At 35.4% G+C, this 57,671-nt stretch carries 56 protein-coding genes and 2 tRNA genes (2 of these 58 only partly in view); 29 read left to right on the top strand and 29 right to left on the bottom strand.

The features are described 5' to 3' along the window. The 3 genes in view from IL45_RS11800 to IL45_RS11790 are tightly spaced (at most 35 nt apart) and all read left to right on the top strand, a layout consistent with a single transcriptional unit that may run on beyond the window. On the top strand, positions 1–233 hold the final stretch of the coding sequence (locus IL45_RS11800) for a DUF547 domain-containing protein (protein WP_036584183.1). Its footprint begins 487 nt before the window's first position; only the last 233 of its 720 coding nucleotides appear in the window; its start codon lies beyond the left edge, outside the window; its stop codon occupies positions 231–233. Positions 234–268: 35 nt separating this feature from the next. Then, positions 269–1,282 (top strand): glycoside hydrolase family 113, encoded by a 1,014-nt coding sequence (locus IL45_RS11795; protein ID WP_036584181.1) that lies wholly within the window; start codon positions 269–271, stop codon positions 1,280–1,282. 4 nt (positions 1,283–1,286) lie between these two features. Further along, positions 1,287–2,936 carry a M1 family metallopeptidase gene (locus IL45_RS11790; protein WP_170062950.1) on the top strand — a complete coding sequence of 550 codons (1,650 nt, stop codon included), beginning with the start codon at positions 1,287–1,289 and terminating at the stop codon, positions 2,934–2,936. Here IL45_RS11790 and IL45_RS11785 read toward each other — a convergent pair. The 4 genes from IL45_RS11785 to IL45_RS11770 all read right to left on the bottom strand — a co-directional run bounded on the left by IL45_RS11785 (position 2,929) and on the right by IL45_RS11770 (position 5,593). After that, complete coding sequence (locus IL45_RS11785) at positions 2,929–3,816, bottom strand: TIGR01777 family oxidoreductase (RefSeq protein ID WP_051788723.1); 888 nt, start codon at positions 3,814–3,816, stop codon at positions 2,929–2,931. The genes IL45_RS11790 and IL45_RS11785 overlap by 8 nt on opposite strands. Then, a complete protein-coding gene (locus IL45_RS11780) occupies positions 3,813–4,643 on the bottom strand; it encodes a hypothetical protein (RefSeq protein WP_036584179.1) in 831 nt (276 codons plus the stop codon). Before IL45_RS11780 ends, IL45_RS11785 begins: the two co-directional genes overlap by 4 nt. A 7-nt stretch (positions 4,644–4,650) precedes the next feature. After that, positions 4,651–4,944, bottom strand: a complete 294-nt coding sequence (locus IL45_RS11775) for a hypothetical protein (RefSeq protein WP_036584177.1) — start codon at positions 4,942–4,944, stop codon at positions 4,651–4,653. Between the two features lie 142 nt (positions 4,945–5,086). Then, the gene (locus IL45_RS11770; protein WP_036584175.1) at positions 5,087–5,593 is read right to left on the bottom strand and encodes a GbsR/MarR family transcriptional regulator; all 507 of its coding nucleotides are present in this window, start codon (positions 5,591–5,593) and stop codon (positions 5,087–5,089) included. A gap of 93 nt (positions 5,594–5,686) precedes the next feature. Here IL45_RS11770 and IL45_RS11765 point away from each other — a divergent pair, with 93 nt between their 5' ends. Further along, entirely contained in the window at positions 5,687–6,325 is a 639-nt protein-coding gene (locus IL45_RS11765) for a hypothetical protein (RefSeq protein ID WP_036584172.1), read from the top strand. Positions 6,326–6,337: 12 nt separating this feature from the next. Further along, on the top strand, positions 6,338–6,994 hold the full coding sequence (locus IL45_RS11760) for an HD domain-containing protein (RefSeq protein WP_036584169.1): 657 nt from the start codon (positions 6,338–6,340) through the stop codon (positions 6,992–6,994). A 2-nt stretch (positions 6,995–6,996) separates the two neighbouring features. Here the strand turns inward: IL45_RS11760 and IL45_RS11755 are convergent, their stop codons facing one another. The 5 genes from IL45_RS11755 to ruvC all read right to left on the bottom strand — a co-directional run bounded on the left by IL45_RS11755 (position 6,997) and on the right by ruvC (position 10,778). Next, positions 6,997–7,734 carry a TIGR04283 family arsenosugar biosynthesis glycosyltransferase gene (locus tag IL45_RS11755; RefSeq protein WP_036584167.1) on the bottom strand — a complete coding sequence of 246 codons (738 nt, stop codon included), beginning with the start codon at positions 7,732–7,734 and terminating at the stop codon, positions 6,997–6,999. A gap of 38 nt (positions 7,735–7,772) precedes the next feature. Continuing rightward, entirely contained in the window at positions 7,773–8,549 is a 777-nt protein-coding gene (locus IL45_RS11750) for a DUF547 domain-containing protein (RefSeq protein WP_036584165.1), read from the bottom strand. A 177-nt stretch (positions 8,550–8,726) separates the two neighbouring features. Next, positions 8,727–9,545, bottom strand: coding sequence for a purine-nucleoside phosphorylase (locus IL45_RS11745; protein WP_036584162.1), 819 nt, complete (start codon positions 9,543–9,545; stop codon positions 8,727–8,729). Then, on the bottom strand, positions 9,538–10,155 hold the full coding sequence (locus tag IL45_RS11740; protein ID WP_036584160.1) for a TIGR04282 family arsenosugar biosynthesis glycosyltransferase: 618 nt from the start codon (positions 10,153–10,155) through the stop codon (positions 9,538–9,540). The genes IL45_RS11745 and IL45_RS11740 overlap by 8 nt, the downstream gene beginning before the upstream one ends. A 68-nt stretch (positions 10,156–10,223) precedes the next feature. After that, positions 10,224–10,778, bottom strand: a complete 555-nt coding sequence (gene ruvC, locus IL45_RS11735) for a crossover junction endodeoxyribonuclease RuvC (RefSeq protein ID WP_036584158.1) — start codon at positions 10,776–10,778, stop codon at positions 10,224–10,226. Between ruvC and IL45_RS11730 the strand changes: the two genes are divergently transcribed. Then, entirely contained in the window at positions 10,759–11,697 is a 939-nt protein-coding gene (locus tag IL45_RS11730) for a lysylphosphatidylglycerol synthase domain-containing protein (RefSeq protein WP_409365911.1), read from the top strand. The genes ruvC and IL45_RS11730 overlap by 20 nt on opposite strands. After that, a complete protein-coding gene (locus IL45_RS11725) occupies positions 11,697–12,833 on the top strand; it encodes a glycosyltransferase family 2 protein (RefSeq protein ID WP_036584153.1) in 1,137 nt (378 codons plus the stop codon). The genes IL45_RS11730 and IL45_RS11725 overlap by 1 nt, the downstream gene beginning before the upstream one ends. On the opposite strand, the gene IL45_RS11720 is transcribed toward IL45_RS11725, so the two are convergent. Both IL45_RS11720 and IL45_RS11715 read right to left on the bottom strand, forming a co-directional pair. Next, positions 12,802–13,302 (bottom strand): hypothetical protein, encoded by a 501-nt coding sequence (locus IL45_RS11720; RefSeq protein WP_036584151.1) that lies wholly within the window; start codon positions 13,300–13,302, stop codon positions 12,802–12,804. The genes IL45_RS11725 and IL45_RS11720 overlap by 32 nt on opposite strands. A 21-nt stretch (positions 13,303–13,323) precedes the next feature. Beyond that, on the bottom strand, positions 13,324–14,463 hold the full coding sequence (locus tag IL45_RS11715) for a tetratricopeptide repeat protein (RefSeq protein WP_036584148.1): 1,140 nt from the start codon (positions 14,461–14,463) through the stop codon (positions 13,324–13,326). Between the two features lie 50 nt (positions 14,464–14,513). Here IL45_RS11715 and IL45_RS11710 point away from each other — a divergent pair, with 50 nt between their 5' ends. Beyond that, positions 14,514–15,044 carry a dihydrolipoamide dehydrogenase gene (locus IL45_RS11710; RefSeq protein WP_036584145.1) on the top strand — a complete coding sequence of 177 codons (531 nt, stop codon included), beginning with the start codon at positions 14,514–14,516 and terminating at the stop codon, positions 15,042–15,044. A gap of 82 nt (positions 15,045–15,126) precedes the next feature. On the opposite strand, the gene IL45_RS11705 is transcribed toward IL45_RS11710, so the two are convergent. After that, complete coding sequence (locus tag IL45_RS11705; protein ID WP_036585321.1) at positions 15,127–15,930, bottom strand: Cof-type HAD-IIB family hydrolase; 804 nt, start codon at positions 15,928–15,930, stop codon at positions 15,127–15,129. A 157-nt stretch (positions 15,931–16,087) separates the two neighbouring features. Between IL45_RS11705 and IL45_RS11700 the strand changes: the two genes are divergently transcribed. The 3 genes from IL45_RS11700 (at position 16,088) to IL45_RS11690 (ending at position 17,833) form a co-directional block, all read left to right on the top strand. Next, positions 16,088–16,161: transfer RNA gene (locus tag IL45_RS11700), tRNA-Asp, on the top strand. A 273-nt stretch (positions 16,162–16,434) separates the two neighbouring features. Beyond that, positions 16,435–16,665 carry a hypothetical protein gene (locus IL45_RS11695; RefSeq protein ID WP_036584144.1) on the top strand — a complete coding sequence of 77 codons (231 nt, stop codon included), beginning with the start codon at positions 16,435–16,437 and terminating at the stop codon, positions 16,663–16,665. 91 nt (positions 16,666–16,756) lie between these two features. Then, positions 16,757–17,833: a heparan-alpha-glucosaminide N-acetyltransferase domain-containing protein gene (locus IL45_RS11690; protein ID WP_051788722.1), complete on the top strand. Its 1,077-nt coding sequence runs from the start codon at positions 16,757–16,759 to the stop codon at positions 17,831–17,833. 42 nt (positions 17,834–17,875) lie between these two features. Here the strand turns inward: IL45_RS11690 and IL45_RS11685 are convergent. After that, positions 17,876–17,957 (bottom strand) — tRNA-Leu (locus tag IL45_RS11685). Positions 17,958–18,068: 111 nt separating this feature from the next. On the opposite strand from IL45_RS11685, the gene IL45_RS11680 reads away from it, so the two are divergent. Next, entirely contained in the window at positions 18,069–19,454 is a 1,386-nt protein-coding gene (locus IL45_RS11680; RefSeq protein WP_036584143.1) for a dipeptidase, read from the top strand. An 82-nt stretch (positions 19,455–19,536) separates the two neighbouring features. Here the strand turns inward: IL45_RS11680 and IL45_RS11675 are convergent, their stop codons facing one another. After that, positions 19,537–21,018, bottom strand: a complete 1,482-nt coding sequence (locus tag IL45_RS11675; protein ID WP_036584142.1) for a hypothetical protein — start codon at positions 21,016–21,018, stop codon at positions 19,537–19,539. 394 nt (positions 21,019–21,412) lie between these two features. Here IL45_RS11675 and IL45_RS11670 point away from each other — a divergent pair, with 394 nt between their 5' ends. The 3 genes from IL45_RS11670 (at position 21,413) to IL45_RS11660 (ending at position 25,005) form a co-directional block, all read left to right on the top strand. After that, a complete protein-coding gene (locus IL45_RS11670; RefSeq protein ID WP_036584141.1) occupies positions 21,413–21,778 on the top strand; it encodes a BlaI/MecI/CopY family transcriptional regulator in 366 nt (121 codons plus the stop codon). Between the two features lie 2 nt (positions 21,779–21,780). Beyond that, entirely contained in the window at positions 21,781–23,631 is a 1,851-nt protein-coding gene (locus tag IL45_RS14845; protein ID WP_051788721.1) for a M56 family metallopeptidase, read from the top strand. Positions 23,632–23,901: 270 nt separating this feature from the next. Then, on the top strand, positions 23,902–25,005 hold the full coding sequence (locus IL45_RS11660; protein WP_036584130.1) for a DUF4407 domain-containing protein: 1,104 nt from the start codon (positions 23,902–23,904) through the stop codon (positions 25,003–25,005). A 29-nt stretch (positions 25,006–25,034) separates the two neighbouring features. On the opposite strand, the gene IL45_RS11655 is transcribed toward IL45_RS11660, so the two are convergent. From IL45_RS11655 to IL45_RS11610, 10 genes are all read right to left on the bottom strand, one after another. Then, positions 25,035–26,813 (bottom strand): MutS-related protein, encoded by a 1,779-nt coding sequence (locus tag IL45_RS11655; RefSeq protein WP_036584124.1) that lies wholly within the window; start codon positions 26,811–26,813, stop codon positions 25,035–25,037. Beyond that, on the bottom strand, positions 26,814–27,182 hold the full coding sequence (locus tag IL45_RS11650) for an MmcQ/YjbR family DNA-binding protein (protein WP_036584121.1): 369 nt from the start codon (positions 27,180–27,182) through the stop codon (positions 26,814–26,816). Continuing rightward, positions 27,182–27,802, bottom strand: a complete 621-nt coding sequence (locus IL45_RS11645) for a DUF4230 domain-containing protein (protein WP_036584119.1) — start codon at positions 27,800–27,802, stop codon at positions 27,182–27,184. Before IL45_RS11645 ends, IL45_RS11650 begins: the two co-directional genes overlap by 1 nt. Positions 27,803–27,810: 8 nt before the next feature. Continuing rightward, the gene (locus tag IL45_RS11640; protein ID WP_036584117.1) at positions 27,811–28,155 is read right to left on the bottom strand and encodes a DUF4260 domain-containing protein; all 345 of its coding nucleotides are present in this window, start codon (positions 28,153–28,155) and stop codon (positions 27,811–27,813) included. Beyond that, positions 28,152–28,952 carry a cyclase family protein gene (locus IL45_RS11635; protein ID WP_235183345.1) on the bottom strand — a complete coding sequence of 267 codons (801 nt, stop codon included), beginning with the start codon at positions 28,950–28,952 and terminating at the stop codon, positions 28,152–28,154. The genes IL45_RS11640 and IL45_RS11635 overlap by 4 nt, the downstream gene beginning before the upstream one ends. Position 28,953: 1 nt before the next feature. Then, entirely contained in the window at positions 28,954–29,775 is an 822-nt protein-coding gene (locus IL45_RS11630; RefSeq protein ID WP_036584113.1) for a DUF6624 domain-containing protein, read from the bottom strand. Positions 29,776–29,785: 10 nt separating this feature from the next. Continuing rightward, on the bottom strand, positions 29,786–30,919 hold the full coding sequence (gene hemW, locus IL45_RS11625; protein WP_036584111.1) for a radical SAM family heme chaperone HemW: 1,134 nt from the start codon (positions 30,917–30,919) through the stop codon (positions 29,786–29,788). Between the two features lie 86 nt (positions 30,920–31,005). Next, the gene (locus tag IL45_RS11620; protein ID WP_036584108.1) at positions 31,006–33,711 is read right to left on the bottom strand and encodes a TonB-dependent receptor; all 2,706 of its coding nucleotides are present in this window, start codon (positions 33,709–33,711) and stop codon (positions 31,006–31,008) included. Positions 33,712–33,807: 96 nt separating this feature from the next. Continuing rightward, the gene (locus tag IL45_RS11615; protein WP_036584105.1) at positions 33,808–34,686 is read right to left on the bottom strand and encodes a GLPGLI family protein; all 879 of its coding nucleotides are present in this window, start codon (positions 34,684–34,686) and stop codon (positions 33,808–33,810) included. An 82-nt stretch (positions 34,687–34,768) separates the two neighbouring features. Further along, positions 34,769–35,641 carry a GLPGLI family protein gene (locus IL45_RS11610; RefSeq protein ID WP_051788720.1) on the bottom strand — a complete coding sequence of 291 codons (873 nt, stop codon included), beginning with the start codon at positions 35,639–35,641 and terminating at the stop codon, positions 34,769–34,771. A 116-nt stretch (positions 35,642–35,757) separates the two neighbouring features. Between IL45_RS11610 and IL45_RS11605 the strand changes: the two genes are divergently transcribed. The 4 genes from IL45_RS11605 to IL45_RS11590 are packed head-to-tail and all read left to right on the top strand — an operon-like array spanning position 35,758 to position 39,411. Continuing rightward, positions 35,758–37,260 carry a sensor histidine kinase gene (locus tag IL45_RS11605; RefSeq protein WP_036584098.1) on the top strand — a complete coding sequence of 501 codons (1,503 nt, stop codon included), beginning with the start codon at positions 35,758–35,760 and terminating at the stop codon, positions 37,258–37,260. Beyond that, positions 37,253–37,942: a response regulator transcription factor gene (locus IL45_RS11600; protein ID WP_036584096.1), complete on the top strand. Its 690-nt coding sequence runs from the start codon at positions 37,253–37,255 to the stop codon at positions 37,940–37,942. Before IL45_RS11605 ends, IL45_RS11600 begins: the two co-directional genes overlap by 8 nt. 58 nt (positions 37,943–38,000) lie before the next feature. Further along, positions 38,001–38,792, top strand: coding sequence for a hypothetical protein (locus tag IL45_RS11595; protein WP_036584094.1), 792 nt, complete (start codon positions 38,001–38,003; stop codon positions 38,790–38,792). A gap of 1 nt (position 38,793) precedes the next feature. After that, entirely contained in the window at positions 38,794–39,411 is a 618-nt protein-coding gene (locus IL45_RS11590) for a deoxynucleoside kinase (RefSeq protein ID WP_006796088.1), read from the top strand. Positions 39,412–39,437: 26 nt separating this feature from the next. Here IL45_RS11590 and IL45_RS11585 read toward each other — a convergent pair whose 3' ends face one another. From IL45_RS11585 to IL45_RS11570, 4 genes are all read right to left on the bottom strand, one after another. Next, entirely contained in the window at positions 39,438–40,466 is a 1,029-nt protein-coding gene (locus IL45_RS11585; RefSeq protein ID WP_036584092.1) for an App1 family protein, read from the bottom strand. A gap of 86 nt (positions 40,467–40,552) precedes the next feature. Next, positions 40,553–43,018 (bottom strand): sodium-translocating pyrophosphatase, encoded by a 2,466-nt coding sequence (locus IL45_RS11580; protein ID WP_036584089.1) that lies wholly within the window; start codon positions 43,016–43,018, stop codon positions 40,553–40,555. Between the two features lie 141 nt (positions 43,019–43,159). Next, positions 43,160–45,463, bottom strand: coding sequence for a DUF7619 domain-containing protein (locus IL45_RS14840; protein WP_051788719.1), 2,304 nt, complete (start codon positions 45,461–45,463; stop codon positions 43,160–43,162). 133 nt (positions 45,464–45,596) lie between these two features. After that, a complete protein-coding gene (locus tag IL45_RS11570; RefSeq protein ID WP_200875715.1) occupies positions 45,597–48,122 on the bottom strand; it encodes a DUF5686 and carboxypeptidase-like regulatory domain-containing protein in 2,526 nt (841 codons plus the stop codon). A gap of 114 nt (positions 48,123–48,236) precedes the next feature. Here IL45_RS11570 and IL45_RS11565 point away from each other — a divergent pair, with 114 nt between their 5' ends. Next, positions 48,237–49,100, top strand: a complete 864-nt coding sequence (locus IL45_RS11565; protein WP_036584087.1) for a hypothetical protein — start codon at positions 48,237–48,239, stop codon at positions 49,098–49,100. A gap of 47 nt (positions 49,101–49,147) precedes the next feature. On the opposite strand, the gene IL45_RS11560 is transcribed toward IL45_RS11565, so the two are convergent. Further along, a complete protein-coding gene (locus tag IL45_RS11560; RefSeq protein WP_006796092.1) occupies positions 49,148–50,128 on the bottom strand; it encodes a pyruvate dehydrogenase complex E1 component subunit beta in 981 nt (326 codons plus the stop codon). A 297-nt stretch (positions 50,129–50,425) separates the two neighbouring features. Here IL45_RS11560 and IL45_RS11555 point away from each other — a divergent pair, with 297 nt between their 5' ends. From IL45_RS11555 to egtB, 9 genes are all read left to right on the top strand, one after another. Further along, positions 50,426–51,172, top strand: a complete 747-nt coding sequence (locus IL45_RS11555) for an electron transfer flavoprotein subunit beta/FixA family protein (RefSeq protein ID WP_036584084.1) — start codon at positions 50,426–50,428, stop codon at positions 51,170–51,172. Positions 51,173–51,263: 91 nt separating this feature from the next. After that, complete coding sequence (locus tag IL45_RS11550; RefSeq protein WP_036584082.1) at positions 51,264–52,232, top strand: electron transfer flavoprotein subunit alpha/FixB family protein; 969 nt, start codon at positions 51,264–51,266, stop codon at positions 52,230–52,232. A 91-nt stretch (positions 52,233–52,323) separates the two neighbouring features. Then, a complete protein-coding gene (locus tag IL45_RS11545; protein ID WP_036584079.1) occupies positions 52,324–52,944 on the top strand; it encodes a bifunctional nuclease family protein in 621 nt (206 codons plus the stop codon). Beyond that, positions 52,944–54,140, top strand: coding sequence for a NupC/NupG family nucleoside CNT transporter (locus IL45_RS11540; RefSeq protein WP_235183344.1), 1,197 nt, complete (start codon positions 52,944–52,946; stop codon positions 54,138–54,140). Before IL45_RS11545 ends, IL45_RS11540 begins: the two co-directional genes overlap by 1 nt. Beyond that, entirely contained in the window at positions 54,070–54,411 is a 342-nt protein-coding gene (locus tag IL45_RS15290) for a nucleoside transporter C-terminal domain-containing protein (RefSeq protein WP_235183343.1), read from the top strand. The genes IL45_RS11540 and IL45_RS15290 overlap by 71 nt, the downstream gene beginning before the upstream one ends. Positions 54,412–54,537: 126 nt before the next feature. Beyond that, entirely contained in the window at positions 54,538–54,936 is a 399-nt protein-coding gene (locus tag IL45_RS11535; RefSeq protein WP_036584078.1) for a thymidylate synthase, read from the top strand. A 124-nt stretch (positions 54,937–55,060) separates the two neighbouring features. After that, entirely contained in the window at positions 55,061–55,885 is an 825-nt protein-coding gene (locus IL45_RS11530) for a thymidylate synthase (protein ID WP_036584075.1), read from the top strand. After that, positions 55,845–56,468, top strand: a complete 624-nt coding sequence (locus IL45_RS11525; protein ID WP_235183368.1) for a hypothetical protein — start codon at positions 55,845–55,847, stop codon at positions 56,466–56,468. The genes IL45_RS11530 and IL45_RS11525 overlap by 41 nt, the downstream gene beginning before the upstream one ends. A gap of 102 nt (positions 56,469–56,570) precedes the next feature. Further along, positions 56,571–57,671, top strand: partial view of an ergothioneine biosynthesis protein EgtB gene (gene egtB / locus IL45_RS11520; RefSeq protein ID WP_036584069.1) — the 5' portion only. The gene runs 66 nt beyond the window's last position; the window shows 1,101 of its 1,167 coding nt (coding positions 1–1,101); the start codon lies at positions 56,571–56,573; the stop codon falls past the right edge of the window.

The raw sequence follows: 57,671 nt of genomic DNA, 5'->3' as shown, positions 1-57,671 counted from the left end.
TCGAGTCTAGACTAGACAAAATAACTAAAACAACACTCAATAACTCTAAGTTCATAACCATTGACATGCATGAGAAAACAGCGTCTGTTTCTAAAATATTTGACTGGTATCAGTCCGATTTTAAGAAGTATAAGACAGTCTTAAATTTTATCAATAAGTATACGGATAAAACGATTCCAGCGGGCTTTAGTCTAGAATTTAAGAAATACGACTGGAGCTTGAATCAAAGTTAGGCTCTATATTTACAGCTCCACATAGAACATCATTTATGAGATCACTCTTTTATCTTTTATTATTAGTCACCATTACTTCTTGCAATGGTCAAGATTTACAGAAAGAAGAAAAAATTAATGGGATTACGTTAGTAGCAACTCGCAATCCTATAGACTCTACTGGCATTACACCTATTAAAAATTATAATGCAAATTATGCGGTTATTGTACCATATGCATGGATGCGCAGTTTAGAAGAGCCACAAGTGAACTATGAAGAAGAACGTGGTTGGTGGGGCGAGAAACCTACTGGTGTAAAAGCCACCATAAAACATATGAATGATCAAAATCTAGACGTATTACTTAAACCACAAATATGGATAGGTCGTGGATCATACACCGGTGAAATTAATTTAAAAACAGAAGATGATTGGAAAGTCCTAGAAGACAGCTACACAGATTATATCATGAAATTTGTAAATATAGCAGCTAGTGAAAATGTCGCAATGTTTTGTATAGGTACCGAATTAGATTCTTTTGTTGAACTAAGACCCCAATATTGGGATCAACTGATTCATAAGATTCGTAGTATCTACAAAGGAAAACTGACCTATGCAGGAAATTGGGATAGCTATAAAAACGTTCACTTTTGGGAGCAACTAGACTACATAGGCGTTGATGCTTATTTTCCCGTAAGTAAAGAAAAAACTCCTCATCCACTTACCATTCAAGAGTCATGGAAAAAATGGGTGGATGAGTTAAGCACGCTTTCGCGAAAGCTGAATAAAAAAATTCTTTTTGCTGAGTATGGATATATAAGTGCAGACTATGCTGGCCTTGAACCATGGAAAAATGCTGGTGAAGACCGATTAGAAAATCAAAAAGCACAAGCAATTCTTTTACAAGGTTTATATGATGCCGTCTGGAAAGAAGAATGGTTTGCAGGTGGTTTTTTATGGAAACACCATGCAGAAGATAGTAGACATCGCGACTTCTCAAAACGCTTTACAACACAAGGGAAAGAAGGTGAAAAGGTTGTAGCAAAAAATTATTTACAGATTAGAAATTAAAAATATGGCTCATTTAAAATCGATATTTACGGTATTTTTTATTGTTGCCATGGCTCAATTAAACCATGCTCAACTAGGTCAGAATAAAAAAGGATTCACACATCAAGACAGTTTACGTGGCTCGATCACGCCTGAACGCGCCTGGTGGGATATCACCTATTATGATCTCGATATAAAAGTTACACCAGCAAATAAATATATAGCTGGATCTAATACGATACATTATAAAGTACTGCAACCTAATAATGTCTTACAGGTCGATTTACAATCACCATTAAATATGACTAGGGCTGTTCAAGATGGGCGCGATCTTGAAATAAGACACGAGGGAAATGCTCACTTTATAAAACTGACTAGAGAACAATTGCCTGGTATGATTAACCAAGTTCAAGTTTTTTATGAAGGTAATCCTCGCGAGGCTAGAAATGCTCCTTGGGATGGAGGAATATCATGGAAAAAAGACAGAAATGGTAATGACTTTGTGGCTTCTTCTTGTCAAGGGTTGGGCGCTAGTGCATGGTGGCCTAATAAAGATCATATGTATCAAGAGGTTGATAGCATGGCTATACATGTTAATGTACCTAATCCACTCATGAATGTTTCTAATGGTCGATTGATTAAAACAGAACCTAAAGATGACAATACCACAACCTATCACTGGTTTGTAAAAAATCCTATTAATAATTATGGGGTCAATATTAACATAGGTGACTATGTTAATTTTAATGAAGTATATCAAGGAGAAAAAGGTGATCTAGATATGAATTACTATGTACTGCGTGACAATCTAGAGAAAGCTCAAGAACAATTTAAAGATGCCACAAGAATGATGGAAGCGTTTGAACACTGGTTCGGGCCTTATCCATTCTATGAAGATAGTTTTAAACTGGTTGAAGTTCCATATCTGGGCATGGAACATCAAAGTTCTGTGACGTACGGGAATCAATTTAGAAACGGTTATCTAGGCAGAGATTTATCTGGTACAGGTTGGGGAATGAAATTTGACTTTATCATCATACATGAATCTGGACATGAATGGTTTGCAAATAATATTACCAATAAAGATATCGCAGACATGTGGATTCATGAGAGCTTTACCGCTTATAGCGAAAGTTTATTCCTAGATTTTCATTATGGTACTACAGCAGCAAATGAATATGTGATAGGTACCAGACGCAGCATTAGAAATGATAGACCATTGATAGGTGAATATGACGTGAACCACGAAGGATCTGGCGACATGTATTACAAAGGTGCAAACATGATACATACCTTAAGAATGCTGGTGAATGATAAAGATCAATGGCGCAAAATATTGCGAGACATGAATAAAGTTTTCTATCACAGTACTGTCTCCACTCAAGATATTGAAGATTTTTTATCTCAATCTATAGGTCAAGATTTAGAAGGCTTTTTTAATCAGTATTTAAGAAATACCAAAATACCAAAACTGGTTCTCAAAAAGAAAAAAAACAAATTAAGTTATCACTGGGAAAATATAGTAGACAACTTTAAGTTACCCATACGCATTGTAATCGATGATGAAATAGTACTTATAAATCCAACAGCGTCAAAACAAGTTTTAAAACTACCTTCAGATAAATCTGTGATTCAAACAGATCCTGCCTACTATGTAGAATACAAGCTTAACTAAGATCCTTTAAACAAAGACCTATATTATCATAGTTAAACTGAAACCCAGCATCGATCAAGCGTTGCGGATACACATTACGACTTTTTAAAAGCAGCTCTGTTTCTGTTCCTATAATGGATGTCCCTAATTCTAGTAACCAAATAGGTTGCGAGATACCGAATGGTATATTCATAGATTTACGCAATTGCCTCATAAAATCTGCATTTGTTTCTGGCTTAGGTGCCGTGATGTTTACTACACCTTCCAAATCAGATTGAATTAAGAATTCAATAGACCTACAAAAATCATTGATATGAATCCAGCTTACAAACTGATTACCACGACCATTTTTACCGCCCATTCCTACTCTAGTAATAGCTTTCATTTTAGGCAATGCACCACCATCATTTCCTAACATGATTGAAGTTCTCAAAGCTACTTTGCGCACACCTTCAATAGTGGTTGAAAAGAATTCCTTTTCCCATGCCTTGCCTATTCCCATAGAGAAGTCGTCACCTATAATACCATTTTCTTCAGTATTCATTTGCGTTTCAGAATGGATGTAGATGGTTGCGGTACTTGCGTTTAAAAACACCTTTGGCTTGTTGATAGCATTGGTCATCGCTAAATTCAGAACTCTAGTGCTATCGATGCGCGAACTTAATATTACTTTTTTATTAGCATTAGTATATCTGCAATCTACTGACTTACCTGCGAGGTTGATGAGTACATCTGCATTTTCTAAATGGGCAGTCCACTCTCCTAGATCTTTACCATTCCAGTAAGTGGTTTGAGGATCACACTTTCGCGAAAGCGTAATCACCTCATCTCCTCTATTCTCAAAATATTGCGACAGTGAAATACCTAGAAATCCCGTGCCACCTGCGATAATTATTTTCATGATAAGATCATTAAAGTAAAAAGGATGAGTACTAAATTGCGATACAAGACCCAAGAAATAGTAGGCCACCAGCCGAGTTGCATGGATTTACAGCGACGCACGTGTTCCATTAACATCACACCTACTACCAGTCCAAATATACCTAGAAGCGCATAACCGCTCAAGGTTACAAAAGAAGTGAGCAATAACACAGGCAATAATAATACACCACCTAAAGCAGATACCGCACTCATGTTTCCTAAATAATCCCAACCGTTTTTAGGAGCGATGAACTGAATCATGATTCCTTGCCAAGCGATCTGTCCAAAACAGATAAAATACTCTATATACCACGGCGATTCAAAACCAAAATACTGTCCTACCAAACCGAAATAGCTATTGAGAACCACAGCGGTAAACCAAGCGCTCAATCCTATGAAAAGACTTCTATAAAATAAATTTCTATCTGGATTACAAGCGCGTTCTCCTTGATGAAGAGAAGTACCACCTACAATGACCTTGCGATTATAAGTAATGAGTTTATAGAGATATTTTAATGGTATAAAAAACAGTGGAAAGTATAAAATATCCTTAATCCAATGTTGTCCTTGAGACACTATATGAAACATAGCGTCCAGACCATATTTAGTTTCTTTAGTTTGTGTGTTATGCAGTGCGATTTCGTTGGTTGCTCTGTCCATATCTATATGCTTTGTGTGTTCTTCATTAATGATTTGATAAGGATCAATCGTATTTCCATCTACCATGTCAAGTTTAGTAAAGATGCTGCCATAAGCCGCGCACATGGGACAATGTTGATCTATGAGAAGTTTGTGATTTTTGATCATGATATAGCTATTTAGTGATTAGTGATAATTGTTCTTCATTCTCTATATAACATCTGTAAGAGATGTACATAAAGTAGATACCTAAAAGACCAGAAATTATCATCCCTAGAATAAATACCATTTCTTCCATATTAGAACTGAAGTGCACATAGTCTTTACCTACTAAGAACATAGTACCTAGTGTTAATGCGGTAAGCAATAAGTGTGATTTATTCATCCATTGTATAGAACTAGATGTTCTTTTATATTGACTGAGCAACCACAGACTACATACCACCTGAACCGCTCCAAGTGGTATCATAAATAACAGTCCGAAAAAAGGAATGAGAAATAAAAATAAATTGAGGATTATTAAGACCAGATTTACTCGATACATTGTTTTCATAATAGTATAGTTTTTAAACTTTCAGAAATAATTGAAAGTTTTATTGAAATAAAAAAGGCTAGGAAATCGCCTTGATTAATTTTTTCATGTAATTATTGTTATTGATTTTAGTCATTAAGTTGGTTAGGTTTTCCATTTGGTGTACAAAATCTGCAAGATCTGCAAGTAGTGTTTGGAAGTGAGCGACTTCTTTTTCATCACCTTCAATTTTAGTGTTGATGAGCTCGTTGAGTAATCGACGTACAGGTTCTAGCTCGCGTCTTTTACGTTCTTCCATAATATTTTGTGCGATGGTATGCACATCGTGTATCGCAACAAAAAACTCTTTGCGTTCCCCTAGCACTGTTTCTTTGCGCACCAGTCTCCAATTGATAAGTTCACGTACGTTGGTGTTCACATTACCTCTAGAGAGTTGTACTTGCTCCATAATCTCGTCAGTACTCAATCCATCTTGAGAAGAAAGTAACAAGGCATGTATTTGCGCCATAGACTTTGAGATTCCCCAAGAACTACCTAAAGAACCCCAAGCCTGTATAAATTTATATTTCCCTTCTTCTAATTTCATACGACAAATATACATTTATATTTTAAACTTTCAATAATTATTGAAAGTTTAGTTTAGATAATTTATTTAATGAGTTTTCGTTACTTTTATATAATGCGTATACTTTCCTTTCTTTTTGTTTTCATCCTAGGTATATCATGTACTGAAAAGGTAAAAGAACCTAAACCATTGATTGAGATATATGAGTTGAATAAATGGGTTGAGAGTTACGAATCTGTACCTTTGGATAGTGCAATGGTTCAAGCTTTCGAAGCGAATCAAACAGACACCACAGATTATCGGTATAGTGAAAGATATGGGTTATTAATTAATGGAGCTTTTAAGGCTTCAGTTAAGGATTTAAAAGAAAAACCATTAATTACAAATAAACAAATTAGAGGTTATGACTTCTCATCTAACTCAATTGTATTAGATTCAACAGCGACAACCAAACTAAATACTGACTTCAAATATAGACGAGCTAAACAACTAGTATTAACCTATAATAAAAATATTATATTGAACTTTTATAAATTCAGATTAATTTCTTCAGATGAAGTTGGTAATGCACCTTTCTTCTTTCAAACAAATGACATATTTCTAGAAGAAGATAATCCCACTTATAAACACTTCATTAAATTACGACATGGCCCTTTTCGAGATAACGATTGGGTAAACAACATCCCAGACCTCAAACAAGACACCGCGTTTTACAATGCTTTTAAAAGAGCCGGAAAGATTATAGCTGAGTAGTATCTTTACCGTATGAATAAGCAGCAAACCATCCTCAACACCATCAATTTTGTAAAAGAACAACTCCACAATGCTGAAGGTGGTCACGACTGGTTTCATATAGAACGTGTATGGAAAAATGCTAAGCTCATCGCAGCGCAAGAAGAAAACGTAGATCTATTAATCATCGAGCTAGGTGCACTACTCCACGACATAGCAGATTCTAAATTCCATGATGGAGATGATACGATAGGACCTCAAGTAGCTCGTAAATTTCTAGAAGAACAAAACCTATCTGAAGATATCATTCTACATGTAGAGAATATTATTAAATACATTTCTTTTAAAGGTGGACATCAAGAACAAAAATTTAAAAGCAAAGAGCTGGATATTATTCAAGATGCTGATAGACTTGATGCGCTGGGCGCAATAGGAATTGCACGCACCTTTAATTATGGTGGTTTTAAAAATAGAACAATCTATAATCCAGACATCAAACCAGATTTGAACATGACTGTAGAGCAATACAAAAAAAGTACTGCTCCTACACTCAACCATTTCTATGAAAAATTATTGCTTTTAAAAGACCGCATGAATACCTCAACTGGTAAACAACTGGCACATGAGCGTCATGATTATATGGAAGGTTTCCTCAATCAGTTTTATGCAGAGTGGAATGGCGGGGCCTAGACCTAGTTCTGACTACTAGACTTTTGTAACTGGCTGGTCTGGCACCATTTTAAATAATACTCATAGATCTCATCTATAGTAGCGCCATTACGCTTCTTCCAATAAATAGTGATATAAAACCATTGTAGTTTATAAACGCCTATTTCTTCATAACGTCTAGCACTGGTTTTTAACCATTTAGGAATCACATAATAGGTTCCGTGATCGTATAATCTATGGATTAAATCATAGTCTTCATAGATAGGAATCTCTGTATTATAGCCACCTATCTTTTCATATAACTCTTTAGTAATATACTGTGATTGATCACCACCACGACTGGCACGCCATGAGAATCTAGTAAACCACCCTATAATGATTAACCACCAATTCCAACTCATAAATCGCATACGGAAACAGCCTGCTGGATTTCCCTGAGAAACGGCTTGAATTATGTACTTATCATAATCTTGAGGCGGAAAAGAATCTGCATGAAGAAAATAAAGGATTTCACCATTTGCGATTTGCGATCCTGCATGCATTTGTGAACCACGACCTTTTGAGGCTGTATGAAACTGTAGTGATAGTGATGGATACGCTTTCGCGAAAGCGGAAACCTGACCATCTGTATTGTCTATACTATGACCATCTATGACAATGATTTCTATTGTATTGATATTACTTGATTTCTCAACCAAATGCGTCAATAACTGATAAATAGAATGCTCTTCATTAAGAACAGGTATAATAATGCTAATCATACTATAGCTACGATAAGGAAGTAAAAGTGGTTTTTATCTTATTGTTTATTTAAAGACCAATCATAATCCTTGTAAGATATGGAAGCATCTTTTAATATCGCACTATTTGCATATTTATTGATGTATTCGATAATGGTAACACCTGTGTCTGTAAAATCACTTTTATACCAGTCAAATATTTTACTCAAACGTGGATTTGCCAGATCAGACAAATCATTTTTATCTGAGTTAATAAATTCTGCAGCGGCTTTATCCATTAAGGAGTTCAAATTTGCAGCTGTAAAAGCAGTGTTTTGAAGTTTAGGACAGGAGAAACTAGCACAATTGATTGCAAAGTGAATGCGAGGATCACCCATTTTTTGCAATACATTTTTTTCTACTGCAGCAAGAGAATAAGCTTTATCATTAATCATTACATGCTCTACTAACCATACCTGACCTAGCGGTCCGCTAATGTCTTTAATACTTGCTGGCATATCATTTTCTAAAATTAAATCTACCGTTGCTGCGTTATATAAATTGATATAGTAAGCAAACTGTTCATTGATACTAGTCGCCTTAGTAGGTGCGTTGTTATTAAGATATTGCAAGTATTCATTAAGTGCATTGTGATCTTTTTTAAAAGCTTTGTAATCTACAAACCCTTTATCGTCCACATGTTTTTTTAATAAATCATCCCACGGCTGGTGATCTAAAACTGTACTAGTAGCATCTGTAATTTGCTCGCCACTATTTAAGCTGGTATAATTTAAATCCTTTCCGCCTACACAGGAAGAAAGGATAAATAATGATATGATACTGTATATAAATTTCATGATGTTTTACTCTTTAGATGATTGTAATATGTACGATAAAAACTGGAATGGAGTTTTGATAAGTATGCACAAAAGATACAGAACAACTCTAGATTCTATCAAAAATAACCAGATTACATCACAAGAACATCACAATACTAGAATAACGTGAACTATATACCAACCATCAGGAAAGTTCTATAATCTCTCGATAAGACTTTTAAAAAGACGTACCATTTTAGGTTCTGCCTCACCAGCTATAGCAATGATTTCTGCAATATCTACTGCTTTTAAATCATCTGGATCACACTCATCAGTCAGTACTGACACGGCACAAACTGGTAAGTTCAAATGATTTGCAACTATAATTTCTGGTACGGTGCTCATCCCTACAGCGTCTGCACCCATAAGTTTCAACATTCTATACTCTGCTCTAGTTTCTAACTGTGGACCTACTACACTGGCATAAACTCCTTTATGCATATTGGTGCCATGTTCTTGTGCTAGTTCTAGCAATATGTTATTCATATTTGCATCATATGGTGCACTCATGTCCGTAAAACGTTCTCCAAATTCGCTCACGTTCTTAAACGCCAGAGGACTACCACCTTGCAGATTGATATGATCATCGATAACCATCATATCACCTTTTTTCATATCTAGATTAACCGCACCAGCAGCATTTGAAACCAGTAGATTTTTAACACCTAAACCATGCATTACTCTTATCGGGTATGTAATATCTAAAAAATCATATCCTTCATATAAATGGAAACGACCTTGCATTACGACCACTTTTTTACCACCTAAATCACCATAAATCAATTTACCGGTATGAAATTCTACCGTTGCCAGTGGAAACCATGGAATATTATTATAATGAGCAACCTTTTGATTTTCTATGCTATCGACCAGTTGACCTAGTCCGGTACCTAATACGATACCTACTTCTGGAGCATCAAAACCTTGTGATGATAAATATTCTATGGAGTCTGAAAGTTGTTTTTTACTAAGCATTGATATGTTTTAAAAAGTGTTGAAATGCTGGAACGTCTTTGATATCTTCATAAAAATCGACATCATTACGTGGCTCGAGCAATGTGTAATTTAAGTTTTTTAAATCTTTTAAAGTTTGCGCCTGTACTGTTTCTGTTCCCCATTCTTTATTTGAAAAGACATTTGCAGGCACCTGTTTATTAAATCCTAACAAATAATAACCACCATCTATAGCAGGTCCCATGACCGCATCATGACTATCTAACAATTCAAACGCTTTATCTAGGTCTTGAGTTGTAAGGTCATACATGTCACTGCCTATTATAACAACCTTATCATGTGTCTTAAATGCTGTGTTAAAAGCATGCTGCATGCGCACACCTAGATCTTCACCTTGCTGGACATGTTTTTGGTAAATCTCATTATCCCAATCATCATTTTGATGGAGCTTTTCAGAATACCATACTTGCGGTTGCGCATTTACAGATTTTGTAATCTCACGGGTATGACTTAAAAGAAATTTATAAATCTCAAAAGCTGCTTCATCACCTACGGTAGCCGCTAGACGACGTTTCCCTTTTCCTAATTCTGGATTACGAGTAAATATGATTAAAGCGTTTGTATTGGACATAGGATTAATTATATATCAAAAATGCGATTCCTATCTCACAATTATGTTACAGAAATGGCAATTTTGTATTATTTCTTAATGCGCTTCTCGTTTTGCTTTACAAAAGCAGCCCAACCAGTATAGCTTTTACCTACTTCTATCCTACCGCTATTGTAAAAATGGCATACTGCCGCTGCGAGCCCATCAGTCATATCAAGATTTTTAGGCATTTCTTTAAAGCCTAGCAGACTTTGCAACATTTTTGCAACCTGTTCTTTACTAGCAGTTCCTTTACCAGTAATAGATTGTTTGATCTTACGTGGTGCATACTCTGTTACAGGTATATCTCTAGATAATCCTGCAGCCATCGCAACACCTTGTGCACGACCTAATTTGAGCATGGATTGCACATTCTTACCAAAAAACGGTGCTTCTAGCGCAATCTCATCAGGATGATGAGTGTCGATCAGTTCAATAGTACGTTCAAAAATCTTACGCAATTTCACATAATGATCTGTGTATTTGCGTAAATCCAACTCGTTCATTTGCAGGAAACTCATCTTATTGCCTACTACTTTTATAACTCCAAAACCCATTAATGCGGTTCCAGGATCTATACCGAGAATGATTTTTTCTGTTGCCAATTGTTGTATTTTTCGGGCTATGACTAGCACCTGGCACAAAGCTAAGCAATTCCTCGCTCCATCTATTAAGATTCTGGTGTTCATTGGCTGTATAACACTGCTCTATTTTCAGTGGACTGATAGACCAGTAAGAATGGATAGCATACTTTTTTATTTAAAAGAAATTCCATTTTACTCTATTGGATTGATGTTATTATTAAGCTTGACAAGCTGGCTAGTGGAAAGTAAAAAATGGCAAGTATTAGTTAAGGATATTGAAGAAATACGCTTTCGCGAAAGCATAATACAAAGTCTCACTGCTCAAGCGGCAAGTTTTATCACACCATTAAGAGCAGGCGAATTTGCTTATAAAGCGTTGTTTTATGAGCGAGATGATCGGAAATCTATTTTGAGTAGAGTGTTTCTAGGTAATCTATGTCAGATGATAGTTACGGTATTTTTGGGGCTTATAGGATTGCTTTTTTATATTAAAAAAGAATTTTATGGTACATTAATTTTAGCCATAACAGGCATAGTCTGTTTAGCTGTTATTTATGCTTTCTATCAATATTTGAGTGATCACTGGCACCTCAAGGATGTGACATTTAAATTATGGAAACAAACCATCGCCTTGTCGTTATTAAGATATTTGTTTTTTGCAAGTAATTGGTTAATCATGTTGCAACTCATTAAATCTGACATTGCATTACTGACATGGTTAGATAATATCGCACTAAATTATCTCGCAGTTTCAATAATTCCCATGTTTCAAATATTTGATATACCTGTAAAATGGGCCGTAGCTGATATGATTTTTAACGGTGGTATTTTACAATCACCTATCGTTATTGCGACCACGTTAATATGGTTGACAAACACACTATTCCCTACATTATTGGGTTGTATATTGATACCTTTTAAAAAATTAAAAACCTTATGATGTTTATCATCATAGTCATATCGCTAGGTTATTTATTTGTGATTTTAGGACTAGTCCTAGAAGGTTTTACTTATAAAGCAAGACCTCATCGAGCTAGTAAACCTAGTGTGAGTAATGATTTTAGCTTCAGTATCATTATCAATTATAGAAATGAGGATCACAATTTGCCTGCTTTATTATTAAGTATTTCCCAATTAAAATTTGATTTCAATCGCGTAGAGTTTTTATTCATCAACGATGATTCAAGCGATTCGAGCCTTAGTATTTTAGAAAAATTCATTACTGACAATAATGACATTACTGTTCAATTATTAGAACGAATTCCTGTTTCTAAAAGCGCTAAAAAAGATGGCATCACCCAAGCTCTAGAAATTGCAAAGCATGAACATATCATTTGTACCGATGCAGATGTTAATCTACCTCAACGATGGTTAATGGCTTATGAAAAACATTATCAACTCTTGCCGGATCTTCACTTTATTGCTGGTCCTGTAGAAATGACTCATTCAAATAATCTTTTATCTCAACTACAACACAGTGAGATGGTTGCCTTACAAATGACAACCATAGGTGGTTTTTCAATAAGACAACCTTTTATGTGTAATGGTGCTAACATGTCGTTTACAAAAACCGCTTTTCAAGAGGTAAATGGTTATTTAGGTAATGATCACATATCTAGTGGTGATGACATTTTTTTACTAGAAAAACTGGCTGCAGAAGATGTATTAAAATGCTCTTATTTAAAATCACAAGACGCTGTCGTAAAAACGTTTCCTAAATCTAGTTGGAAAGAAATGATCCATCAACGGGTACGATGGTCCCAAAAAGGAAAATCAACAAAGAGCACCTTAAATAAATTAGTGAGTTTTCAAGTTTTGATGATGAACTTACTTTTTATACTCGCACCATTTTTATGGTTTTTAAACTGGCTAAATAACGCTCAATTTTTCATCGTTTTAATCATAAAAATAGTTGTGGACGTCATCGTCATATTTACAGGAAATAGGTTTTTCAGTAATACAAAGTGGCCTATCTACTTATTGCCGCAGCTAGTCATCTATCCCATTGTAGTGATCTCGATTGCGCTTAAAAGTCTCAGTAAACCTAGTTGGAAAGATCGTCAGGTTGAACTGTAGCTGGTTTTAAAATTACTGGAAGTAAGTATGAAGAATTAACAGGTACGTTTTGCTTATATGCAGGTTCTATTTTGCAAATATGCTGTAGCCTAACCCTTAATAAAGAATCGATTGATCTTTCTCTATCATTAACAGCGTCAGATTGCAGTCCTTGATAACTAATATTACCTTTCTTATCTACTAGCAATTGAACCATTACACTATCCCGTTGACTCATCTCAAACTGTAAGTGATGGTCGTTTAATTTGAGCACTACTTGTTCTTGTAGTTTTTCAAAAAAGCAATTTGCGGCATTATCTAACTCTCCACAACCATCAAATAGCGGATATTTATCAGGTTGAGAAAGGTCTATTTCTTGAAATCTTTTTTGGGCAAGTTGAGAAGCTTCTTGCTTTTTTTGCACTTCGGTGCGACAAGATGCTGTAATAGCACCTATCATGATTACCAGTAAGATAGTTAATCGCATCATGGTTGTAAAAGTACCATTTTTCTAATCGTCGCCATTCATGAAAATAGCTTCCTTTAAATCTGCAAGTCGCTCTGAGGCTAGAGTTCCATATGGACTTTTCTTACCATGTATTTCTAGGTAGTTTTCATAATACGGTATGATGCTGTTTTTATCTTTAAAATATCGATCTGCGGCGATGGCGAGTTGATAATTGATCATTGCGTCATCTGCTCGTTCTTTTTGCGCAGCTTTTAAGGCATAAAATGCATTCCTTATATCTTCATTACGTGCATGGACCGCTGCAAGTTGCACATATTCTTTATCTAATACAGGTCTTCTAATAGCAATTGCTTTTTCTATAGCTTCAATAGATTCAGTATATTTTTCAATTCTCATGTAGGCTACGGACATATTGAAAAATACAGAGGCTTCTTTATCATTATACTCTTCAACATAGACTTTATAATTCTCAATAGACTTTTCATATTGGCTCGTGCTGTAGTAAGAAAAAGCAAGCCCATTTCGATTATACTCTGTATCATTACCAAGTTCAAATAACCTTTCAAAAACAGGAATTGCTTTATCGTACCATTTTGAATTCATGTAAGCTTGAGCTAGATAACTATTCATTTTCACATCAGTAGAGTCTGCTGCGATGCTTTGCTTTGCAAATTTAATAGCCTTGGAAAACTCACGCTTTTGAATTAAATTCTTTATTAAATCTAGTCTTGCTGCACGATAATCTTCATTTAATGACAAAGCTTTTTGATAGGCTATAATAGCATTATTAACCTGATTTAAACCAGACCAAGCTTCACCTAAGTAGTAATGGAAACTGGCATTTGTAGAATCTCGTTCTATCAGTAAATTAAATACCGGTATGGCATCAACAGATTGCTGACTATTAACCAATAGCTTACCATATTCATACATAGGTTTAATTGCGGTGCTGTCTAAGGCAAAACCAGCCCTATAGTAAGTTATAGACTTTGCATTATTCCCTAATTGAATGTAAGCCTGCGCCAGTTTAAATTGCTGAATCGCGTCAAATGGTGCATTTTGATATGCGGTTATGGCTGCTTTCCAGTTACCTGTTTGTGCTAACTCATCACCTTTATCTAACTGAGCTATAGCGACTACCGAAATCAATAAAGAGACGATAATTATTAAATTATTCTTCATTTTCTAAAATTAGGCAAGGTTATTGAAAGAACCATAGAAATATCCTTATTATGAAAAAACTAGCTTTACTTTTTACACTAGCCGTAGTATTTATTTCTTGTGAAGGTCCACAAGGTCCTCCAGGATTTGATGGACTAGATGGAACAAATATTGTTGCCCAATCATTTGAGATTACAACAAACTTTACAGCACCGGATTATGAAGAATTTGTCGTGTATCCGAATAATATCGAGGTCTTTGATACAGATATGACATTAATTTATATCCTGTGGGATGAAGTTCCAGGTAATAACGGCGGTACCGTAGACGTGTGGAGACTATTACCACAAACGGTTTATACAGATTTTGGTGAATTTCAATATAATTATGACGCCACTAATGGAGATGCAACCATCTTTTTGGATGCTCCTAGCACATTTGATTTTAACGACTTAGCTCCTGGAGATTTGGACAATCAAACTTTTAGAATTGTAATTCTACCAGTTGACCTTGCTTCTAGTTCATTACTGGACATCACAGATTACGACTCGGTAATGAATCTTGCAGGTTTGACAACTCAAGACATTATTACTATAGAATAAAATTATCCTGCTCAGGGATTCAAATGTCATCATTTGAGGTGGAGAAGGCGTTACTCTTTTAAAGAGTTTCGCCTTTTCTTTTTTATATAAATTTCTCAATCCATTGTGCCACACCATCTTTTTTATGATGGCCGGTATGATAGTTTGCAACAGCTTTTACTTCATCTCTTGCATTGTCTACAGCAACTCCGTGCCCTACTCCAGCAATCATTTCTACATCATTGTAATTATCGCCAAAGGCAGCAACATTCTCTACTTTTACTTCCGGGAAACATTCTTTAATTAGTAATTCCAATGCAGATTTTTTAGAAATTTCAAGTGGTGAGATTTCTGTGTAGGTATCCTTAGATCGGTAAAGATGTAACTGTGATGGTAAATTTCCCGCTTTCGCGAAAGCGGAATCCATAGCATCACTATCGCCCATCAACATTATTTTATGAGCACCGCCCAATTGCTGGGTTTCTTTAAAGTATGCTAAAGTCGTTTCTATATTTTGTACTTGAGGAGTGACACGAGTATTATTTACCTCGCGATCTGCCCAGTAATCCATTTGAGGTACAAACCACTCATCATTTCTATACAAACTACAATGAAGGTCATGTTCCATAGCGATACGAGCTATGTTCTCAATATCGATATAAGGTATTGTGGTACTATAAAGCTGTTTTTGTTGATCAAGGACGAGTGCACCATTGTAACAAACAATAGGCATTTCCCTTCTTTTTAAAGCATCTTGTAAATAGTACATAGCTTGCGGCATGCGAGCAGAAATAAGAATGACTGGCAATTGATTTGCCTTATTAAAAGCCTGTAAAGTACGTGCTGATAGAAATCGATCGCTATCTAGTAAGGTTCCGTCTATATCTGAGGCAAGAAGTTGTATCATCGTATGTAGTTGAAAAACAAAGGTAAATCGTTCTATTTTAAACATGGTCAAAAAAAAATTGAAATATTTTTCAAAAAGTACTTGTGTTTGTTAAAAGTAAAAGTATATTTGCATCCGCTAACGCAGAAATGTGGAAGCGACGTTCAACAAGGAACACGGTCTGGTAGTTCAGCTGGTTAGAATACATGCCTGTCACGCATGGGGTCGCGGGTTCGAATCCCGTCCAGACCGCTTTTTTTCAACAATTGTTGAGAATAACAATTCAAGTTGTGTGTCCTCTAAAATAATTGAGGACTTGAGAAGGTGTCAACAGACACTTTTTGAGAAGCTTTTCCGAATAGGAGAGGCTTTTTTGTTTTACAAAGGTTTTATCTACATTATCCCTACTATTTTTCTTATTCAGATGTAAGCATCATAATGATTCTTATTTATTAACTTAATTTTTTGCGTTTTACAGATTAAAACAATTAGATTATTCACAATAACCATTAAAACTAAACTGTTATGAAGAATCCTATTCAAAAAACCTTACTGATATTATTATTTTCTATTTCTTTAATAGCTTGTAGAAATGAAGCCGAAACTGCTGAAGAAAAAGCAGAAGATCTTATCGAGAATGCTGATGACATGAAAGTGAAAGAGGACAAAATCAAAATAGAAAATGAAGATGGCAGTGAGGCCAAAATAAAATATGATGAAAACGGTGATGTAGAAAAAGTCAAAACCGACAACTAGTAATTCTTATCACACCATTTTGAAAAGCAGTTATCACAGCTGCTTTTTTTTTATGAAATAAAACCTAGTTTTACATGACCAACTAACTAGATTGAAAACAAATCGCCTTTTTTTTATAGATGCTGTGCGTGCATTTGCTATAATAATGATGTTGCAAGGTCATTTTATAGACACACTACTTGCGCCAGAATACCGTGATACCGACAGCACTATATTTCAAATATGGAGTTATTTTAGAGGAATTACAGCTCCCACTTTTTTTACTATATCTGGAATAATTTTCACTTATCTGTTAATGAAATCCAAGAAAAAAGGCCAGGCACCAGAACGTATACGCAAGGGATTACTACGTGGATTATTACTTATAGCCATAGGTTATGGTTTAAGGGCTCCGATTTTTGAATGGATTACTGGCTCTTTTAGAACTTATTTTTTAGTAATTGATGTCTTACAATGTATAGGTCTCTCGATTATTATAACCGTCGGTATTTACTATCTAACGTTTAAAAAATCTTTAATCTTCTCTATTCTCATGCTTATTTTAGGGATTTCCATATTTATTATGGAACCGTGGTATAGGGAATTAGACACTACAGGCATACCATTAGTGTTTGCAAACTATTTAAGCAAGTCTAATGGATCTATCTTTACCATTTTACCATGGCTTGGATACATGTCGATAGGAGCCTTTATTGCGTCTTTATTTTATAGATATGTAGGAAATGAGAAGTTCAAACCCATTTTAGTATCTGGCCTCATCATTATAGGCGCATTATTGATTTATAATTCATCTCAATTTTTAATGTGGATGTATCGATGGAGCGATATAAAAATTCTAAAAGAAGTAGCTTATTATAACTACCTATTTACACGTTTAGGCAATGTGCTTATCTTACTAGGTATTTTTTATGCACTAGAACGATTTGTGAAAAACCAAATGATATTTAAGATCGGTCAAAAAACCTTATCTATATATGTCGTACACTTTGTAATAATCTATGGAAGCCTTACCGGAATTGGACTGTCGCAAATTATAGGTAAAACACTTAACCCATATCAAGCAGCCATGGGCGCCATACTTTTTATAATAATAGTATGTCTGATCTCTTTATACGGTATTAAAACCAATGCTTTTATCTATAAAAAGCTGAGAGGATTCATAAAGTAAAAGCCATAAAAAAAGCTCTTCATTTCTGAAGAGCTTTTTATGTGCGGATGACAGGAATCGAACCTGCACGCCGTGAAGCACTAGATCCTAAGTCTAGCATGTCTACCAGTTCCATCACATCCGCATTCTGGTAATCCCTATTTGGGACGGCAAATATACACACTTTTCAGATATTACAAATTCTTTCTGAAATAAAAATTACACCTTTCTTATCTTTACCTAAAATTTGCAACACATGAATACTAAAACTTATGTTGATCAACACAAAGATCGATTCATAAATGAACTGATAGATTTACTTAAAATCCCTTCTATCAGTGCTGATCCGGCTTATAAGAAGGATGTTATTAAAACCAGTGAGGCTATTAAAACCTCTTTAGTAAAAGCTGGCTGCGATCATGTTGAAATTTGTGAAACTCCTGGATATCCTATAGTTTATGGAGAAAAAATAATAGATAAAAACTTACCTACCGTTCTAGTTTACGGTCATTACGACGTTCAACCGCCAGATCCAGTAGAGCTTTGGGACAGTCCTCCATTTGAACCAGTTATTAAAAATACAGAACTACATCCAGATGGTGCCATCTTTGCGCGTGGTGCCTGTGATGATAAAGGTCAAATGTACATGCATGTCAAGGCCATGGAATACATGACAGCCAATAATGAGCTACCATGTAACGTGAAATTTATGATCGAAGGTGAAGAAGAAGTTGGTAGCGAGTCTTTAGGTTGGTTTTTAGAACGTAATCGTGAAAAGCTAGCTAACGACGTGATTCTAATTTCTGATACAGGAATGATAGCAAAAGATGTCCCTAGTATTACAACTGGCTTGCGTGGCTTAAGCTATGTAGAGGTAGAAGTTACTGGTCCTAATCGTGACTTACACTCAGGTCTTTATGGTGGTGCTGTTGCAAACCCTATCAATATTTTATGTGATATGATTGCTCAGTTACATGATGAAAATAATCACATCACTATTCCTGGATTTTATGATAAGGTAGAAGAATTAAGCAAAGAAGAGCGTGCCGAAATGGCTAAAGCGCCATTCTCTCAAGAGGCTTACAACAAAGCTTTAGACATTACAGCAGAGCATGGTGAGAAAGGATATACCACTAATGAACGTAACAGTATAAGACCTACACTGGATGTTAATGGAATTTGGGGTGGATATACTGGTGAAGGAGCAAAAACAGTAATTGCTAGTAAAGCATTTGCAAAAATATCAATGCGACTAGTACCAGACCAGAACTGGCACGAGATAACAGAATTATTTCAGAAGCACTTTGAAAGTATTGCTCCGGCAAGTGTAAAGGTTAAAGTAAATCCGCATCACGGTGGTACTGCTTATGTAACACCTATCGATTCATTAGGTTATCGCGCTGCAAGTGCAGCATACGAAGATACATTTGGGAAAACGCCTATACCGCAACGCAGTGGTGGCTCTATTCCTATTGTTGCTCTTTTTGAGAAAGAATTAAACTCCAAATCTATACTTATGGGCTTTGGGCTGGACAGTGATGCTATCCATTCACCTAATGAGCATTTTGGTATATGGAACTACCTTAAAGGTATTGAGACCATACCGCATTTTTACAAACATTTTACTGCAATGAGTAAATAGATAAAGAGTTATTGAATTAAAAATCCCATTCAATTATTGAATGGGATTTTTTTTAACTCGCTTTCGCGAAAGCGTACTATGATTAATTTAAAGCTAAATTTAAAGCTACAGTAAATATCTGTCCTGTACCACTGAAACGTTCTACCCAAACCTCTATATAATCATTAGGTTCTAAATCAAAAACGCCTACAATAGGCACTGCACTGATATCCCTAATAGTCGTAGCTCCAACGGTCGCTCCGTCAGGCACAACTTTCCACACACCTGTTTGGTCTATCACAGTCGGCGTAGCAGCTCCAGATCTACCTCTCGCTATATAAAATATATATCTATCTCCTGGTGTATTACCTTCAAAAGACACACTAGCCGAAACATTAAAAAATCGTTTTTTCTTACCTTCATATACAACTCTATTATCACTCGAACTTGAAAAACGGAACAAATTATTTGATGTGGTAACTCCTGCTAATTTTTTAGGGACACCATTAGAAGAAAAAGTAGTTGACGCACCGCCACCGGCAGTAAAATTAAAATTGATATCACCTACCGCTTGCGCGTCTGTTTCTAATGGAATACCAGAACAATTTACATTCCAATTCTTAGTAAAATTAAATCCAGAATATGTACCAGTAGTATAAGGATCAATTAATGTTCCAGCACCTACAAAACTAAGTTGAGATAGCGTGGCATCATTTACAATCGCAGGATTTGTACTTACATTAATACCTGTTTCCATATTATCTGCCTCGATACGGCCACCGTTCATTTGAAGATTTGTAAAGGAACCTAACAGTTCCATAAAAGTTCCCGTATTTGAGGAAGTCCAAAAAATATTACTGACAAAAAAACTATGAATATCATTTATAGTAAAACCATCATCATTATTTACATATTGAGTGACACTCAAAAAAACGGTACTTAGGCCGTCTAAAGTTCCTACCTTACTAGCGTTTGCCACAATTGTATTATTGATAAGTAACAATTCTCCACTTGCTGTAGCGTTGATATCAAACAATTGTGTTTTTGTCCCCAAAGGAATGCTACCAGACAAAGTTAAGTTACGTAAACCACCACCTTTAGAACCTTCAAAAAGACTACCCGTAGAATTATTAACCAAGATATCTTCAGATGAATCTACACCTTCTATATAGGCACCATTTAAATCAATAGGAAAATCGAATACTATCGTTCCATTAATTTCATAGAGATAATTTGTGTTTAATAAATATTTTGATCCACTACCAGCAACAAGCTCATCAGCGAGATCTGAAATATCTTTAACTAATTTATAATTATCCCTACGCTTACTATTGGCAATGTAAACCCATTCCGTTCCATCATAAAACTGGAAGGCATTAAGAGTAGTATCAAAAATAATTAGCCCAGTAGCAGGACTGGCGATTGCCATTTTTTGTGTAGTGTTCATTCTGGGCATCAGTAAACCTTCAGATTCAGAAAAAACATGCAAAATGGAACTTGGATCTGGTAAGTCTGTATTAATTCCAACCTGGGAGCCGGCGAAATATACACTTAACAGCAATAAAGATGTAAATATAGCTTTCATAATATCAGTTTGAAACCTAAAAATACCAATATCGAATAGACTAAAATCGGAACTGCTTATCCTTAGTTAACTAATAGCATATATTTAATAAAACATTACATTTTTTAACATTTAATAGTGAATTACAACAGCCTTTTAACGACAAAACTAACAAATGTTAAATCCTGAATTATGTACTTATTGAAAGTAAAGAACGTATTAAAAAATAAGTTTTATAGGTAACTCAACAATTGCAACCAGTATAACCAGCAGCATTATCAGGTTTTATTCAACTGATTTAAAACATCATAAACCCATACAGTAAAAAGCAATTCTGTTAAAATATTTTACCTCTACATTTGTAGAATAATAAAATTACTCTACATTTGTAGAGTTAATTCTAATATTGTAGAGCATGAAACTGTCTAAAACTGAAGAAGAATTAATGAGCCATTTATGGAAGCTTGAAAAAGCTTTTATGAAAGACTTATTAGAAGAATATCCTGAACCTAAACCTGCCACTACCACAGTGGCTACATTATTAAAAAGGATGACTGACAAAGGTTTTGTGGGTTATGAGCTATTTGGTAAAAGTCGTCGATACTTCCCATTAGTTGAAAAAACAGCCTACTTCTCAAAACACGTTAATGGCTTGATCAAAAATTTCTTTAATGATAGCTCCTCTCAATTTGCTTCCTTTTTCACTAAAGAAACTGATCTAAGCAAAAAAGAGTTAGAAGAATTACGGTCTATCATCGATCAACAGATTAAAAAGAAGTAGTTATGGAACATTATCTAATCAATAGCTCTATCTGTTTATTTGCACTTTGGTTGTTTTATAAACTAGCCTTTGAGAACACCTCATGGCATCATTTGAAAAGATACTTTTTACTTGCATCCATAGGGATATCCATTGTTATACCTTTTATAGTAGTGAAAACAATTGTAATCCCTATTGAGACTAATTCAGTAATGAATTTTACTTCATCATCTGTAGTCAATGAAATAGCTAGACAACAAAATTTTGAATTCAACTGGAGCTTCATTCTTTGGACTACTTATGGTTTAGGTGTAATTATCATGTTATGGAGGTTTATTAAAAACCTGAAAGCATTCCGTATAGGTGATGAAGATGAGTTGAAAATATACAGCCATTATCAACTAGTATTAAGAAATGCGCTTATAGTACCACATTCTTTTCTAAAACGAATTTTTGTATCTAAGAATCAATATGAAGAAAACCTTATTCCTACCGCTGTATTAGAACATGAAAAAGCACACCTGGACCAGCGACATTCACTCGATATTTTATTTATAGAAATATTATTAATTCTATTCTGGTTCAATCCACTTTTCTATATCATGAGGTATTCCATAAAATTAAATCACGAGTTTCTTGCTGATCAAGCAGTAATTCAGCATGGAATAGACACCGCAACTTATCAAGAGACTCTACTAAATTACACACAAAACAGCCATAGTGCTGCACTGGCAAACACATTTAATTTTCCAATTATTAAAAAACGATTTTACATTATGAAAACTCAAACATCACAAGCTAGTTTAATATCTAGAAGCCTAGCATTAATCCCAATTCTTGCATTACTTATAATTAGTTGTGGAAAAGAAGAAACAGAATTTCAAGAAATTGAAGAGATTTTAGAAATTGAAGAAGTAGTAGATGATAATCATAAAACAGAAATTATTGAGGTCTATGAAGTTTTAGAAAATTTAACACCAGAACATATTGAAGAATACAATCGTCTGGCCATTAAACACAAAAACTACATGGATGCAAATAATAATTTAATAGTATTTAAAGATGAAACTCAACACATGCAAACCATATTTCATTCTATGAGTGAAGAACAACAATCTTCTAATGAACCATGGCCATATCTAGGAAGAGATAATGATTTAAAAGCAGGACAAATTCCGCCACCGCCACCACCTGCACCAAGTGCCATTGAATATATAAATGAACACAAGAACGAATTAAATTATTATCTCAGAGAAGATCAAATCCCAGCTGACGTTGCCATAAAAATCATTAATGATGTAGGACAGGCAGGCGTAGAAATAAGCCCAGATGATAAAGGTGTAATGTCTATTAAAATTCTGGAAACTGAGAGCAACAAAGGAACCTTGCCACCACCGCCACCACCACCGGTAAAATCTAAAACTGTGAGTGAAAAAGAATTTGCTGAATATAATGACTGGGCAAAAAAAAATAATGAACAAAATAGAGCAGCAAAGCAAAATTATAACAATGGCTATGCGATTATTAAACAGAAAGACTTTGAAAAGTACAAATCTATATACGATAGAATGAGTACATCTCAAAAAAGTGAAGCACAACCATTACCTACTTTACCACCACCACCGCCACCTGCAAAAGACATAAAACAGATATCAAATAAAGAAGTAGAGGAATACAATTGGCTATTAAACAGACACAGAGAGTTCTTAAAAAATGAAAAAAGAATAGTCGTTTTTAAAGAAGATACTAATAGAATGATTCAACTATATGCATCAATGAGTGTAGAACAGCAATCAAAAAATCAGGCGTGGCATTACTTATATAAGGAAAACAAAGCAAAAGCCGAAGAAATTTTACCTCCGCTAACAACTTAATAAGTAAGTATTAAAAAGAATGATTGATCAATCATATTCACAACTATATTAAATTAAGAACTTGATCGATCAGTTCAATTTCTTGAAACAGGAAACAACGATCAAAAAATTAAGAACATTGATGGTCTTAGAATAGCTGAATACAATTCATATTTCGTTTTATAAATCAGCAATAGGATTTGATTGAAATCACAGACGGTACTATAATTACACATCATACCGTAACAATCTGTAAATTATTGCGTTATTAGATAGAACCTTAATCAATCTATTATGCAATCCTTCTTCATCACCTGCAGCGGTGCAGACACAGATATACTTGATAATTGTAGTGCTGGTGAGCGTACGAAATATGCCGGTATAGGCGCCACGGTGTTCTTTACGGCACTAATGGCGTTTTTTGCGGCTAGTTATGCGTTGTACACGGTTTTTGATAGTTATTTAATCGCTACTGCCTTTGGGTTTGTTTGGGGTCTATTAATATTTAATCTAGACCGCTACATTGTTTCTACACTTAAAAAGAGTGATAAAAAAATAAATGAAATCTGGCAAGCTACGCCACGTATTATCTTAGCTGTCATAATCGCTGTGGTCATTTCTAAACCACTTGAATTAAAGATTTTTGAGAAGGAAATTGATCAGGTTTTGCTAGAGGAAAAGAACCAGTTAACTCTTGAAAATCAGGAACAAGTGGCTCAGTTGTATGCGGTGGAGGAAAACGCTTTCGCGAAAGCGATACAAGAACTAAAAACTGAGGTTCAAAATAAAGAAGCCGAAGTCAATGCGCTTTACAACATTTACATCACCGAAGCCGAGGGAACATCTGGCACAAATAAATTAGGAAAAGGTCCTGTATATAAAGAGAAACGCGAAAAACATGACGCAGCACTAGCCGACCTCAACACCTTAAAAATTACGAATGCTGAAAAAATAGCTGCCATAGAATTACAAATAGCAACGCTACAGGAAAATGAAGCGACTCAATTAGCCTCTTCACAACCTATCATTGACAACTTTGATGGACTAATGGCACGTATAGAGGCTTTAAACAAATTACCATTCCTTACCTCATTCTTTATATTCTTGTTATTTCTTGCTGTAGAAACCTCTCCTATTATTGCAAAAGTTCTAGCACCTCGTGGCGAGTACGATTTTAAACTTGCAGAGCGCGAAGACCTCGTCAAGTCATGGGTCACGCAGCAGAAAGCACAACAAGAAATCCTTGTTAAAACTGACAAAGAACTCAACAACAGAGTCTATGCCGATATTGCTGAAGAAGAAGCACTTTATGCCTACAAGAAGAAAATGGCTCGAGAGCTCATGCAACAACAAGCTGATGCATTTTATAAAAAGCAGAAAGGGATATTGGGGTAAGCTAGCTATTGACTGAAAAACTCAATTTCTTAGTCATCAACAATACCCATTTTCCTTAACAAGAAACTAGCATTCATATTTGTAGCAATTCCGTCTTTAAAGGTATAGTCAAAGGTAAGCTCATCGTTAGTGATGTCTGCATCAAAAAAGTAGTTAGAGATACTATCGTATTCATTTGCAACTTCAGTAAGGCTTAAATCGTGTGTAGCGATAATTCCAGTGGCGTGTTTTCTAGAAAGCTTCTCGATCAGTTTTCTAGACCCATTTGCTTTATCTTGGCTGTTTGTTCCTTTAAGGATTTCATCTAGGACGATAAAATACCGTTCGGTTTCTATTTTATCGACGATGTATTTTAAACGTTTTAATTCACTAAAGAAGTAACTCTCATCATCAGTTAAAGAATCGCTAGTTCTCATACTGGTAATGAGTTTAATTGGACTATAAATCATAGATTGTGCACATACCGGTAGTCCAGCATTTGCCATTACAATCTTCATAGAGACCGTTCTTAAGAAAGTACTTTTACCAGCCATATTTGCACCCGTAATGATAAAGAATTCACCGCTTGATATTTGAATATCATTTCCGATTGCTTTTGCAGGATCCAGTAAAGGATGTCTTGCATTACTAACTTGCATTTTAAAGTCTCCAGTCTCAATGATCGGATAGACATAATCTTTATGGTTGTAAGCAAAATTCCCTAGCGAGTTCATCGCATCTATTTGTGCGACCGTATCTAACCAATTTGCAATATGGTCTGCATTTTCATGCAACCACTTTTCAATAGTGTGTACTTGCTTTAAATCCCATAATCCAAAACCGTTTGCAAGCACTCCAAACAACATATTATTACGTTGATCTAATCGTCCTATAGCTGCTGCAAGCTCTTTAAATCTGATAGAGGCTGGTGTATCACCTACCATTATTCTAGATTTTAATCCTATAAGCAAATCACTTTTAAAACTTTCTTTTTCTACAGCGAGAATTAACTGACTGTACTGCTGAAAAAATAATTCTAAAGAACTAATATTTGCACTGAAAGCGGTAATGCGCTTTATGTATTTACCAGTTACAGCCAGTCCACCAAAGAAAGCAGCTGAGAAAATATAGCCATTCACCCAATCATTAAAATATGCAACTCCTAATACGATAGAAACCGAAAACCAAACCCAAGGTAACCAAGAAAATAATGAAGGTACAAAGGCCTCATAGCTTTTAATCCAGGTAAGCATCCCTTTAGGGTCTTTTTCATTATTAAGCAATGTTGCTGTTGCCCCATAGTTATGTCTGAAATCTATCTTCTCAGACAATTCCTTAATAGCTTCTTGTTTTTGAGAAATCCCTGTTAAATCATTAGATAAAAACTGAGCAGCTAGTGTCGCAACACCATCTTTAGTAACACTTCTATTTAAATACTGAAAAAATGAACCTGGACCTAATAAATCTATGTCGCGACTAAACTCATGATCATCTTTTAAAAATTGAGAACCATCTATTCTATCATAGTATTTACGGTCTAGCATTTTCAACTCCAGCTCATTGCGATCTAGTAAAGCTTGTTGAAAGTCTCGCTTTCTTTTAAGATTTTCATGCCTCGATACTAGAAATAAGAATAAAATAAAAGTTGCGACAGCAATTACAACAGCTACCTGCCATTGTGACCATAAAAAATATACGCCAGCAGCACCAGCAACAAATAACAATAGTCTTATGGTACTAGATAGGCGTAGTTGATTCTTAATTGAATCTCTATGATTCTTAAATTGAGTAATACGCTCTGTATAGAATGATTGTAAGGTCTCTTTCAATTATAAATTTTTAAGGTCTTCTTTTTGAGCTCGTGTTAATTTTCCTATGACTAACTCATAACTATGATCGATCCATTTTTTAAGCTCTGAAGCTTCCATGGCTTTATCTATAAAAATAGTGTTCCAGTGTTTTTTATTACTATGATAACCTCCTATGACAGTGCCATCATATTCTTCTCTTAATTCAATTGCTTTTTCCGGATTGCATTTCAAATTAATGGCTGGCTCGCCACGTTCCCATCGATCTAGACCTGTGAGACAAAACATTTTGCCCATAACTTTGAACACTAATGTAGATTCATCAAAGGGAAACTCTTCAGTTACCGCTTTTTTAGACATGCAATAATCACGCAACTCATCAATATGCATTAGGATTCAATTTTCTTTTGAGGCTCAACTTCATTAAGAATAAGTGTACTATAATCTAGTTTCCATCCTATTGTTGCCGCAAGTCCTTCCATAAGTTGAATGGTCTGTAACGCTTCTTTTCTAGCCTGATCTAATAATCCACTTTCTGGAATTTTATCTATGATATGCTGCTTTGCATTGCGCGATATCTCCGTTAGGTCCTCACTTGTAAAATAATTTGCCCAACCTTCTTTTTTATCATAGTAATTAAAGTCTGTTTCAATACTCAATACTTGAGGTTGTGGGAAGTTGGTGAGTCGTATCGTCTTTGAGTTAGGGTCACTATTCATCTCTATTTTAGTAAGGTCAAAACCTATGTGAGCCTTTGCATTAATAAGAATAATAGCCTTTTTCTTTCCTAACAAAAGACTCATTAATTTCTCCTTTACATTCTCATAATGATAGATTTCTGCAAAATCTCCTTCTACGGTAATGAATTTACAAACAGAGCGTATTTTTTCCATAAGCACTACACTTTGCTCTCTAGTGTTTTCTTTTTTGCCCATCTTGCCCATCAGCATCTTAAACACAAAAAAAGCTATCACAGCTCCTACAGCAAGTCCTATAAATAGTAATTCCATATTCAAATTTACAATTTATCGAGATGAGTGCTTTTAAAAGCATCAGGATATTTGAGTCCATATCCAAATATTCTATCCATACCTATATGTGCTATCATAATCCATCCATACATAAAAGTAATATCATTTTTCAAAAACTTCCCTATCGCTAGAACTGCAATAGCGACAAGTAAATGATGAAAAATATTGTATGTCATTGCTCCTAATCGATTATTAATTAAGTATCCCAAAGCACCTATATCTGGCGTAAGCAATAATGCTGCAAAAATCCACCAGCTATAGTCAGTGTAGTAAAAACCATAAAGGCCTACCATTAAAACAGCTAAGCCTTCTAACTTTAATAACCATTTCATAGAATAGAATACAATATCGGACGAGATGGCGCAGCATCATTTTCTAATGGAGCTACTTGTAAATCCATCATATAAAACCCGTCCTTTACAGTGTCTGGTACATATATTAATTCCGTGATTGTAGCATCTAATCTTTGGTCACCATTAAAATCCCAAAATGCTTTGTGCGCCAGCAACGCACCATCATCTTTCTCTTTATCTACGCTAGGTAGGTCTATAAGGATGTGCTTGATTCCGCTTTCGCGAAAGCGTATCATAGTCTCCTCAAGGATATAAGGTGGATTTGTATTAGAATAGTTCTTTGAGTTCTTTTGCTCTCCATTAGGCAACGTACGGATGATGACAGCTTCTACTCCAGATTTTAAGTCTTGAAAATGTTGAGGAGTGATGACTTGATCTTCTCCTTGCTTATCTGGCTCTATAGAAAAGATTTGTGCTTTAAAAAACGTTCTTACTAGTGCGTCATTGACACTATGAAATTCCTCTGTAATATGACCTATACACTCGGTATGTGTACCATGGCTATGAGGATTAAAATGAACATTATTAAAATTTGTCGAGCCACCTAATGATACCTTGCCCACATAACCATCGACCTCAACATGGGTAATATCTGGTTGATCGATATACCATGCACCTACACCAGCATTATCTTGTACCGCTAGACTGATGTCTATAGGTTGTGATAAATCTATGGTGACTTTTTCGTGTTCTAACTGTATAGTGGTTTGCATAGTAGTCGTCTTTGTATGGCAAGAGTTAAGTAGGAATAAAAATAGAATCAGTTGATATCTCATGTTATTCTTTTTGCGGAACGTTGAAATCGATATTGAAAAAACTAAGATATCCAGCTAGAGTTCCCATACCCATTTCTTTGCGACGTGCATCTACGTTTTCTGGATCTTGCAGCTCATATAATTCATAAGTACCGTCTGTATTCATCATTACTTGCGAGCCATATAATTGTGGTTGTCCATCATCCATGAGCATACGATCTTCCATAAGGGCGACATCTTGTTTTTCAAAAAGCCCATCTTCCAGTCCTTTTTTAATCATAGGAAAATATTTCTTACGTTTATCTGCACTGGCGTGTTGTATGACTAGCCATATAGCGGAATAGCCTAACTTACCGACACTTTCTGGAGCTGGCATGCCACATTTACCCAGGATTTGCTCTACCGCGGTTAGATTAGCCTCATCAATTGAGGCTACGTTAAGGTTGTCTGCACGAGAGTCTTGATCTCTTAAATAAATATTTTGTAGTAGTCCACCTAAATTATCACAGTTGATATCTCTTGCACCATTTCTTAATAATGGAGTAGATTTTTGTGCGATACGGACTTTATCAGAATCCTGTAATTGTACTTTAACTAGAACACTATCAGAATCAATCATCCAGTCTGCAAATGGTAAATCATTTGAGAGTGATTTTCTTTGTTCCTTAGATAATTCTTTTCCATCGAGACTATAATAAATCACATCATTAGGAATAGTAATTTGGTTCTTCTCGACCATTTCCATCATTTGATCATAAGTAATTGCCGTAAGCTTAGGGTCTTGCTCACAGCTTATCATACTTATAGATATAAATAATAATATAACGAGTTGATTATATTTCATAGTTTATGTTTTAATTCAAATTGAGCATGAATAAATCACTAGCGATACCATCACTTAGAAATTTCCCTTTGCGAGTCACCATTAATGTATCGCCATCTAAATATAGTAAATGGTCTTTTAAATATTCAGAAGCTTGAATTAGTAAATAATCTTTAAAATTAACGCCATATTCCTGTTCTATTTTATTTAAAGAAATCCCATAAATTGTGCGCAAACCAGTCATGACATATTCATTATAACGATCTACTATTGTCAGTTCTTCTATCTCGATAGGTAATTCACTAGCTTGAATAGATTTAAGATACTTTACATTATTATTAATATTCCAGCCGCGTCTTTTCCCATCAAAACTGTGTGCACTAGGTCCTATACCTATATAACTTTTACCGGTCCAGTATGCGGTATTATTTTTTGAGAAATAGCCTTCTTTACCAAAGTTTGAAAACTCATAATTGCTATAACCGTGCAGTTGCATCGCATCAAGAAGTATATGGAAATGCTCTTGGGCGAGTTCATCATCTACTTTAGGAATAAGTCCTTTTTCTATAAATGATTTAAGAGCCGTATTATCTTCTACGGTTAAAGCATAACTGGATATATGTGGTATTTTTAATTCTATGGCTTTATAGATATTTTCTCTCCAGCGGTCTGCAGTCATATCAGGAATTCCATAAATCAAGTCTATAGAAATATTGTCAAAATAAGTTTGTGCTTGAACGATACAAGCTAGTGCTTCTTGAGCATTGTGAGCCCGATTCATCAACTTTAAATCTTCTTCAAAAAATGATTGAATTCCTATACTCAAACGGTTTACTGGTGAGTCATTAAGTTGTGCTAATTTCTCTGTGGTAAGATCGTCTGGATTTGCCTCTAGAGTAATTTCTGGGTTTTCAGCAACTTGATAATGCTGATCAACAGCATCAATGATTTGATTGATTTGAGATAGCTCAAGCACACTAGGCGTTCCACCACCGAAGTATATGGTCTCTACAGTGGTTTTAATATACTCGTTTTTGCGTAAGCGAATTTCTTCACATAGCGCAGCAACCATATCTTCTTTATACTTCATATTTGTACTGAAGTGAAAATCGCAGTAATGACAGGCTTGCTTACAAAATGGAATGTGGATATAAATGCCGCTCATGTTTGTAAAGGTAAGTTCAATTAATATAAAGACATAAAAAAAGCAGCTCGATATGAGCTGCTTTTTTAAATGAAATCATTCTAATATTACAAATCAAATCGCATCTGGAAATAAACGTAACGTGGTAATACAAATGTTTGTGTAGTAGACGTGGCTATCTGACCAAAGTTGTTATTAACATTCACCTCAGCATTAAGCAGGTTAGTTGCAATCAATGAATATTGCCATCTAGAAGAAGGTTTTTGGTAACGTATGGACGCATCTAAAAATTCAAATGTGTTTTCTTGACCATTATCTGATGAGAAATCATTTAAATCATAACTACCTCTCAACAACCATCTTTTACCTAGTTGCCAATCGATACCAGCACTATATACATTAGTAGTTGAGTTATTCTCAAATCCACCATTATCACTATCATTAAAGTTAAGTCTATAACCTAAATCAAAGTTAATTCCCTTTTGGAAATTAGACCTAGCAGTCGCTCCATAAGTTTGATTAATGTTAATCGATTCTTGCTCAACATTGTTTATAATATTATTACGACTGGACCAGCTACCACTAGCTGAAACTCCAAATTGGATTTTTCTTATCTCCTTACCATAAGATAAACTACCGTTTAAAGATTCATTAGGCAATCCAAAGTTTATAGGAGCACTTATCTGGTTAATACCATCCAACTGTGTTTGCGACTGTATAGCATCACGTTGCTTGGTGTAAGTAATATTTCCAAATATTGTTGTGTAATTAAACATGTTGAAGTTGTTATATCTTAACGATACGCGATCATTTAATGATCCTTCTAATTGATTATTACCACTACGCAAACTGTTATAGTTTGTAAATATGATACCTTCTGCATAGTTATCAATATCTGTAAATGTTACTGTTTGATCATAAGATAATCTCAAAGATTGAGAACTCTTAATGTCATAACGAACTTCAAGATCGGGAACTAAACGTTGTGATTCAATAACATTCTCTATATCATTTTGGAAATCTAGTGTTCTGAAGCTATGCGCTGTTACACCTGGTGTAAATGTGAATTTTCCAGTGATAAATTTATAATGTACGGCTGCAAATAAATCAGTAAAATTGTATTGCACATTATCATTACGTAATGAAGGGTCTTGCAACTCGTTTCTTTCATCAGAATCTGTAATTTGAAAAATATCAGAACTGAAGTTTTGTTGAGAAACTGTAGATCCTAAAGTAAAATTGATATTACTAGTTTTATTTAAAACATAGAAGTAATCTAATTTTGCATCGATTTTGTTTGTGTTCACAAAGCGCTCTTGATTGATATTATAAGGATCTGCGGACTCTAACCCTAGTGCACCATTAAAAGGTTCTGGATCTTGTTCATCTCTTATATTACGTATAGCATTATAAAATGGGTCTTCTTCTTGGTTTAAATATTGAGATTCAAAAGCAAATATGTGTCGTTCTCCTGCTGTGTAATATGCATTTAAGGACTGGTTAAACGAAATAGGCTTTTGGCTGTTTAATTGATCAATATCCTCTATATCTCCGGATCGACTAGACGTAAAATCTGTGACTTGACTTTGATCAGAAATATTAAAACGACCATCATAATTAATGGATAAATCAGAATTAGGATTATAGTTTGCACCTAATTTAAATAAACCTACCTGATTGCGTTCTAAAGCTCTATCATCAGTTTCCTCTACTAATCCACTATCAATAAAAGTATTACTATTTAAAACCTTTGTTCTCGTATCTGTACTAGAAAGAATAGCAAATGCGCTCATATCTAACTTATCACTTACTTTCCAGGACGCATTACCTGCAAGAAACTTACTATCTATAGAGAGCGCTCTATTAGTTGCAAAAGCGTTAAAAGTACTAGCAGCGTTTACATTTATTGACGCATTGTTTTGTCTTGTATCGCGACGATTAAAACCTATGAATCTAAAATAATCTCTACCCGTAAAAGCAGGTGTACCTAAATTATTAAAATCTGTCAGGATATTTACAGAGAAATCTTCACTGTAATAAAAAGCTTTGGGCTGTATAAGATAACGCTCAGCCTGTCCACCATATCCTGCTCCTACTGTAGCTTCTCCAAACCAGAATTTCTTCTTTCCCTCTTTCAGTTTAATATTAATCACGTATCGATCTTGATCGTTCCCTAGTCCTTTCAACTGTGACTGGTTATTATAATTTTTAAGTACTTGAACTTTACTTACTGCATCTGCTGGAATATTCTTTGTAGCTAGTCTAGAGTCACCTTCAAAAAAATCTTTCCCTTCAACTTGGACTTTTTCAACAACCTGACCTTCTACAGTAATATCTCCGTCATCGTTTACTTCAACACCTGGTAGCTTTTGAAGAACATCGCCTAGTTTATCCTCAGTACCATTTGTAAAACTGTCTGCGTCATACACGATTGTATCTCCTTTAATAGAAACGGGCATTTGATAGGTAAGATTAATAGCATCCAACTCATCTGCACCAGCCATCATCATAAAGTTTTTCACAAGATCACCTTGTAACTTTTCTACCTTTTCCTCAATTTGTTTTAGACCTAGAAAAGATACTTTAATTGTATAGGTACTATCTTGCTTAAGACCTTCTAATTTATATTTACCTTCTTGATTTGTAATACCGAAAGCGCCAAGATTTTTGTCTTGTTGATAAGCTATTACATTTGCCATTTGTAATGGGACACCTAGGCTATCAACAACAGTACCGGTGATTTTATAATTTTGTGCGATTGAAGTGCTTAAACAAAGCAATGCTACACACAGTAAGAGTATATTTTTTTTCATATGAATTCAATGCTCAATGGCATTCTGTTTTTTGGTTAAAGAAATGCGAGAAGGTTAATCTCGCATCTCATACATATTTTAAAAAAGAGAATTTTACTAACGACCGCGACCACGACCGCGACCACCGCTCCATCGTTGTCTCATCTCTTCCATTTTTTGCTTGAGTGTAGCGTCATATTCTTCTTGCGTTACCACATCACCTTTCTTTGCAGGCTTGATCTCTTCACGTTCTTCTGGATTAATCGTGATTTGAGAACATAACAAGGTAGTATTACCAGCATTAACCTCTAGAATTAAACCAGGTAAGCCACCATAAACATCTGGACCATGTTGCACTGGTATTTCTGGTGTAAACCATGCCGTAACCACTATTTCATCTGGCTTTTCAAACATTTCAGTTAAGTCACCAGTTGCCTGTGCAATACTGTCCTTTTTCTTTTGAGCAGCCTCTTCTTCAGCATTACCGCCACGTCTTCTTCTGAAATTAGCCCAGTCAAATTCTCCGCTAGGCATGGTCGCTGTAGCTTTCATTGCAGTATAGTTCCCTATTTTTCTAGACTCTCCGGTTATTTTCCATTCTAATTGTGGTAAAGAATCTTGAATTAGAAAAGTTTTACCCATCATATCGCGCTGTTCTGTATACATACCTTCATTGATATTTTTATACTTTTCACCAGCCATCATCGTTCCCATCATGCCGCCCCAACCTCTACCTTGACCAGGCGCTTCAAGAGCTACCTCTTCTTTATAAGTAGACTCTGTACGATTAAATTTGAGGACAAATGTCTTTTCAGTCATTTTCTTCATGTTTTCTTCAATACGCTTGCGACGTTCTGGAGTCATCTCGCGATCTCCTTCCATCCAGCTATTGTCCATTTTAACTTTAGACATGTAGGTCGCCTCACCATACATTTCCTGAGCGTTAATTGTTGTAGCACCTAGTACTAATGCAATAAGAAGTAATATTTTTTTCATAGTCTTGTCAATATAATCTGGTTAAAATTAGCCAGACGCTTTCTTTTAAAAGTTAAGACTATCAAAAAGTATAAAGGTTTAATTATCCTCCAATAGATATTACTCTGAAACTACCATTTCCAGAACCTCTATTTTTCATCATCTCATCAGATTTCTTTTTTTGTAATGAGTCAAAGTCCTCTTGATTGATTTTTTTACCACTTCTCGGCTTTTTTAGATCTAGTTTTTCATCAGGATTTAGAACAATCTCTTTTAATAATATGGTGGTTTCCTGTTGCTGTACCTCGACAATAAGACCAGGCAGGCCATGATATTCTCCTGGACCATTGCTTACTGGTATGTCTGGCGTGTACCATGCAGTAATAGTTGGATCTGCCTCGACAACCATAGAAGTAATGCTAGCATTAACTTCATCATCGGTATCATCCTCTATTTCCTCTTCAACTTCTTCTTCAATCGGCACATAAATAGCTTTAAAACAGGTATACTGACCTATCTTTTTTGTTTCGCTCAAAAGTTTCCATTCATAAGTTGGCAATTCATCTATTATGACAAAATCTTTCCCCATGATGTTACCTTGTTTGATATAACTATTTTCTTCAATGTTTTTATAAATAGTGCTACCTACTCCACCACTGGCAGAAAAGGAAATAGAAATCCCATTAGTAGGTTTACTAGGTGTAGCAAGTTGTTTTACTTTATCATATGATGATTCTGTTCTTGTAAATTCAAGCGTATATTCCTGTTTACTACCTTTTTTTAACTGTTCCATCATGGCTTTTACAATTGGATCACTTTCGGCTTTTTTAGTCATTGTTGAATCCTCTGGTAGATCAAACTTTGTAAAAGCGATGTAGGTTGCTTTTGCTTTAAATTCTTGCTGCGCCTGTGCGGTATACGCTTTCGCGAAAGCGAGAATAAAAAAACTGATCAGAGTAATTTGTATAGTTTTCATAATGTTGTGTTTTGATGACTCAAAGATGTAGCAATTAACTCAAATACAGCGTTAACCAACGTTAACGAGTGTTAACTGGTTTTTTTACAAGCCTTTATTATTGCACCTTTGATATTATGAATGAGAGATCTTATAGATATTTACTTTACTTAATTAGTGCTGTAATTGCGATAACACTAGCTATACAGGTGTACTGGAATTATAAAAATTATAAAGAAAGTGAACGCCAGTTAAAAATTGACTTACAAACTACACTTGACCAAAGTGTAGAGGATTATTTTACTCTACGCGCAAAGAATAACACCATAAGCTTTATAAATAATGGTGAAAATGAATTTGGCATTACAGACGTATTTGAGCAATTGGATTTTGAAGACCTTGATGAAAATGATGAATTAAGATTTCCAGATAGCGTTAATATTAAAGGAATTACAATTTTAAAAGGCGTACATGCAGATACCTTACCTAGATTTAAAGTAAAAGCAAATAATGATTTACCAGATATCCATATTACAGATAAAAAAGGAAGTGATTCTACATCTGTAAAAATATCAAATATTCGATTTACTGACGATGAGTCTGAGACAGAGATAGAAGAACTTACTAATCGTATCGTATTTTCTATAAAATCTAATAAATTAAGAGTTGAAAAAGTGGATAGCCTTTTTAAAAATCAACTTGAGGCAAAAAATATTTCTATTAATCACCAGCTAGTCTATAAAACACTAGATTCTACCTACCAGACTACAACTCATTCATTACCTGGTGATGCTATCACTAGTTTATCAGAACTCATCGATGACGAAAACAAACTAGAATTGATCTACAGCGGTTTAAATACTAACGTTTTAAAACGTAATCTTACTGGCATATTGCTATCTACTTTATTAATTGCCAGCATTATTTTATGTCTGTTCTACCTCTTAAACATCATTAAGAGACAAAAGAACTTAAATGCGATGAAAAATGACCTCATCTCAAATATCACCCATGAATTTAAAACGCCTATTGCAACAACCAGTGCTGCTCTAGAAGGCGTGCAAAACTTCACAAATACAGGTGATATAGAGAAAACTGACCGCTATCTCAATATGGGTCGCGAGCAACTGGACAAGCTTAATAATATGGTAGAAAAACTATTGGAAACCGCAAGTCTAGATGGTAAAGAACTAGCCTTGCAAAAAGGAGAACTAGTCATCGCTGATATGATTGATGTTTTGGTTTCAAAGTTTAAATCACAGACCTCTAAATCTATTAAATTCATAAATCATACGAGTGATTCAAATTTTGCAGGTGATGGATTTCATTTAGAAAATGCTTTTAATAATCTTATAGATAACGCTATTAAATACGGTGGCACAAATATTCAATTAGAACTTTATAAATCTGCACAACAGTACGAACTTCTCGTAACTGATTCTGGAACTGGATTAACTGCCAAAGAATCCAAGCAAATTTTCAATCAATTTTATAGAGTTCCTAAAGGAAACGTGCATGATGTAAAAGGATTTGGGATAGGATTGTACTACACAAAATCTATTATAGAAAAACATGGTGGTTCTATAACTGTAACCACTAAACCTAGCACTCAATTTAAAATAGTCTTACCTCATGAATAAAGAAAAGACACATATATTACTAGCCGAGGACGAGCCAGCACTAGGTATGATCATTAAGGAAAGTCTAGAAACCAGAGGCTTTAACGTTACCCATTCTATGAATGGCGTGCAGGCTTATGAGTCTTTTGAGAGTCACCATCCACAAATCGCGGTACTCGATGTGATGATGCCCGAATTAGATGGTTTCTCATTAGCAAAAAAAATAAGACAGGTGAATGAAGAAATGCCTATCATCTTTTTAACAGCAAAATCGCAGACAGAAGATGTTTTAGAAGGCTTTCATGTAGGTGGTAATGATTACCTTAAAAAGCCTTTTTCTATGGAAGAGCTTATCGTGCGCATCAATAATTTACTATCTCGACAACAGACCCAGCAAACTGCAGCTAATTATCAGGTAGGTGATTATACCTTTAACTTCCCACAACAACGATTAGCGTATCGATCTCATGAACCTATTAAATTAACACATCGAGAAGCGCATTTATTATATCACCTTTTAGAAAAGAAAAATACCGTTTTAGATCGCACTTTTATTCTTAAAAAACTATGGGGCAACGATGACTTTTTCTCTGGCCGTAGTATGGATGTGTTTATTTCAAAATTGCGTAAAAAACTAGCGCAAGACTCACAAATAGAGATCGTAAATGTGCGTGGTTATGGTTATAAACTTATCGCTCCATAAACACAGACTTTTTTAAGCATCAAGACATCAATTGAATAATTGTTTGTATTTTACAATAATGAAATGGACGCTTCTGCTCTTCTTAATAAGCTCGTATAATTTAATTGCACAAATCTCTACTGATAATAGCATATCGCTATCATGCGATTCCTTTTATGGTGTGGATGATTTTGAGAGTATATATTACAGTACCGATAACGTTCTATATAAAAAATCAGAATCTAAGCGATTAGAGTTTTTTGACATACAACTAGGTGATATTACCAGTGTAGACATCATTAATCCATTAAAGATATTAGTATTCTATAGAGATACACAAACTCTAGTTTTTTTAGATAATCGTTTAAATGAGCAACAACGACTCAACTTTAATACTCTTAAACCTCAACGATTTATAGAACATGTACGACTAGCTGGCGAGCGACGTTTGTGGTTATATAATCTAGACTTATCCAGGTTAGAACTCTATGATTATACAAATCATAAATTAGTGAATAGTACAACACCTGTAAAAGAACCCGTTATAGAGATGCAAAGTGACTATAATTTCTGTCATCTAATCACTGAAAAAGGCATCATAACATACAATACATATGCGAGTGAAACCAGTCGTATAATTGAAGAATTAAAACTGCCTGTGGCCTTTGACTTTGAGCAACTGGGCTTTCAAACAGATAGCGGTTGGAAATGGTATCAATTCGATAAAGAATTTCGCTTTCGCGAAAGCGAAATCACCACATCTTTTTCTCAAGAATACTCGCCAGAATCGCTTTATCTAAAGGGTGGAAAACTTTATCTTTACCACCAGAAACGCTTGCACGTTCAAACTATCAACCTGAAGAAACCTTAATATGCACATTGCTGTCGCCGGAAATATAGGAGCTGGAAAAACTACTCTTACTAAACTACTTGCAAAACATTATAAATGGACACCTCAATTTGAGGATGTTTTAGAAAACCCTTATCTAGAAGACTTCTATACAGACATGGAGCGATGGTCATTTAACTTGCAAGTGTATTTTTTAAACAGTCGTTTCCGTCAGGTATTAGAAATACGTGAGAGCGGTCAGAAAATCATTCAAGATCGTACGATTTATGAAGACGCAAGCATATTTGCGCCTAATTTGCATGCGATGGGTCTATTATCTCAACGTGATTTTGACAACTACTCATCACTATTTGATTTAATGGAGAAACTAGTTGCCGCTCCAGATTTATTAATCTATTTACGCAGCTCTATCCCTAATCTAGTAAGCCAGATTCACAAGCGTGGTCGTGATTATGAAAACACCATCTCGATTGATTATTTAAGTCGTCTTAATGAGCGTTATGAAGCTTGGATCCACGGCTATGATAAAGGAAACCTTTTAATCATAGATGTAGACAATATTGATTTTGTAAATAATCCTGAAGATTTAGGTGATATCATCAATAAAATTGACGCAGAACTTACTGGGCTTTTTGCTTAGCATCTATCGATTAGCAGACGATTCATTTAGATAATCCATCCCATTTCACGGGCGTGAATTACGGCCTCTTTAGATTCTTGAACGAGTAGCATTGGACATATGGTAAAAGAGTCTGCAATGGATTTTACTCGAGCCATTTTCTTATCATGATTGACAGATCTTAAATAGATGGCCATGATACGGTCAGGATATTGCTGTGCAACATCTTTATAATAATCAACATCATGCTCGCCACTATCGCCTATGAGAATGAAATTCATGTCTGGATAGTGCTTTAAAATATTGAGCAACTCATGTACTTTATGAGGCCTTTTTAATTTAGGCGTTCTATCCCAAGGTGTGGGAAAATCTCTGAGAAGAATAGGTCCTTTAGGAAAACCATGAAAATCTAAGAACTTCTCGAGGTACTTATATAAATTCCACGGACTATTGCTTAAATAAAACATCGGGTTCTGATCGTTACCGGATGGTCCTCGATGTAACAATTGATATAAACTTGCAGCGCCTTTTAATGGTAACCTACGATCATAGTTTTTAAAAAAGGTATTGAATGCAACACGTATTTTTAAAAAACTAGTAACGCCAGTATGCATAATGGTGTCGTCTATATCGCTTATCACTCCATAAACAGCACTTTGCGGCGGTATTAATGTTTCACCATTGAAACTATTCTTGGCAAGTCGTTTTTGCTTTTTTGCTTTCGCGAAAGCGGCATTATCCTCATCAAACTTTACAGCCAGACTTAAGTAGCCTTCATCATCAGATAGATCTTCCAGATCTATGTCTACTGTAATATCAAACAAAAAATAACCTTCATGATCAGCCTTGGTCTCAAACTGTGTGCCGTTAGGCAGCGTTAATCCTACTGATGCATTACGTATCTCATCAGTCTTAAATGTACGCCAGGTGTTGCGCAGTGTCTGGTAAAAGGTTTGCTGCTCATAATGTTTAAGAGGTTGATCTTCTAGTGCACGACCACGTATATACAGGTGGTTTTTACCGCTATAAGTGCGGTAAATATCTAGAATCCAAGGATCTCTTTTAAACAGTGCCATGACGTGAAAATAAGTAATAAATGGTTGATATAAAAAGTCCCATTCTAGCAATGCCAGAATGGGACTTAGTTACTTGCACCCTAAAACTATTTAAAGTTAATTACCTCTTGATTGAGAGCCTGTATTTTAGCCTCAACTTGCGCTTCTGTTCCTACATACTTATGAGACTTAGTTATCGTCGCACCATTTGCAGACGATTTATAAGTAACATTTGCAGTGACTATACCTGTTTCTGCATCTACAGATTTTTGAATATCCATGTTTTTATAAAGTGAGCTCGTCTCTTCATTGTTCTGCACGACTTCTTGCTCAATCTGTTGCGTGATAACACTTGCCTGTCCATCTGTTGCATGACCACCCAAGATAGGTGCTATAACTAGACCAATTAAACACGTAAGTTTAATCAAAATATTCATAGAAGGACCAGAAGTATCTTTAAAAGGGTCACCTACTGTATCACCAGTTACGGCAGCTTTATGCGCATCAGAACCTTTAAAAGTCATCTCACCATTGATTTCAACACCAGCTTCAAAAGATTTCTTTGCGTTATCCCATGCTCCACCAGCATTATTTTGGAAAATAGCCCATAGCACACCACTTACTGTTACACCAGCCATGTAACCACCTAACATCTCAGCAATCGCAAGCGGATCCATTCCAAATATCATAGGCACGAATGCAATTACCAGTGGGAAGCCAATGGTTAACAAACCGGGCAACATCATCTCTTTAAGAGAAGCTCGTGTAGAAATATCTACACATTTGTCATACTCTGGTTTCCCAGTTCCTTCCATGATTCCAGGAATATCTCTGAACTGGCGACGTACTTCTTCTACCATTTCCATGGCTGCTTTACCAACTGCGTTCATCGCAAGTGCGCTAAATACAACTGGTACCATTCCACCTACAAATAGCATCGCAAGCACTGGAGCTTTATAAATATTTATTCCATCAATTCCCGTAAAAGTCACATATGCTGCAAATAGAGCTAGTGATGTTAAAGCTGCACTCGCAATAGCAAATCCTTTTCCAGTAGCCGCTGTAGTGTTACCTACCGCATCTAGAATATCAGTTCGCTCGCGTACAATAGGTTCTTGTTCGCTCATCTCTGCAATACCACCAGCATTATCTGCTATAGGACCAAATGCGTCGATGGCTAATTGCATAGCCGTAGTGGCCATCATAGCACTAGCTGCAAGAGCCACACCATAGAATCCTGCAAATGCGTAAGAAGCCCATATCGCGCCAGCAAATAATATTACTGAAGGAAATGTTGATATCATACCTGTCGCTAGACCAGCAATGATGTTTGTTCCTGCACCTGTAGAAGATTGCTGTACAATTTTAAGAATAGGTTTTTTACCTAATCCTGTGTAGTATTCTGTTACAGATGAGATGACTGCACCTACCACAAGACCTACTAGAGTTGCATAGAATACGTTCATAGAAGAAATATTCATTACTCCTTCGCCATAAAAATTCATTTGCATCGTGTCTGGCAACATCCATACACATAGACCATAACATGCTGCGGCAACTAGTACGATAGAAGTCCAGTTACCTACATTTAAGGCTTTCATTACTTGAGATTCTTTTGCATCATTACTGGTGATTTTAACCAGTATCATTCCTATAACTGAAATTATAATACCTACACCAGCAATAGCCATAGGTAATAAGATAGGACCTATCCCACCGAAACCTTCACTCACAATATCGCCCTGCATATCTCTTATCACATAGTTACCTAAGACCATTGCTGCAAGAACTGTTGCTACATAAGATCCAAAAAGGTCAGCACCCATTCCGGCTACATCACCTACATTATCACCTACGTTATCTGCAATAGTGGCTGGGTTACGAGGATCATCCTCAGGAATTCCAGCTTCTACCTTACCTACTAGGTCGGCACCTACGTCTGCCGCTTTAGTATAAATTCCACCACCTACACGGGCAAAAAGCGCAATAGACTCAGCACCTAGTGAGAATCCAGCGAGTGTTTCGAGCACGATAGTCATTAAATCACCTGGTGTTCTCATTTCTCCCATAAATTCTGTTGCTGCCCATTCTCCATTCATAAATACATGAAAGAAAATGATAAAGAATCCAGTAAGACCTAGAACTGCAAGTCCTGCAACACCAAGTCCCATTACAGATCCACCACCAAAGGATACACCTAACGCTTTGGGCAAACTAGTACGAGCAGCTTGAGTTGTTCTTACATTAGTCTTTGTTGCAATTTTCATCCCTATATTACCTGCATATGCCGAAAATATGGCGCCACAGATAAAAGCGATGACAATCATCCAGTGCGTAGAAGGAACTACAAAAGACACAATAGCAAGTAGAACACTTACTATGATAACAAAAAATGCTAATAATTTATATTCTGCTTTTAGAAAGGCGAGCGCACCTTCATAGATGTGATCTGAAATCTCTTTCATTTTCCCATCTCCTGCATCTTGTTTCAAGACCCAAGATTTCTTAATAAACATGTAAAGTAATCCTAGAGCTGCCATTAATAATGGCATGTAAATCATGTATGATTCCATATGTTTTGTTTTGTTTGGTTTTATAAATCTAGCTAATGTAATAAAATTATGTTAACAAAACTATAACGTTATAGTACTAAGATTATTAGGGATTCGCTTTCGCGAAAGCGAATACAAACAAAATTTACAATGGCATATACTTTATTGCTTCAACAACTTTTTTATAGCTTTATGATCTGCGTTTGAAATTTCCACAAAATAAAGTCCTGATGACAAATTTTCTAATTCAAGCGTGTGACTTAAAGTAAACGATGAAAAAGAGCTATTAAACACTACCTGACCAGAAGTGTTATAAATAGTAATATGCTGAAAACTTATGTTACTAGAGATAGTAACCAGACTGTTTGCTGGGTTAGGAACTAGCTGTAATTGAAACAAATCACTATCTGTTACACTTGCAGGAACGGCAACAGCTGTTGTCTCGAGATTTGTAATAATAGGCGCATTAAAATCAAAGTAAATCTCAGCTTGATTAGAAAAATCATCTCCTAAAACCAGTGTATCTATGGTTTTAATTTTAAACAGTACATAACCTTGACTCGCAGGAGCGGTAAAGGGTAAGTTAATATTATCGAATTGAAATTCTATCTTATTACCACTAGATATTGTGGTAGTATAATCGTGACTAGAGCTTAAAGGAACTAATGTCGAGACATCATACTTTGCCGTATCGATATAATCTACAATACGCACATTAATGGCACTCGCTGTTCCTTCATTCTCAAAACGGATTCTATAATGAACATATTCACCTACTTCACTAGGTAAAATAATATCACCTTGTAAGCAAGTCTTATCATTAGGATCATAAGAGTTAACAACTTTTTGCCTAGTAATAAAAGTATTATCCTGAGGTGTCGCGTCTGTACCAGAATAATTAATAGCAGATCTGAAAACTAATAAATCATCTAATTGTAAAGGAAAATTAGGATCTGTAGGCGTATTGAGATTAAAATTAATTAAAACTTCTCTTGTCTCAAATGGTTGAATATTTGAATAATTCCAATTTAAAACTCCTGGACTAGTTGAGGCTACAGCAGGTGTTGCGTTCAAAAAGGTCATGTAATCGTTTTCAAACTGCATATTAATTGTGCCTGACAATACACTCGTTCCTTTATTTTTATAAACTAACTTGTAATTAGCTTCAAATCCAGGTCTACTGTCACTGATAGGAAAAAGAACAATCTCTAAATCATTAAACAAACCTAAATCAGTAATGCAAAAATCTTGAGTGATTATGCCTGACTGATTGATTGTTACGCTAGGGTTACTAGGAGAAATATTAAAACGCTGATTATCGATTATAGGCGTGATATTATAAGTTCCAGGTCGCAAGTTTGCACTATACTCTCCATTTATAGCAACCACATCTATTGAAGTTTCAGTATTACTAATATTCAAAGGTATATTTAATGCTTTAGGATCGTTGACATCACATCCACTCATATCTATATCATAAGAAAATAAACCATTCAAGGTTTGAACAGCACAATTCTGAGCTAAAGTATCATTAGTTATGGTCCAACCTCTATTAGTTAATACAGCTCTAGAAAAAGCATCACAATATTCTAAATTTGTAATACCAAGGTTTTTATTTTGATACTGTAAATCTACAAACCGGCTTAATAACGCATCATAATTGTAGGTATCAAGATTAGTATTTTGAACAAGGTTAGTTAGGTTTACTCCAGAGTTAAATGCCCAAGAACTTAAATCTTGATTAAACTCTAAAGCACCGAAGAACATCCCACTCATTAAAGTGACATTACTCACATCCCAAGATTTTAATGTTTGATTAAAATCTTCCGCACCAGTAAACATTGATGTCAATATTCTTGCGTTAGTTATATCCCATGTATTTAAAGGTTGGTTAAAACTTCTAGCGAGATGAAACATTCCATTAAACTCAGTGACATTAGAGACGTTCCAACTGGACAATGGTGAATTAAAAGCATATGCTCCTTTAAACATATTTTCCATGTCCGTAACGTTTGAAACATCCCAGTTTGATATGTCCGAATTAAAATTTATGGCATAGGAGAACATTTCAGACATGTTTGTCACACTACTTAAGTCTGGTACATCTGTAGCGTTTATGGATAGGTTTTGACAGTATTTAAATGACTCTTCCATCGTTTGAAACTGTGAATTACCCCATTGAGTAACGGTTATATTATTGTTAAGATAAAAATTTACAGACTCTAATGGACCTGTCACTACAACCGTATACATTCCAGCCGTTGGATAAGTATGTGACACTTGCATATCATAAGGTGATCCATAGGAATTAGTCATCCCATCGCCCCAATCTATGGTAATGTTAGCATTTGAAGTGATTCTAAACCTATATGAATTAGTTACATCTACATCGAAGACAAAATCATCGATGGTTTGAGAACTCGCAATGATTCCAAAAAACAAAAAAACAATCGTAAAAATTCTCATATATTATCTATAGTATTTAAAAACCGCCCACAAAATACGATTAATAGTTAATTGTAAGGAAAATCTTTAGAAGGAAGTATTAAGAGATATTCAAGTAATACTAACCAATTCCGCTATCCAGCGGTATGACATTCTAGAAACTAAACCCAAAACTACCCGTTATCGCCATAGATCGAGCGTCAGGTAAATAGTTGTATCCACCTCTAAAACTTACGTCTAGTCTGAATACTTTGAAGATATTACCTATTCCAGCGCTGTATTCCCAGTAAATATCTTCGGGAGCGAGATAAGTTAAACCGCTTGCATTTAAAGCTACATTTTCATCACTAATCTTTCCATAAACAGCGCGTACTCCTACAAGCTCTCTAAGATTCAAATCACGTAAATATGGAACACGTGAAAAGAGTCTACCATTAAAATTATGATTTAAGTGAAGTGTCACATATTCATCAGTCACAAATTCATAAAAATTCATGGTATTAAATGCTCCTGTAATATTGAAGTAAGTCTGGTTACCAGGAACTACATTTAGTAATGCTAGTGGCACTTCTCCAAACGTCTTACCAGCCTCTACGCGAGCAGTTAATCTACCAAAAGCACCTATCTGCAAGGGATGACTGTAATAGAATTGTACTTTGTCAAAGTTAAAATCACTTTCTAGTAAACCTTCAAAGCCTCGAGTATAACTAGCAAAAAGAATAGGATATTCACCACTATTGATGATCGTCCTATCTACTCCATAGTTAGAGGTTTTACGGCCTGGTGTATAGGTCATTGTCAGACTAGCATCTGCTTGTCTGGTTTCTGTCTCTATTCCACCTGGTGCATCTGCATCAAAATAATCTAGACTAAAAACATCAGGATTACCACTCTTAATGGTACGATAACTGGTACCTAATCTAAATTCTAGATTATACTTAGGCTCAAAGCTCAATGCTAGTGTAGATAAATTGATACTGGATAAACTGGAGTTATTTCCCGAGGTGATCAAGGCACTTGATGCTAGACTGCGTCCTAACACATCATTTGTATTAGTCAAGCTAGCGCCCAATTGTTCTATATCCCGACGGTTTCCTCCAGAAATGGTTAATCTGCTTTTTTTATCCATTAACCATTTACCAGCGATACCATATTTGAACTGATTATCTCTAAAACCATAAGCACCATAGCCTTCTAATCTCCACATATCATTTGCAGAAAAATAAGTTCTTCCACCACCACGCAACCTTAAGCCTTCTACGTCATTAAAACCAAAAACACTGAAAACAGGCCCTATATCAAAATTGTCAATTTCGTAGTATCCAGACGCTAGAATGGTCCCGATATTATATAAACGCTTGAATTTCTTATTGGTCTTAAGAGTGTCTAGCATGGTATAGATTTGTTTCTCATCTTTATTGAGTTTTTCTAATCTATTTTCATCCCAGTAAGCCTCATCACGATTATAGATTTCTGGATCATAATCATTGACTCTGCGCTTATAAAAATCTTTATCTTTAGAAATATCAAATTGATAATTATTAAAAAGTGTCGTTCTCTTTCCGTACATACCTTTCGACTCTTCTTTTTTATTAAGCGCAAAATCGCTCATAAAATAATCTCTAGTAATAAGGAAAAGGCTATCATTTAAAACGTCATACTCTTGCTCGATATAAATTTCTTTCACCCAGTTAACATTGGCACTTTTTGTTGCTTGTAGGTTGATCTCCTTAATCGCATAAGAATCTGCCGCTACCCAAAAGTCTCCTTTAAATGTTAACTCACCTTTCCTACGTGGATAATAAATAATATTATATGCTTCAACTCCATCAATAATAGCCGTATCTCTTAAAATATAATTATAAGTGTCAATACCGCTTTTACCTACTGGACTAGTAAAACTCTTATCAAAAAATTTAAGATATCTCTCATACACATCAATGTCTGCATACAGGTCCTTCACAAAAGCTATAATCGTTTGATTGTTTGAAAATCCAGAGTTCTTGTTTGCCTTTATATTTTCCTTTTCTTTATTAATTTCATTATCACCATATACGGTAGATAAGGATTCATTAATGAAAATAGGTAGATATGTTTTACCTGTCACATTGCTGGTGTCTGCATAGTCAAATATGAATTCCATACCACGGAAAAGCTTTGAATTTACCATCTGACTATCGATGGTGTTCATATCAAACTCAAGTTTTTCATACTTATCATATTGATATTGCTTGAATTGAGAAAGTCCATTTTTACGACGATTTTCCCATACTTTACGCAAGATGTCAAGCGCTGGGTTATTCTTTTTAGATGTTTTACCGGTATAAATCACAACAGCATCTAGTGCTGCGGCTTCAGTCTTTAAGGTTAAATTGAGCTCAAGATTAACACGGGATTCTAATGTATATGTAAGTGTTTCATAACCTATGAATGAAATCTGAATGGTATCATAATTATTATCAGATTGTAAGTAGAAACGACCATTATCGTTGGTAATCGTTCCTTCACTAGAACCAGGAAAAAAGACATTTGCAAATGGCACACCATCACCAAATTCATCATAGACCACACCACCTACTTTAGTTTGTGCGGTTATAGTATTAGACACAAGAAACATGATGATTACCATCAATTGTGATGAACTCGCTTTCGCGAAAGCATATTTAAAAAAATCAATCATATTATAAGAAAGTAAAAATCAAAAGTAGGTTTCTTGCAATAAAACAGAGGTACAAATTTTAAAAATAGTTGTTAACCTTTTATCTCAACTAGTCATTAATCCATAAACTCTCATATGGAACGTCAATATTTTTACTACATTATATTCTTTTTACTACTTCATCACTCTGATGCTCAAGTAGGTATCAACACTTCTAATCCTGCCGCAGCGTTGCACATTAACAACATTTCAGATAACGAGAAAAACGGAATTATTTTACCTCAACTGGACGAATTTCCCGTTACCATGACCGCAGATCAAGATAGTATGATGATTTATATTACTGGAAATGGTAGCGTAAATAAAGGTTACTGGTTTTATGAACATGGAAGCGGTTGGCGTAAATTAATCGATAGTACCAGTGCTGAAAGTTTGCAAATGTATCGCAATCCGAAGTTTCCTGATGGGATGAAAGGAATACAGCCTGTCACTCATGACTTAAAAACAGGAGGATATTCTGTCCCGGCAGGCAAGAATCTTTACATAACTTCACTCTATAACTCAAGAAATATCGGCAATATGATTGTTCTAGATAATACAACATCCTTAAGTTTTACTCTAATTTCTAATACTGAGGCTAGTTATACTTTTCCAACATTTAACAATCCCATTCTCATAGGGCAAAATGATCTTTTAGGAGGTACTTTTGTATTTAATGGCTTTTTAGTTGATGCCACGGTAGACCCTATTTATACCTTTTCTTCTTATACAGTACCAGCAAACAAAATTTTTATTTATTTAACTAGTAATAACAATAGCTCTTCACTTCCCATTGCCGAAATCAGAATAGGTGCCACCGCGGTAACTCAATCAGGAACAAATAACAGTCGTAGTGGAAATGTAGAGGCACTTGCTATGCCTTTATTTTTAGACGCCGGAGAGACTATAAACAATATGCAATCTGGAAGCACCATGAACGGCTATTTAATAGACAAATAAAAAACCCAGCTTTTTGAGCTGGGTTTTAAATCTTCTTAATAAAAGAATTACTTTTTGTACATCACTTTCTTAACTCCATCAACAACGTGAGTGTGATTAGGCAACCACTCTGCAAATAACACTGGAGAGTACGGTGCTGGAGTATCCTGTGTATTAATCTTATAGATAGGCGCATCTAAATAATCAAATGCTTCTGCTTGTACCATGTGAGAAATCTCAGTGGACACGTTACCAAACGGCCACGCTTCTTCAAGAATAACTAATCTATTGGTCTTTTTAACAGATTTTAAAATAGCCTCTTTATCATACGGACGTACTGTTCTTAAATCGATAATCTCACAAGAGATACCATCTTTCTCAAGCTCGTCTGCAGCTTTATATGCTTCTTTTATAATTTTACCAAAAGAAACGATTGTGACATCAGTTCCTTCTCTTTTAATTTCAGCAACACCTATAGGTAGGATATATTCACCTTCTGGCACTTCTCCTTTGTCACCATACATTTGTTCAGATTCCATAAAAATAACTGGATCATCATCACGTATCGCTGCTTTTAAAAGACCTTTTGCATCATACGGGTTTGAAGGTACAATTACCTTAAGACCTGGTGTGTTTGCAAACCAGTTTTCAAAAGCCTGAGAGTGTGTCGCCGCTAATTGTCCAGCACTAGCTGTAGGACCACGGAAAACAATAGGACATGGAAATTGCCCACCGCTCATCTGACGAATTTTTGCAGCATTGTTGATTATCTGATCAATTCCTACTAGCGAGAAGTTAAAGGTCATATACTCTACTATCGGTCTATTACCAGTCATGGTACTTCCTATAGCGATTCCTGCAAAACCTAATTCTGCAATTGGTGTATCAATAACACGCTTTGCACCAAACTCGTCTAGCATTCCTTTTGAAGCCTTATAAGCTCCATTATATTCTGCAACCTCTTCACCCATTAAATAAACGGACTCATCACGGCGCATTTCTTCACTCATTGCTTCGGCTATTGCCTCGCGGAATTGAATAGTCTTCATAAATACTACTGTTTATAACAAAAGAACAACAAAAATAGTTTACCCAACCTTAGCACACCACATTTTTAAGATAAAAAATGTCCCTTTGAGGTTATAAAAAAGTGCGTTATGTCATTGAAATCGTTTTCGTAACTGCGTTATGGTTGCGTTAAAAAAGCAAGTACACTGATATAATAAAAGTCTCTAATGCTGATTAAGAGCATAAAAGACATTAAATTTATTATGCATGCATAGTTTTTTTAGTGTTTTTTACGTATTTTCGCAAACGTTTGAAAACTCATAATAAAACCGTGAAATATGAAGATTTTAGTTTGTATCAGCCACGTGCCAGATACCACTTCAAAGATTAATTTTACTGACAATAATACTCAGTTTGACACAAATGGTGTTCAATATGTTATTAACCCAAATGATGAATTTGGTCTAACTAGAGCCATGTGGTTTAAAGAAAAACAAGGCGCTAGTGTGGAAGTTGTAACAGTAGGTGGATCAGAAGTTGAACCTACTCTTAGAAAAGCCCTTGCGATAGGTGCAGATAGTGCAACACGTGTTGACGCACCTGCGTTAGACGGCTATGCCGTTGCTCAAGAACTTGCAGCAGTTGTAAAAAACGGCGGTTATGACCTAGTCATTGCTGGACGTGAATCAATAGACTACAATGGTGGTATGGTACCAGGAATGGTAGCTGCCATGACAGGTGCTAGTTTTGTAAACACTTGTATATCGCTAGAGATAGACGGTAGTACCGCGACTGCAACTAGAGAAATAGATGGCGGTAAAGAAACTGTAAGCGCAACACTACCTCTTATCATCGGTGGACAGAAAGGTCTTGTGGAAGAAAGCGACCTAAGAATTCCTAACATGCGTGGAATCATGATGGCTCGTAAAAAACCATTAAATGTGGTACCATCTGTAGCAACAGCTACAGAAACAAAGACAGTTTCTTTTGAGAAGCCTGCTCCTAAAGGAGATGTGAAATTAGTAGCTGCAGATAATCTAGATCAACTTATTGACTTGTTACACAACGAGGCAAAAGCGATATAATAGATCTATTCTAATTATGCTTTCGCGAAAGCGAAATAACATTATCATTAACAAGTAAAGAGCATCATGCTCTACTAAAAATATTATAACTATGTCAGTATTAGTATATACAGAATCAGAAGGCGGCTCTTTTAAGAAAGCAGCTTATGAAGTTGCGAGCTATGGAAAAGGCATCGCAGACCAGCTAGGAACATCAGTTACAGCTATATCATTTAATGCCAATGGTGCTGGTGATTTAGGAACTTATGGAGTGTCTAAACAACTTAACATAACAGACTCAAAACTAGAAAAATTTAATGCAGCTGCCTATGCAGACGCGATTGCACAAGCAGCAAAAGCTGAAGGAGCAACGACCGTAATCATAAGCTCAAGCGCAAATTCTAAATACCTAGGCGCTTTATTAAGTGTACACCTAGAAGCAGGATATGCAACTAACGTGATGGAATTACCTGCATCAACTAGTCCATTCACTGTTAAAAGATCAGTCTTCACAAACAAAGCGTTTGCAATGACTGAAATCTCTACTGCAAACAAACTGGTAGGTCTTGCAAATAATTCTTACGGTTTAAAAGAAAACACTACAGATTGTAGTACAGAAGCTTTTACACCTACATTAAGTGATGATGACTTTAAAGTACAGGTTCAATCTGTAGATAAAGCCACTGATAAAGTAAGTATTGCAGATGCAGATGTCGTAGTAAGTGCAGGACGTGGTCTTAAAGGACCTGAAAACTGGGGAATGGTAGAAGAACTTGCAGAAGTTCTAGGAGCAGCAACAGCTTGTTCTAAGCCTGTAAGCGATATGGGATGGAGACCTCATGGAGAACACGTAGGTCAAACTGGTAAACCAGTAGCCACTAATCTTTATATTGCTATAGGAATCTCTGGAGCGATTCAACACCTCGCAGGTGTTAGTTCATCAAAAGTAAAAGTAGTTATCAACACTGACCCAGAAGCGCCGTTTTTTAAGGCTGCAGACTATGGTGTCGTAGGCGATGCTTTTGAAGTAGTACCTGCTTTAATTGAAAAATTAAAAGCATTCAAAGCAGCAAATGCTTAATTCTTAATAATTTGTTAGCTTTAAGGCTGTGCATTATGAGAAAAACACTCATTTTTGCACAGCTTTTTTCATTTATAAAGGGTGTAACTCTATGAGTCTAAAACGACTTAACATACGCGGTATATCATACAGCGAGACACAAAACGGTGCTTATGCACTAGTTCTCAAAGAAGTAGGTGGCGATCGACAGCTTCCTATAGTAATAGGTGCTTTTGAAGCACAAAGCATTGCTATAGCACTTGAGAAAGAAATAAGTCCACCTAGGCCACTTACTCATGATCTTTTTAAAACGTTTGGAGAACGTTTTGGTATAATTGTAAAGCAAGTTATTATTCACAAACTAGTGGATGGTGTTTTTTTCTCAAGCCTTATTTGTGAGAGAGATAAAATTGAAGAAATTATAGATGCAAGAACAAGTGATGCGATTGCACTTGCTGTAAGATTCAAAGCTCCTGTTTTTACCTATGAAAACATTCTAGACGAGGCCGGTGTACAATCACACATCAGACCCGATAAAGAATTACAAGAAGATCCTCTAGATCTAAGCAATGATGAGTTCATTGAAGAACTAATCAATACTGAGCATCACGATGAGGAAGATAATTACAGCCATTTAAGCGTTAAAGAATTACACAAAATGCTAGATGATGCTGTATCGAATGAAAATTATGAACTAGCCGCGCGACTGCGTGATGAAATATCAAAACGATAATGAATCTGCCATCCATACTTTCTCAACGCAATGTGTGTTTGAGTGTTTTATTATTATTTATCTCTTTTACAGCACAAGCAGTATTGCCATCGTCCAGCAATATTGTGATTCAAGAAATAACTACAAATAACATTTCAATTTCTAACGTCACTGAACCTAATGTGACTTTTGAAAGTATTTACAGAGGACTTATCGGGATCGCATTTTTACTGGGAATAGGATTTGCTTTTAGTGCCAATAGAAGAAAAATAGATTGGCGATTAGTCATTATCGGCATTAGTTTACAAATAATTTTTGCAACCTTATTTTTATTAGTGGAAGAAGTTGCAGCCGTTTTTCAATGGATTGCAGAGAAAGTTGTAGAATTTCTAGCAGTAGCAGAAGAAGGAGCCCAGTTTGTTTTTGGAAATCTTGTAGATCCATCTCAAAGTATGGGTTACATATTTGCTTTTAAAGTGTTACCTACAATCGTTTTCTTTTCAGCGTTTACTTCATTACTTTATTATCTAGGTATTTTACAAAAAATCGTTTACGTATTTGCTTGGGTTATGAGTAAAACCATGCGTTTAAGTGGTGCAGAATCCCTTGCTGCAGCAGCAAATATTTTCATCGGTCAGACGGAAGCTCCATTAGTAGTAAAGCCATACTTAGACAAAATGACAAAATCAGAAATTCTTTGCTTAATGGTTGGTGGAATGGCTACTATAGCCGGTGGAGTTCTTGCTGCCTTTATCGAATTTCTAGGTGGTACAGATCCCATAGCTAAAGCAGAATTTGCTAGACACTTGATAACAGCATCTATTATGAGTGCTCCAGCTGCAATTGTGATGGCAAAAATGCTTTTCCCTGAAACAGACACAGATAAAATAGACCGCAAACTAGATATCTCTAAAGAAAAAATAGGTTCCAACGTTCTAGACGCTATCTCAAGAGGAACAACAGATGGTCTTAAACTTGCTGTTAACGTAGGTGCCATGCTATTAGTATTTACCGCAATTATCGCTGTTGTCAACTGGTTTCTAGGGGATCTTATAGGTGCACCTAGCGGACTTAACGATTTAATAGTGGACGCTACTGATGGACGTTATCAAAAATTCTCCATGCAATATATTTTAGGTAATTTATTTGTCCCCAATTGCATGGATTATCGGTGTGCCTGCTGCAGATATTGTAGCCGTAGGTCAGTTATTAGGTGAGAAAACAATTCTTAATGAATTCTTTGCATATGCTTCATTAAGTAAATTAAAAGCCGCAGGCGTGTTGACTAACTATCGATCTATAGTTATATCGACATATGCTCTTTGTGGTTTTGCAAACTTTGCTTCTATAGGTATTCAAATAGGAGGAATAGGTGTATTAGCTCCTAGTCAACGCAAAACATTAGCTGCTTTTGGTATCAAAGCTTTAATAGGCGGTACTTGTGCCGCATTACTTACAGCAACTATTGCAGGAATGCTTTTTGGATAATTAAGATTATAACAACTGCTTAAATATTTAAACCTTTAATCCTATTACAAGGGCACTTCTTAAACAGGAAATGATTTTTTAAGAAAATTTTAATAACTTTGCTTACCTAAAATTTGGTTTAAAGTTATGTTACCATCTGATCATATTGCACATGCAAACCACCATTTTCAATATGATTTTGGCAATCTTTATTGTTTTGACAATTATGTAATTGGTATTATAAATGACCAAATTAATATTGGCACCACAGAAGCAAAAACTATTCTTAACGCCTTGAACAAGTATTTTACAGGCAAACAATTTGTATACATTGCTAATCGAGCTTTTTCACATAATATTGATTTATCTGTGTATAAACTAGTAAATCCTAAAAAACTAGTAGGGATTGCCATAGTATCACCTCATGAAAATGAAATAGAGCGCGCAGTTGAAGAACAACAATTATACTCTGGCTCTTTTGGTTTATTTAAAAATGTAGAAAGCGCTATTGCCTGGGCTAACACCTTTCAAAAAGTAGAAGGATAGTTTTAAAACCCGTTGATAAAGTCTTTATTTTTAAATTTATTTTTCAGTAGATTGGATAATTAATTCTCCTATTTTGTACCCTACATAGAGTCATTCTTTTATTCTATAATTCAAGCAGGAAAAAATGAAACAGTATCACGATTTACTACAACACATATTAAATGAAGGAACCGATAAAGGTGATCGCACAGGTACCGGAACGAGAAGCGTTTTCGGTTATCAAATGAGGTTTAACCTGCAAGAAGGCTTTCCCATGGTTACCACTAAAAAATTACACCTTAAATCGATAATTCACGAGTTATTATGGTTTCTTACTGGTGATACAAACGTAAAATATTTACAAGATAATGGTGTGCGTATCTGGAATGAATGGGCAAATGAAAACGGTGATTTAGGACCTGTTTACGGACATCAATGGCGCAACTGGAATAACGAAGACATTGATCAAATTAAAGATATAATTCACACACTAAAAAACAATCCTAATAGCCGTCGTATGATGGTAAGCGCCTGGAACCCAAGCGTCATGCCAGACACTAGCGTTAGCTTTTCTGAAAACGTGGCAAATGGAAAGGCAGCACTACCGCCATGTCATGCCTTTTTTCAATTTTATGTATCAGACAATAAGCTGAGTTGTCAACTCTATCAACGTAGTGCTGATGTTTTTTTAGGCGTTCCTTTTAATATTGCCAGTTATGCCTTATTTACCATGATGATGGCACAAGTATGCGGTTTTGAATATGGTGATTTTATTCACACTTTTGGCGATGTTCATATATACTCAAACCACATGGAGCAAGTCAAATTACAACTGTCTAGAGAACCTCGCGCACTACCCATTATGAAAATGAATCCAGATATCAAGGATATTTTCAATTTCACATTTGATGACTTTACATTAGAGAATTATGATCCGTATCCAGCAATTAAAGGTGCCGTTGCTATATAGTATGAAATCGATAATTCTACTATTATTTTTTGTTTCAACTTTTACAATTGCCCAAGATACCGATCCTGCATATGAAGATTTTTTGGAAATTGATGATACAGAATACAAGGATTCACCCAGCTTTTATGTAGTTGATTTAAAAATGATATCTTCTGATCCAGGAATGGCTACAGCAAGTTGGGACGCTCACAAATCACTTACTAAGTTCCTAGTAGAGCTTTATGACCCTACTAACAATACATTGTTTCACCGCAAGATTTATAGAGATAAATCAATAGAAATACCAGCTAGTGCAAAATTAGTTGTATCACCTATCCACTTAAATCTTAAGGGAAAATCTAAGACCACTACTCTATCTCAAAGTAATTATAAATTACAGATAGAACAACGCAAGAACATGGATAAGCTCTTAAAGCAAATGCAAGAGCAAGATAATCGCAATCATCAATCTTCAAAAGAGATTCCATGGCGATGGATTTTTAGAGGTATTGGTTTACTTGCGCTAGTCATAGGGTTGATTGCAAGATTTGCTGGCAATAAGGCAGAGTTTAAAGACTATGATAGACGCAACCGAAAGCCTTGATTAAGCACGCTTTCGCGAAAGCGATATCATAAACATCCTAACTATTTCACAAAATCCTATTAGTTTGCTAGACTTTTGAAAATTACTTTTAACTTTGAGAGAATGAATTCAAAAGAAAATCTTCTTAAACTGTTTTTAGACACTAGAAAGCATACAGAAGCTTTATGCAAACCATTGCAAAAAGAAGACTATGTAGTGCAACCTATAGTAGATGTATCGCCACCTAAATGGCACTTAGGACACACAACCTGGTTTTTTGAGGAATTCTTATTAGACGGATACCTTGCTGATTATAAAAGATTTCATAGTCAATATGCTTATGTATTTAATAGCTATTATGAAAGTATAGGTGCTCGTGTTGTACGCACAGATCGAGGAAACCTATCAAGACCTAGTGTGGATGAAGTTTATGAATATCGCGCATATGTTACAAAGCACATGGCACAGCTTATTGAAAATCACTGGAACGAGGACCTGATCCCAGTACTAGAAATAGGTATTCATCACGAAAAACAACACCAAGAACTATTACTCACTGATATTAAATATATATTAGGTAATAACCCTTTATCACCTGTGTACGGAAACATAGAGGATGAAGTATTCATAAATAATAAAACTCCTAAATGGCTTGAGATGCCAGCGCAAATCTATGAAGTAGGACATTCTAAAAAGGAGTTTTGCTATGATAATGAGCAACCACGCCATCGCATATTTCTAGAAGCATATCAAATATCTAGTGAGTTAGTTACTTGCGGAGAATGGATAGACTTTATTAATGATGGCGGCTACGCAAATGTAATGCTATGGCACACAGAAGGCTGGGATTGGGTTCAAAAAAACAATATATGCGCACCTATGTATTGGTTTCAAGAAAACGATCAATGGAATCAATACACTTTGAATGGTATTACTGGTATAGATAAATCTAGTGCTATTACTCATGTATCCTACTATGAAGCATTTGCCTTTGCACAATGGAGAGGCATGCGACTACCTACTGAGTTTGAATGGGAAGCCGCACAACAAAAATTTAGTTGGGGAAAAAGATGGGAATGGACAGAAAGCGCTTACCTACCTTACCCTAATTACCAAAAACCTGATGGTGCCCTAGGAGAATATAATGGTAAATTTATGGTGAACCAGAAGGTGCTTAGAGGTAGCTCTGTCGCAACTCCTAACAATCACACAAGATCGACTTAC

It is taken from the genome of Nonlabens ulvanivorans (assembly GCF_000732625.1).
Taxonomy (GTDB): domain Bacteria; phylum Bacteroidota; class Bacteroidia; order Flavobacteriales; family Flavobacteriaceae; genus Nonlabens; species Nonlabens ulvanivorans.
Note: the sequence above shows the minus strand (reverse complement) of the source record. Positions and strands in the feature narration are given on the sequence as shown.

What these genes read in the sequence shown, in the direction of transcription:
- IL45_RS11795 (WP_036584181.1), top strand. Translation starts at nt 269, where the DNA reads ATGAGATCACTCTTTTATCTTTTATTATTAGTCACCATTACTTCTTGC.
- IL45_RS11790 (WP_170062950.1), top strand. Translation starts at nt 1,287, where the DNA reads ATGGCTCATTTAAAATCGATATTTACGGTATTTTTTATTGTTGCCATG.
- IL45_RS11785 (WP_051788723.1), bottom strand. Translation starts at nt 3,816, where the DNA reads ATGAAAATAATTATCGCAGGTGGCACGGGATTTCTAGGTATTTCACTG.
- IL45_RS11780 (WP_036584179.1), bottom strand. Translation starts at nt 4,643, where the DNA reads ATGATCAAAAATCACAAACTTCTCATAGATCAACATTGTCCCATGTGC.
- IL45_RS11775 (WP_036584177.1), bottom strand. Translation starts at nt 4,944, where the DNA reads ATGATACCACTTGGAGCGGTTCAGGTGGTATGTAGTCTGTGGTTGCTC.
- IL45_RS11770 (WP_036584175.1), bottom strand. Translation starts at nt 5,593, where the DNA reads ATGAAATTAGAAGAAGGGAAATATAAATTTATACAGGCTTGGGGTTCT.
- IL45_RS11765 (WP_036584172.1), top strand. Translation starts at nt 5,687, where the DNA reads ATGCGTATACTTTCCTTTCTTTTTGTTTTCATCCTAGGTATATCATGT.
- IL45_RS11760 (WP_036584169.1), top strand. Translation starts at nt 6,338, where the DNA reads ATGAATAAGCAGCAAACCATCCTCAACACCATCAATTTTGTAAAAGAA.
- IL45_RS11755 (WP_036584167.1), bottom strand. Translation starts at nt 7,734, where the DNA reads ATGATTAGCATTATTATACCTGTTCTTAATGAAGAGCATTCTATTTAT.
- IL45_RS11750 (WP_036584165.1), bottom strand. Translation starts at nt 8,549, where the DNA reads ATGAAATTTATATACAGTATCATATCATTATTTATCCTTTCTTCCTGT.
- IL45_RS11745 (WP_036584162.1), bottom strand. Translation starts at nt 9,545, where the DNA reads ATGCTTAGTAAAAAACAACTTTCAGACTCCATAGAATATTTATCATCA.
- IL45_RS11740 (WP_036584160.1), bottom strand. Translation starts at nt 10,155, where the DNA reads ATGTCCAATACAAACGCTTTAATCATATTTACTCGTAATCCAGAATTA.
- IL45_RS11730 (WP_409365911.1), top strand. Translation starts at nt 10,759, where the DNA reads ATGATTTTTTCTGTTGCCAATTGTTGTATTTTTCGGGCTATGACTAGC.
- IL45_RS11725 (WP_036584153.1), top strand. Translation starts at nt 11,697, where the DNA reads ATGTTTATCATCATAGTCATATCGCTAGGTTATTTATTTGTGATTTTA.
- IL45_RS11720 (WP_036584151.1), bottom strand. Translation starts at nt 13,302, where the DNA reads ATGATGCGATTAACTATCTTACTGGTAATCATGATAGGTGCTATTACA.
- IL45_RS11715 (WP_036584148.1), bottom strand. Translation starts at nt 14,463, where the DNA reads ATGAAGAATAATTTAATAATTATCGTCTCTTTATTGATTTCGGTAGTC.
- IL45_RS11710 (WP_036584145.1), top strand. Translation starts at nt 14,514, where the DNA reads ATGAAAAAACTAGCTTTACTTTTTACACTAGCCGTAGTATTTATTTCT.
- IL45_RS11705 (WP_036585321.1), bottom strand. Translation starts at nt 15,930, where the DNA reads ATGATACAACTTCTTGCCTCAGATATAGACGGAACCTTACTAGATAGC.
- IL45_RS11695 (WP_036584144.1), top strand. Translation starts at nt 16,435, where the DNA reads ATGAAGAATCCTATTCAAAAAACCTTACTGATATTATTATTTTCTATT.
- IL45_RS11680 (WP_036584143.1), top strand. Translation starts at nt 18,069, where the DNA reads ATGAATACTAAAACTTATGTTGATCAACACAAAGATCGATTCATAAAT.
- IL45_RS11675 (WP_036584142.1), bottom strand. Translation starts at nt 21,018, where the DNA reads ATGAAAGCTATATTTACATCTTTATTGCTGTTAAGTGTATATTTCGCC.
- IL45_RS11670 (WP_036584141.1), top strand. Translation starts at nt 21,413, where the DNA reads ATGAAACTGTCTAAAACTGAAGAAGAATTAATGAGCCATTTATGGAAG.
- IL45_RS14845 (WP_051788721.1), top strand. Translation starts at nt 21,781, where the DNA reads ATGGAACATTATCTAATCAATAGCTCTATCTGTTTATTTGCACTTTGG.
- IL45_RS11650 (WP_036584121.1), bottom strand. Translation starts at nt 27,182, where the DNA reads ATGCATATTGATGAGTTGCGTGATTATTGCATGTCTAAAAAAGCGGTA.
- IL45_RS11645 (WP_036584119.1), bottom strand. Translation starts at nt 27,802, where the DNA reads ATGGAATTACTATTTATAGGACTTGCTGTAGGAGCTGTGATAGCTTTT.
- IL45_RS11640 (WP_036584117.1), bottom strand. Translation starts at nt 28,155, where the DNA reads ATGAAATGGTTATTAAAGTTAGAAGGCTTAGCTGTTTTAATGGTAGGC.
- IL45_RS11635 (WP_235183345.1), bottom strand. Translation starts at nt 28,952, where the DNA reads ATGAGATATCAACTGATTCTATTTTTATTCCTACTTAACTCTTGCCAT.
- IL45_RS11630 (WP_036584113.1), bottom strand. Translation starts at nt 29,775, where the DNA reads ATGAAATATAATCAACTCGTTATATTATTATTTATATCTATAAGTATG.
- hemW (WP_036584111.1), bottom strand. Translation starts at nt 30,919, where the DNA reads ATGAGCGGCATTTATATCCACATTCCATTTTGTAAGCAAGCCTGTCAT.
- IL45_RS11620 (WP_036584108.1), bottom strand. Translation starts at nt 33,711, where the DNA reads ATGAAAAAAAATATACTCTTACTGTGTGTAGCATTGCTTTGTTTAAGC.
- IL45_RS11615 (WP_036584105.1), bottom strand. Translation starts at nt 34,686, where the DNA reads ATGAAAAAAATATTACTTCTTATTGCATTAGTACTAGGTGCTACAACA.
- IL45_RS11610 (WP_051788720.1), bottom strand. Translation starts at nt 35,641, where the DNA reads ATGAAAACTATACAAATTACTCTGATCAGTTTTTTTATTCTCGCTTTC.
- IL45_RS11605 (WP_036584098.1), top strand. Translation starts at nt 35,758, where the DNA reads ATGAATGAGAGATCTTATAGATATTTACTTTACTTAATTAGTGCTGTA.
- IL45_RS11600 (WP_036584096.1), top strand. Translation starts at nt 37,253, where the DNA reads ATGAATAAAGAAAAGACACATATATTACTAGCCGAGGACGAGCCAGCA.
- IL45_RS11595 (WP_036584094.1), top strand. Translation starts at nt 38,001, where the DNA reads ATGAAATGGACGCTTCTGCTCTTCTTAATAAGCTCGTATAATTTAATT.
- IL45_RS11590 (WP_006796088.1), top strand. Translation starts at nt 38,794, where the DNA reads ATGCACATTGCTGTCGCCGGAAATATAGGAGCTGGAAAAACTACTCTT.
- IL45_RS11585 (WP_036584092.1), bottom strand. Translation starts at nt 40,466, where the DNA reads ATGGCACTGTTTAAAAGAGATCCTTGGATTCTAGATATTTACCGCACT.
- IL45_RS11580 (WP_036584089.1), bottom strand. Translation starts at nt 43,018, where the DNA reads ATGGAATCATACATGATTTACATGCCATTATTAATGGCAGCTCTAGGA.
- IL45_RS14840 (WP_051788719.1), bottom strand. Translation starts at nt 45,463, where the DNA reads ATGAGAATTTTTACGATTGTTTTTTTGTTTTTTGGAATCATTGCGAGT.
- IL45_RS11570 (WP_200875715.1), bottom strand. Translation starts at nt 48,122, where the DNA reads ATGATTGATTTTTTTAAATATGCTTTCGCGAAAGCGAGTTCATCACAA.
- IL45_RS11565 (WP_036584087.1), top strand. Translation starts at nt 48,237, where the DNA reads ATGGAACGTCAATATTTTTACTACATTATATTCTTTTTACTACTTCAT.
- IL45_RS11560 (WP_006796092.1), bottom strand. Translation starts at nt 50,128, where the DNA reads ATGAAGACTATTCAATTCCGCGAGGCAATAGCCGAAGCAATGAGTGAA.
- IL45_RS11555 (WP_036584084.1), top strand. Translation starts at nt 50,426, where the DNA reads ATGAAGATTTTAGTTTGTATCAGCCACGTGCCAGATACCACTTCAAAG.
- IL45_RS11550 (WP_036584082.1), top strand. Translation starts at nt 51,264, where the DNA reads ATGTCAGTATTAGTATATACAGAATCAGAAGGCGGCTCTTTTAAGAAA.
- IL45_RS11545 (WP_036584079.1), top strand. Translation starts at nt 52,324, where the DNA reads ATGAGTCTAAAACGACTTAACATACGCGGTATATCATACAGCGAGACA.
- IL45_RS11540 (WP_235183344.1), top strand. Translation starts at nt 52,944, where the DNA reads ATGAATCTGCCATCCATACTTTCTCAACGCAATGTGTGTTTGAGTGTT.
- IL45_RS11535 (WP_036584078.1), top strand. Translation starts at nt 54,538, where the DNA reads ATGTTACCATCTGATCATATTGCACATGCAAACCACCATTTTCAATAT.
- IL45_RS11530 (WP_036584075.1), top strand. Translation starts at nt 55,061, where the DNA reads ATGAAACAGTATCACGATTTACTACAACACATATTAAATGAAGGAACC.
- IL45_RS11525 (WP_235183368.1), top strand. Translation starts at nt 55,845, where the DNA reads ATGATCCGTATCCAGCAATTAAAGGTGCCGTTGCTATATAGTATGAAA.